This window comes from Burkholderia arboris (assembly GCF_902499125.1).
Lineage (GTDB): Bacteria > Pseudomonadota > Gammaproteobacteria > Burkholderiales > Burkholderiaceae > Burkholderia > Burkholderia arboris.
In genome coordinates this window covers 53,975-111,645 of sequence record NZ_CABVPX010000005.1, presented here as the reverse complement: position 1 = coordinate 111,645, position 57,671 = coordinate 53,975, and the positions used below count along the sequence as shown (strand labels likewise).

46 protein-coding genes (1 of these 46 cut by a window edge) are annotated in these 57,671 nt (G+C 67.0%); 19 read left to right on the top strand and 27 right to left on the bottom strand.

Annotated features, from left to right (window positions below):
- Positions 1–191: 191 nt before the first annotated feature.
- The 3 genes from BLA15945_RS08160 to BLA15945_RS08150 all read right to left on the bottom strand — a co-directional run bounded on the left by BLA15945_RS08160 (position 192) and on the right by BLA15945_RS08150 (position 1,939).
- Positions 192–833 (bottom strand): NAD(P)-dependent oxidoreductase, encoded by a 642-nt coding sequence (locus BLA15945_RS08160; RefSeq protein WP_059235238.1) that lies wholly within the window; start codon positions 831–833, stop codon positions 192–194.
- 131 nt (positions 834–964) lie between these two features.
- Positions 965–1,420, bottom strand: coding sequence for an Rrf2 family transcriptional regulator (locus BLA15945_RS08155; protein ID WP_174992018.1), 456 nt, complete (start codon positions 1,418–1,420; stop codon positions 965–967).
- A 90-nt stretch (positions 1,421–1,510) separates the two neighbouring features.
- On the bottom strand, positions 1,511–1,939 hold the full coding sequence (locus BLA15945_RS08150) for a hypothetical protein (protein ID WP_059235242.1): 429 nt from the start codon (positions 1,937–1,939) through the stop codon (positions 1,511–1,513).
- Between the two features lie 193 nt (positions 1,940–2,132).
- On the opposite strand from BLA15945_RS08150, the gene BLA15945_RS08145 reads away from it, so the two are divergent.
- From BLA15945_RS08145 to BLA15945_RS08110, 8 genes are all read left to right on the top strand, one after another.
- The gene (locus tag BLA15945_RS08145) at positions 2,133–2,468 is read left to right on the top strand and encodes a hypothetical protein (RefSeq protein WP_174992017.1); all 336 of its coding nucleotides are present in this window, start codon (positions 2,133–2,135) and stop codon (positions 2,466–2,468) included.
- Positions 2,469–2,732: 264 nt separating this feature from the next.
- Entirely contained in the window at positions 2,733–3,926 is a 1,194-nt protein-coding gene (locus BLA15945_RS08140; protein ID WP_059235246.1) for an ammonium transporter, read from the top strand.
- 159 nt (positions 3,927–4,085) lie between these two features.
- Positions 4,086–6,050: a PhoX family protein gene (locus tag BLA15945_RS08135; protein WP_174992016.1), complete on the top strand. Its 1,965-nt coding sequence runs from the start codon at positions 4,086–4,088 to the stop codon at positions 6,048–6,050.
- Between the two features lie 625 nt (positions 6,051–6,675).
- Positions 6,676–7,500: an IclR family transcriptional regulator gene (locus BLA15945_RS08130; protein WP_059235249.1), complete on the top strand. Its 825-nt coding sequence runs from the start codon at positions 6,676–6,678 to the stop codon at positions 7,498–7,500.
- 255 nt (positions 7,501–7,755) lie between these two features.
- Positions 7,756–9,117, top strand: coding sequence for an MdtA/MuxA family multidrug efflux RND transporter periplasmic adaptor subunit (locus tag BLA15945_RS08125; protein WP_059235251.1), 1,362 nt, complete (start codon positions 7,756–7,758; stop codon positions 9,115–9,117).
- Between the two features lie 15 nt (positions 9,118–9,132).
- Positions 9,133–12,246 carry an MdtB/MuxB family multidrug efflux RND transporter permease subunit gene (locus BLA15945_RS08120; protein ID WP_174992015.1) on the top strand — a complete coding sequence of 1,038 codons (3,114 nt, stop codon included), beginning with the start codon at positions 9,133–9,135 and terminating at the stop codon, positions 12,244–12,246.
- A gap of 104 nt (positions 12,247–12,350) precedes the next feature.
- Complete coding sequence (locus tag BLA15945_RS08115; protein ID WP_059235255.1) at positions 12,351–15,659, top strand: efflux RND transporter permease subunit; 3,309 nt, start codon at positions 12,351–12,353, stop codon at positions 15,657–15,659.
- A 105-nt stretch (positions 15,660–15,764) separates the two neighbouring features.
- Positions 15,765–16,148, top strand: a complete 384-nt coding sequence (locus BLA15945_RS08110) for a VOC family protein (RefSeq protein ID WP_059235257.1) — start codon at positions 15,765–15,767, stop codon at positions 16,146–16,148.
- 75 nt (positions 16,149–16,223) lie between these two features.
- On the opposite strand, the gene BLA15945_RS08105 is transcribed toward BLA15945_RS08110, so the two are convergent.
- The gene (locus BLA15945_RS08105; protein WP_059235259.1) at positions 16,224–17,684 is read right to left on the bottom strand and encodes an NYN domain-containing protein; all 1,461 of its coding nucleotides are present in this window, start codon (positions 17,682–17,684) and stop codon (positions 16,224–16,226) included.
- Between the two features lie 329 nt (positions 17,685–18,013).
- On the opposite strand from BLA15945_RS08105, the gene BLA15945_RS08100 reads away from it, so the two are divergent.
- Complete coding sequence (locus tag BLA15945_RS08100; RefSeq protein WP_174992014.1) at positions 18,014–18,643, top strand: NAD(P)H-binding protein; 630 nt, start codon at positions 18,014–18,016, stop codon at positions 18,641–18,643.
- A 21-nt stretch (positions 18,644–18,664) separates the two neighbouring features.
- On the opposite strand, the gene BLA15945_RS08095 is transcribed toward BLA15945_RS08100, so the two are convergent.
- Entirely contained in the window at positions 18,665–19,213 is a 549-nt protein-coding gene (locus tag BLA15945_RS08095; protein WP_059235263.1) for a peroxiredoxin, read from the bottom strand.
- A 279-nt stretch (positions 19,214–19,492) separates the two neighbouring features.
- Here BLA15945_RS08095 and cdpA point away from each other — a divergent pair, with 279 nt between their 5' ends.
- Both cdpA and BLA15945_RS08085 read left to right on the top strand, forming a co-directional pair.
- Positions 19,493–21,235: a cyclic di-GMP phosphodiesterase CdpA gene (cdpA, locus tag BLA15945_RS08090; protein WP_196486604.1), complete on the top strand. Its 1,743-nt coding sequence runs from the start codon at positions 19,493–19,495 to the stop codon at positions 21,233–21,235.
- 25 nt (positions 21,236–21,260) lie between these two features.
- Positions 21,261–22,751 carry an HDOD domain-containing protein gene (locus BLA15945_RS08085; protein ID WP_174992013.1) on the top strand — a complete coding sequence of 497 codons (1,491 nt, stop codon included), beginning with the start codon at positions 21,261–21,263 and terminating at the stop codon, positions 22,749–22,751.
- A gap of 92 nt (positions 22,752–22,843) precedes the next feature.
- Here BLA15945_RS08085 and BLA15945_RS08080 read toward each other — a convergent pair whose 3' ends face one another.
- The 11 genes from BLA15945_RS08080 to BLA15945_RS08030 all read right to left on the bottom strand — a co-directional run bounded on the left by BLA15945_RS08080 (position 22,844) and on the right by BLA15945_RS08030 (position 35,452).
- On the bottom strand, positions 22,844–23,638 hold the full coding sequence (locus BLA15945_RS08080) for an ABC transporter substrate-binding protein (protein WP_059235270.1): 795 nt from the start codon (positions 23,636–23,638) through the stop codon (positions 22,844–22,846).
- A 280-nt stretch (positions 23,639–23,918) separates the two neighbouring features.
- Entirely contained in the window at positions 23,919–24,962 is a 1,044-nt protein-coding gene (astE, locus tag BLA15945_RS08075) for a succinylglutamate desuccinylase (protein ID WP_174992106.1), read from the bottom strand.
- A gap of 7 nt (positions 24,963–24,969) precedes the next feature.
- Positions 24,970–26,310, bottom strand: a complete 1,341-nt coding sequence (astB, locus tag BLA15945_RS08070) for an N-succinylarginine dihydrolase (protein WP_174992012.1) — start codon at positions 26,308–26,310, stop codon at positions 24,970–24,972.
- A gap of 14 nt (positions 26,311–26,324) precedes the next feature.
- Positions 26,325–27,788 carry a succinylglutamate-semialdehyde dehydrogenase gene (gene astD / locus BLA15945_RS08065; RefSeq protein ID WP_059235277.1) on the bottom strand — a complete coding sequence of 488 codons (1,464 nt, stop codon included), beginning with the start codon at positions 27,786–27,788 and terminating at the stop codon, positions 26,325–26,327.
- A 7-nt stretch (positions 27,789–27,795) separates the two neighbouring features.
- Positions 27,796–28,827, bottom strand: a complete 1,032-nt coding sequence (gene astA / locus BLA15945_RS08060; RefSeq protein ID WP_059235279.1) for an arginine N-succinyltransferase — start codon at positions 28,825–28,827, stop codon at positions 27,796–27,798.
- Positions 28,824–29,876 (bottom strand): arginine/ornithine succinyltransferase subunit alpha, encoded by a 1,053-nt coding sequence (aruF, locus tag BLA15945_RS08055; protein ID WP_059235281.1) that lies wholly within the window; start codon positions 29,874–29,876, stop codon positions 28,824–28,826. Before aruF ends, astA begins: the two co-directional genes overlap by 4 nt.
- 30 nt (positions 29,877–29,906) lie before the next feature.
- Complete coding sequence (locus BLA15945_RS08050; RefSeq protein ID WP_043182068.1) at positions 29,907–31,139, bottom strand: aspartate aminotransferase family protein; 1,233 nt, start codon at positions 31,137–31,139, stop codon at positions 29,907–29,909.
- Between the two features lie 1,035 nt (positions 31,140–32,174).
- Positions 32,175–33,215, bottom strand: coding sequence for a GlxA family transcriptional regulator (locus BLA15945_RS08045; RefSeq protein WP_059235285.1), 1,041 nt, complete (start codon positions 33,213–33,215; stop codon positions 32,175–32,177).
- A 22-nt stretch (positions 33,216–33,237) separates the two neighbouring features.
- Positions 33,238–34,032: an ABC transporter ATP-binding protein gene (locus BLA15945_RS08040; protein WP_059235287.1), complete on the bottom strand. Its 795-nt coding sequence runs from the start codon at positions 34,030–34,032 to the stop codon at positions 33,238–33,240.
- 20 nt (positions 34,033–34,052) lie between these two features.
- The gene (locus BLA15945_RS08035; RefSeq protein ID WP_059235289.1) at positions 34,053–34,766 is read right to left on the bottom strand and encodes an ABC transporter permease; all 714 of its coding nucleotides are present in this window, start codon (positions 34,764–34,766) and stop codon (positions 34,053–34,055) included.
- Positions 34,763–35,452 carry an ABC transporter permease gene (locus tag BLA15945_RS08030; RefSeq protein WP_059235291.1) on the bottom strand — a complete coding sequence of 230 codons (690 nt, stop codon included), beginning with the start codon at positions 35,450–35,452 and terminating at the stop codon, positions 34,763–34,765. Before BLA15945_RS08030 ends, BLA15945_RS08035 begins: the two co-directional genes overlap by 4 nt.
- Positions 35,453–35,850: 398 nt before the next feature.
- Between BLA15945_RS08030 and BLA15945_RS08025 the strand changes: the two genes are divergently transcribed.
- Together BLA15945_RS08025 and BLA15945_RS08020 are read left to right on the top strand one after the other, a co-directional pair.
- Positions 35,851–36,147 carry a BrnT family toxin gene (locus BLA15945_RS08025; RefSeq protein WP_174992011.1) on the top strand — a complete coding sequence of 99 codons (297 nt, stop codon included), beginning with the start codon at positions 35,851–35,853 and terminating at the stop codon, positions 36,145–36,147.
- Positions 36,131–36,427 carry a BrnA antitoxin family protein gene (locus BLA15945_RS08020; RefSeq protein ID WP_174992010.1) on the top strand — a complete coding sequence of 99 codons (297 nt, stop codon included), beginning with the start codon at positions 36,131–36,133 and terminating at the stop codon, positions 36,425–36,427. Before BLA15945_RS08025 ends, BLA15945_RS08020 begins: the two co-directional genes overlap by 17 nt.
- Positions 36,428–36,430: 3 nt before the next feature.
- Here BLA15945_RS08020 and BLA15945_RS08015 read toward each other — a convergent pair whose 3' ends face one another.
- The 5 genes from BLA15945_RS08015 to hpnI form a co-directional block, all read right to left on the bottom strand.
- Positions 36,431–36,988, bottom strand: a complete 558-nt coding sequence (locus BLA15945_RS08015; RefSeq protein ID WP_059235294.1) for a hypothetical protein — start codon at positions 36,986–36,988, stop codon at positions 36,431–36,433.
- A gap of 87 nt (positions 36,989–37,075) precedes the next feature.
- Positions 37,076–38,125 carry an HpnL family protein gene (locus BLA15945_RS08010; protein WP_059235296.1) on the bottom strand — a complete coding sequence of 350 codons (1,050 nt, stop codon included), beginning with the start codon at positions 38,123–38,125 and terminating at the stop codon, positions 37,076–37,078.
- Positions 38,122–39,006 (bottom strand): hopanoid biosynthesis-associated protein HpnK, encoded by an 885-nt coding sequence (gene hpnK, locus BLA15945_RS08005; protein WP_059235298.1) that lies wholly within the window; start codon positions 39,004–39,006, stop codon positions 38,122–38,124. Before hpnK ends, BLA15945_RS08010 begins: the two co-directional genes overlap by 4 nt.
- A 3-nt stretch (positions 39,007–39,009) precedes the next feature.
- On the bottom strand, positions 39,010–40,452 hold the full coding sequence (gene hpnJ / locus BLA15945_RS08000; protein ID WP_320205697.1) for a hopanoid biosynthesis associated radical SAM protein HpnJ: 1,443 nt from the start codon (positions 40,450–40,452) through the stop codon (positions 39,010–39,012).
- A 134-nt stretch (positions 40,453–40,586) separates the two neighbouring features.
- On the bottom strand, positions 40,587–41,762 hold the full coding sequence (gene hpnI, locus BLA15945_RS07995; RefSeq protein ID WP_059235302.1) for a bacteriohopanetetrol glucosamine biosynthesis glycosyltransferase HpnI: 1,176 nt from the start codon (positions 41,760–41,762) through the stop codon (positions 40,587–40,589).
- Positions 41,763–42,403: 641 nt separating this feature from the next.
- Here hpnI and BLA15945_RS07990 point away from each other — a divergent pair.
- On the top strand, positions 42,404–43,402 hold the full coding sequence (locus BLA15945_RS07990; protein ID WP_059236839.1) for an LLM class flavin-dependent oxidoreductase: 999 nt from the start codon (positions 42,404–42,406) through the stop codon (positions 43,400–43,402).
- A 36-nt stretch (positions 43,403–43,438) separates the two neighbouring features.
- On the opposite strand, the gene BLA15945_RS07985 is transcribed toward BLA15945_RS07990, so the two are convergent.
- Positions 43,439–44,500, bottom strand: coding sequence for an alpha/beta fold hydrolase (locus BLA15945_RS07985; protein WP_174992008.1), 1,062 nt, complete (start codon positions 44,498–44,500; stop codon positions 43,439–43,441).
- A 173-nt stretch (positions 44,501–44,673) separates the two neighbouring features.
- Here BLA15945_RS07985 and pdxY point away from each other — a divergent pair, with 173 nt between their 5' ends.
- The 3 genes from pdxY to BLA15945_RS07970 all read left to right on the top strand — a co-directional run bounded on the left by pdxY (position 44,674) and on the right by BLA15945_RS07970 (position 49,508).
- Entirely contained in the window at positions 44,674–45,534 is an 861-nt protein-coding gene (pdxY, locus tag BLA15945_RS07980; protein ID WP_041492785.1) for a pyridoxal kinase PdxY, read from the top strand.
- Positions 45,535–45,801: 267 nt separating this feature from the next.
- Positions 45,802–47,946: a phosphocholine-specific phospholipase C gene (locus BLA15945_RS07975; protein ID WP_174992007.1), complete on the top strand. Its 2,145-nt coding sequence runs from the start codon at positions 45,802–45,804 to the stop codon at positions 47,944–47,946.
- A 413-nt stretch (positions 47,947–48,359) separates the two neighbouring features.
- A complete protein-coding gene (locus BLA15945_RS07970) occupies positions 48,360–49,508 on the top strand; it encodes a branched-chain amino acid ABC transporter substrate-binding protein (RefSeq protein WP_174992006.1) in 1,149 nt (382 codons plus the stop codon).
- A 136-nt stretch (positions 49,509–49,644) separates the two neighbouring features.
- On the opposite strand, the gene BLA15945_RS07965 is transcribed toward BLA15945_RS07970, so the two are convergent.
- A complete protein-coding gene (locus tag BLA15945_RS07965) occupies positions 49,645–50,394 on the bottom strand; it encodes a FadR/GntR family transcriptional regulator (protein WP_059235306.1) in 750 nt (249 codons plus the stop codon).
- A gap of 359 nt (positions 50,395–50,753) precedes the next feature.
- Here BLA15945_RS07965 and gudD point away from each other — a divergent pair, with 359 nt between their 5' ends.
- Entirely contained in the window at positions 50,754–52,106 is a 1,353-nt protein-coding gene (gene gudD, locus BLA15945_RS07960; RefSeq protein ID WP_174992005.1) for a glucarate dehydratase, read from the top strand.
- Between the two features lie 84 nt (positions 52,107–52,190).
- Here the strand turns inward: gudD and BLA15945_RS07955 are convergent, their stop codons facing one another.
- From BLA15945_RS07955 to BLA15945_RS07945, 3 genes are all read right to left on the bottom strand, one after another.
- Complete coding sequence (locus BLA15945_RS07955; protein ID WP_059235310.1) at positions 52,191–52,655, bottom strand: DUF2214 family protein; 465 nt, start codon at positions 52,653–52,655, stop codon at positions 52,191–52,193.
- A 39-nt stretch (positions 52,656–52,694) separates the two neighbouring features.
- A complete protein-coding gene (locus BLA15945_RS07950) occupies positions 52,695–53,504 on the bottom strand; it encodes a hypothetical protein (RefSeq protein ID WP_059235312.1) in 810 nt (269 codons plus the stop codon).
- A 236-nt stretch (positions 53,505–53,740) separates the two neighbouring features.
- Positions 53,741–54,805 (bottom strand): glycosyltransferase family 4 protein, encoded by a 1,065-nt coding sequence (locus BLA15945_RS07945; RefSeq protein WP_059235315.1) that lies wholly within the window; start codon positions 54,803–54,805, stop codon positions 53,741–53,743.
- A 566-nt stretch (positions 54,806–55,371) separates the two neighbouring features.
- On the opposite strand from BLA15945_RS07945, the gene BLA15945_RS07940 reads away from it, so the two are divergent.
- Positions 55,372–57,204 (top strand): ABC transporter ATP-binding protein, encoded by a 1,833-nt coding sequence (locus BLA15945_RS07940; RefSeq protein ID WP_059235317.1) that lies wholly within the window; start codon positions 55,372–55,374, stop codon positions 57,202–57,204.
- Between the two features lie 78 nt (positions 57,205–57,282).
- On the opposite strand, the gene otsA is transcribed toward BLA15945_RS07940, so the two are convergent.
- Positions 57,283–57,671 carry the 3' portion of an alpha,alpha-trehalose-phosphate synthase (UDP-forming) gene (gene otsA, locus BLA15945_RS07935; protein WP_174992004.1) on the bottom strand. The gene runs 997 nt beyond the window's last position, so the window shows 389 of its 1,386 coding nt (coding positions 998–1,386); the start codon falls outside the window, past its right edge; its stop codon occupies positions 57,283–57,285.

The following is a 57,671-nucleotide window of genomic DNA, read 5'->3' as shown; positions in this document are numbered from 1 at the left end:
CGGGGAACAATATGAAAACGGCTTAGCCGCGTCGACCGGTATAAATACCAATCCGCAACGATTCCGCATCACCAGACGAAACAGGCGACACCTCCCGTCAAGGAGGAATCGCCTGAAATGCCTGCGCGCTGGCACGTGCCTGCAGCGCCCGGGCCGGACTGGCCCGTATTCGCTGCCGGCCGTCACACCGCTCAGTACGCGGCCGTCGCGATCTCGCGCACGAAGCTGTCCTGCTCGAGCGCGTCAACGAACGCGACCGCGTAGTCTTCCGCCGAGATCTTGCTGTTGCCTTGCGCGTCCACGATCAGCTTGCCGACGCCCGTGCGGAACGCGCCCGTGCGCTCGCCCGGGGCGATCAGCGCGGCCGGCGCGAAGAACGTCCAGTCGAGATCGGCGACCGTCTTCAGGTAGTTGAGCGCATCGCGGTGCGCGAGCGCCGGTGGCTTGTACGCTTCCGGGAAGCCTTCGCTGTCGACGAGCTGCTTGCCGGGCGCAACTTCGAGCGAACCGGCGCCGCCCACCACGACGAGCCGCTTCAGGCCAGCCTGGCGCGTGCCGGCGACCAGCGCCCTCGCCACCGCGACGACCTTCGCCGCATCTTCCTGCTTCGGGCCGTATGCGCTCGCAACGACGTCATGTCCCGGCAGCGCGGCCGCGATGCTGGCCGCGTCGAACAGGTCGGCCGCCTTCGCGGTGATGCCGTCAACGGAGGCGCCCGGATGGCGCGACAGCGCCGTGACGCGATGACCGCGTCGCACGGCTTCCGCGGCGATGCGCGAGCCGATCGTGCCGGTTGCGCCGAACAGCGCGATATTCAGGGAACGTTGCGTCATGTCGATTCTCCACAAAGAAAAATGTGTAACAATTTTAATTACACTTAAATCCGAAAAAAACGGGGCAAAGCCCCCGTTGCGCCGGTCGCGCGCCTGCGCGCCGTCCGGCCTCCTGCCCTGCCTGCCGCCGCTCACCCGCCGGCGCGTGCGGCCCGTTGCGTGCGCTGTTCGAGATCCAGCAGATCGGCCGTCACGTCGACCAGCGTGCGCGTGGCGAGCGATGCCTCCATCGCGCGTTGCGCATCGCCGATATAGCCGGTCAGCACGCCCTGGATGTGCCGCCCGACGAGACACGCGGGATTCGGTGCCTCGCGATGCAGCGCGAACAGTTGCGCATCGTCGACCGCGCGATACACGTCGAGCAGCGTGATCTCGCCAGGCTCGCGCGCCAGCAGCGCACCGCCGCCCGCACCGAGCTGCGACGTGGTCAGCCCCGCCGCCGCCAGCATCGACAGCAACCGGCGAATCAGTGCCGGATTCGTATTCACGCTGCCCGCGATGATGTCGGACGACAACGGCACGCCTTCCTTCATCGACAGCAAGGTGAGCACGTGAACGGCAAACGCGAACCGGCTGCTGGTATTCATTCCTGACTCACTCGGCGACGCCGGCCCGAACTGCAACCGGCGACATGTGTAACCATCATAATTACATTTTGCGGATCGTGCAAGCCCGCGTCACTCACCGCTCGCGGGCTTGGCACCCGCAGCGTTCTGCTGGCTCCACTGCTGGAGCTTCTTGCCGGCTTCCGCGATCTTCGCGCCTGCCTCGGACGCCGCATGTGCGACGACCGCGGAGGCAGCCGCATCGATCTGCGCCTGTGCGGCCGACGCGAGGCCGCTTGCGGACAGCGGCGGCACCGCCGACGCCGCGGACGCGATACCGGCCTTCGCAGCGTTGAGCTGCTGGTTGACGGTGCTCGCCACCTGGTCGAGCGCCTTCGCCGCATTGTTCGCGGCATCGGCGGCCGCGCTCGCGGCCGTATCGGGTTGGGCGGCCGGCGTGCCGGACTTCTCGCAGCCCGCGAGCAACAGCAGCGCACCGGCGGCCACGGCCGCCAGCACGGACCCGGGCACGCGACGCGCCCGCGATGTCTTCATGTTCATCAGCAATCTCCGGCCGTGCGTCGCACGGCCTCGTGGTTGGACCGGTGTCGATGATACCGCCTGTGGAACAGGCCAAATAACGACCCATCATTAAAAATGCCTTTCAATTTCGGACTTGTCTGATTCAATCGCAGGCGCTACGCCTCTAAAGTGGGCACGCTTCAATCCACTTTGTCCGTGCCCCCTTTTTCCTATGGCTTTCCTTGTCGACTGGCTCATCGCCCTGGCCGCGCTGCTCGCCGCCATCCTCTTCCTTTGCCTGCGCGCACCGTCGGCGCGCCGCCTCGCCGAATCCGGGCGTCCGCGCCGCATCGCGTGCGCGCGCCTGCTCACGCAGGCGTTGATCGGTTTCTGGACGGCCGCGCTGATCGTCATGGAAGGCATCCTCGGCCCCGACGGCGACGGCCAGTCGCTTGCGGGCTTCGCGGCACTCGCGTTCGCCGCGCTCGGCCTGTCGGCCGTCGCCGCCTACTGGTCGGCACGCGCGCTGCAGCTGCGCCGGCCGCCCACGCTGTTCGCCCGCCACTGACGCGCCAAATGGGTGCGTCATCATGCACCGCCGCGCACCACGCCGCACCACCCCACCCACCGCACGCACCAGTTCAGCACGCATCGCACCACGTGCGTGCACCCGGCGCCGCCACCAACCGTCGCCGGCCGCGCCCTCACCTCGTGCACGATTCACCGGAATGCCGCACCGCGCGGCGCGCAGGCACCAACTCCACGCAGCCGTTCACCAAGTTGGCTCGATACTTGCGTTCCTTGCCCGTTTTTTGCGCAAGGAAGCCACGGCATGGATGGTCTGAAATCCGGCGTCGACACACTGTTCCTGTTGATCGGCGCCGTCATGGTGCTCGCGATGCACGCGGGCTTCGCATTTCTCGAACTCGGCACGGTCCGCAAGAAGAACCAGGTCAACGCGCTCGTGAAGATCCTCGTCGACTTCTCCGTGTCGACGCTCGCGTACTTCTTCATCGGCTACACGATCGCGTACGGCGTCGAGTTCTTCGACGACATCGGCACGCTGTCGCAGCACAACGGCTATGCGCTCGTGCGCTTCTTCTTCCTGCTGACCTTCGCGGCGGCGATTCCCGCGATCGTGTCCGGCGGCATCGCCGAGCGCGCGAAGTTCAACCCGCAACTCGTCGCGACGCTGATCATCGTCGGCTTCATCTATCCGTTCTTCGAAGGGATGGCGTGGAACGAGCGCTTCGGCGTGCAGGCCTGGCTCACGCACGCGTTCGGTGCGCCGTTCCACGATTTCGCCGGTTCGGTCGTCGTGCATGCGTTCGGCGGCTGGGTCGCGCTGCCGGCCGTACTGCTGCTCGGCGCGCGCCACGGTCGCTATGCGAAGGACGGCCGGATCGCCGCGCACCCGCCGTCGAACATCCCGTTCCTCGCGCTCGGCGCGTGGGTGCTCGCGGTAGGCTGGTTCGGCTTCAACGTGATGAGCGCGCAGACACTCGACAAGATCAGCGGCCTCGTCGCCGTGAACTCGCTGATGGCGATGGTCGGCGGCACGCTCGCCGCGTGGATGGCTGGCCGCAACGACCCGGGCTTCACCTACAACGGGCCGCTCGCGGGCCTCGTCGCGGTGTGCGCCGGCTCCGACGTGATGCATCCGATCGGCGCGCTCGTCACGGGCGCGGCCGCCGGCGTGCTGTTCGTCGCGATGTTCACCTGCGTGCAGAACAAGTGGCGCATCGACGACGTGCTCGGCGTGTGGCCGCTGCACGGCATGTGCGGCGCGCTCGGCGGCCTCGCGGCCGGTGTGTTCGGGCTCCCCGCGCTCGGCGGTCTCGGCGGCGTGTCGTTCCTGTCGCAACTGGTCGGCACGCTCGGCGGCATCGCGATCGCGACTGCGGGCGGCACGCTCGTCTACGGCGCGCTGAAAGCGACCGTCGGGCTGCGCCTCGGCCGCGAAGCCGAATTCGACGGGGCCGACCTGTCGATCCACCGCATCTCGGCGACACCGGAGCGCGATTGACCGTCTGACGAACGCCCGACGCATCATTACGTTTTCAATTCAAAAAACTTTCATCGAGCGTCCTTACACTTCCGTCCAGTTTTCAATATGCCTTCGCGAAGCTTGCCGAGCGCCTGCTTCGCGAAGGCCATTCTTCCAACAACTGAAACTGGACTCCACATGCCCGCGTTGCCCAATGCTTCCCGTCGTCAGGCCCTGAAGATCCTCGCCGGCGCGCCGATGCTTCCCCTTTCCGGTCTCGCGCTGCCGGCCCTGCTGACGGGTTGCGGCGGCGACGACAATCCCGCATCGACGCCGGCCCCGGTCGCCGCCGCGTACACGTCGGCGACGTTCTCCGCGATGGCCGCGCCGACGCTCGACAACGCGGCCGCGATGGCCACGACGACGGTCGGCTCGACGCTGTCGGTGTCGTTCTCGGACGGCTCGTCGCGCAACTTCAGGCTCGCGTACCGGCCGTTCTTCGTGACGGGCGACATGGTGCCGGACGGCAAGGGCGGCACGACGCTCGCGGGCGGCTACTACGACATCAACAACCAGCCGATCATCGATCGCTCGGTCGCCGGCAAGGAGCGCCAGTTCTATTCCGACTGCCCGGACGGCAGCTCGCTGCTGACGCTGAAGAACGCGAACGTGCCCGGCGTGAAAGGCAACACGGTGTTCGCGGTCGTGCAGTTCGAATACACGACGCGCGACCAGGCGAGCGCATCGCAGTACGGCCAGCTGCCGTCGCCGATCGCGGTGCTCTCGCTCGACCAGGATCCGGCCACCGGCGCGCTGAAGGTCGTGAAGTACCACAACGTCGACACGTCGAAGGCGCACGGCCTGTGGATCACCTGCGGCGCGAGCCTGTCGCCGTGGGGCACGCACCTGTCGAGCGAGGAATACGAGCCGGACGCGACGAAGGTCGCAACCGACGCGCAGTTCAAGGCGTTCAGCAAGAACACGTTCGGCGACGAGACGAAGGCGAACCCCTACCACTACGGCCACCTGCCCGAAATCACCGTGAACCCGGACGGCTCGGGCACCGTGAAGAAGCACTACTGCCTCGGCCGCATCTCGCACGAGCTGATCCAGGTGATGCCGGACCAGCGCACCGTGATGATGGGTGACGACGCCACCAACGGCGGCCTGTTCATGTTCGTCGCCGACAAGGCGGCCGACCTGTCGGCCGGCACGCTGTACGTCGCGAAGTGGACGCAGACGTCGTCCGCCGGCGCCGGCACCGCGACGCTCACGTGGATCAAGATCGGCCACGCGACCAGCAGCGAGATAGAAGCGCTCGCGAACACGCTGAAGGCGTCGGACATCATGGACCTGGTGACCGCCGACCCGAACGATGCGAGCTACACGAAGATCCACTTCGGCGGCAAGTTCAACTGGATGCGCGTAAAGCCGGGGATGGAAAAGGCGGCCGCGTTCCTCGAGACGCACCGCTATGCGGCGCTGGTCGGCGGCAGCATGGGCTTCACGAAGCTCGAAGGCACGACCGTGAACGCGAAGGACAAGATCGTCTACACGGCGATGTCGCGGATCGAAACGTCGATGGTCAAGGGCAATGCGGTGTCGCGCGACGTCGCGGTCGACAAGAAGATCGCCGCCGGTGCCGTCTACGCACTGAACCTGAAGGCCAGCCAGCGCGACACGACGGGCGGCGCGATCGACAGCGAATGGGTACCGGTCGACATGGGCGCGCCGGCCGCGCTCGTAGGCGAGGACCTCGCCGCGGCCGACGGGCTCGGCAACCTCGCGAACCCGGACAAGATCGCCAACCCGGACAACCTGAAGTTCTCCGAAAAGCTGCGCACGCTGTTCATCGGCGAAGACTCGGGCATGCACGTGAACAACTTCCTGTGGGCGTACAACGTCGATACGAAGTCGCTGGTGCGCGTGCTGTCGTGCCCGGCCGGCGCCGAATCGACGGGCCTGCACGCGGTCGACGAGATCAACGGCTGGACGTACATCATGAGCAACTTCCAGCACGCAGGCGACTGGGAATCGCCGCTGCACGACAAGGTCAAGCCGACGCTCGATCCGCTCGTGCGCGCGAACTTCAAGGACCGCTTCGGCGCCAGCGTCGGCTACCTGACGGCCGAGCAGACCAGCATCAAGCTCGCGAAGGCCTGACCGGGTCGCGCGAGGGAGTGTGCCCGTTACCCGGGCGCCCCGTTTCTTCATCACCGTTCATTCGTCGGCGCTCCACGCCGTTTCATGCGCGATGCCCAGTGCGGGCATCGCGCTTTTTTTTGTGCGAGCGAATCGCGTGAGCGGCACGCGTGCGGGGCGCCGGTCGCGCGCGCAAGCGCACGCCGGACGCGCCCACACGGGCGTTGGACGGGCGCTTCCGAGGATCGGGGGATAATGCGGGTCTGACGCGTCCGGGCGGACAGTCAAAAAGACGGGCAAAAAAAAGCGCCACGGAGACCGTGGCGCTAAAAAAGTTCTAGCCATTCCGAGGGCCGTGCTAGAACCTGAGAGACTGCGCGAAACATCGTTGCCGGTTAAACTCTTGAAACGATGTTTCGAAAACGTGAGACATTCTTTCCGTTTCCGCCCGACAAGTCAAGCGGTATTTGCACCGGCTCATGCACTTTCCGGCAACGCTCATTTGAGCGTTTTCCTAATAAACCAAGGGTGAACCCGTAAAATCTCATCCAATGACCGGTTCGCCCGCGGAACATGCATCTTTTGACAATAGTCCTACAATACCAACAAAATTGAAATCGAGTTTCGGAATTAGAGAGAATCCCTCGTGTCGACAACTGTAACCTCTCCCGCGTCGCGGGACCGTGAATCGTCACCCGACGAGATCACCGCCCTCGCCCGCGGCCTCGCCGTGCTGCGCCGCATCGCGGCTGCCGACGCCCCCGTCAGCAACCGCGAACTGACCGAATTGACCGGCATCCCGAAGCCGACCGTCTCGCGCATCACCGCGACGCTCGTCAGTGCCGGCTTCCTGTTCCAGTTGCCCGACAGCGAGCGCTTCGTGCTCACCGCGTCGGTACTCGAACTGAGCCACGGCTTCCTGCGCAACTTCGACATTCGCGCGCGTTCGCGGCCGTTCATGATCGAGCTGGCCGAACGCACGTCGCTGTCCGTGCACCTCGCGGTGCGCGACCGGCTCGACATGGTCGCGATCGACGTGATCCGGCCGCGCTCGGCCGTGCTCGTCACGCGCCTCGAAATCGGCTCGCGGATGGATATCGCCCGCACGGCCGTGGGCCGCGCGTATCTCGCCGCACTCGAGGAAGACGAGCGGCGCCTGCTGCTCGAGTCGCTGCGCACCACGGCGGGCGACGACTGGCCGCACGTGTCCGCACGCCTCACCCCCGCGCTCGACGAAGCGATGCGCGACGGCCACGCGATCGCGATCGGCGAATGGCGCGAGGGCCTGAATGCGGTGGCAGCGGGTTTCGTCGGCCCGTCGGGCCAGCGCTACTCGGTGAATTGCGGCGGCGCGGCGCACCAGTGTTCGCCCGAATGGCTGCAGGAACACGTCGTGCCCGCGCTGCACGAATGCATCGCGAAAATCACCCGCGAGATCGGCGGCGCTCCGGCCCGGCGCATCAGCGTGTAATCGTTCCGTCACCGTCCTGTCGCGTTCTGTAACGACAGTAACCCGTTGAAAGATAGACCACTGGACTGTAACGGGGACGGGACGTAGGATCATGCCCATCGTCGCGCCGCATTCGCGGTGCGCACCGCTCTTTTCCCGCGCGAGTCGGCGGGGTCCCGGACCGAGCCGGGCCACCCCGTCCCGTCACCCGCCCGCCCACGCGCAGCCCAGCAGTCCGATTTCCGGCACGCCGCGCCGTCTTCCTGACAGAACACGATGGATAACGAACAAAAGCCCACGCCCCCTTCGAAAGACCCCGCGTCCCCCGCCGCGCAGCGCCCGCGCCGCACGCTGATGATCGGGACGATCGCGGTCGTCGTCATCGGCGGCCTGCTGTGGTGGCACCCGTGGAACCGCACGCCGGCAGCCGGCAGCACGGCGCAAAGCGCGGGCGCCAGCGGCGCAGGCGGCCATCGCGGCCGCGGCGGCCCTGCTGCGATGGCGAACGTTCCGCAGCCGGTACAGGTCGCGACCGCGACACAAGGCGAGATGCCGATCGTGCTGTCGGCGCTCGGCACCGTGACGCCGCTCGCGAACGTGACGGTCAAGACGCAGTTGTCGGGCTACCTGCAGTCGGTGTCGTTCCAGGAAGGCCAGATCGTCAAGAAAGGCGACGTGCTCGCGCAGATCGACCCGCGCCCGTACCAGGTGTCGCTCGAGAACGCCGAAGGCACGCACGCCCGCGACTCGGCGCTGCTCGCAACGGCGCGCCTCGACCTGAAGCGCTACCAGACGCTGTTGTCGCAGGACTCGATCGCGTCGCAGACCGTCGATACGCAGGCGTCGCTCGTCAAGCAGTACGAAGGCGCGGTGAAGACCGACCAGGCCGCGATCGATTCCGCGAAGTTGAACCTCACGTATGCGCGCATCACGGCGCCGGTCTCGGGCCGCGTCGGCCTGCGCCAGGTCGACCCGGGCAACTACGTGACGCCGGGCGACGCCAACGGCCTCGTCGTGATCACGCAACTGCAGCCGATGAGCGTGATCTTCACGACGTCGGAAGACAACCTGCCGCAGATCCTCAAGCAAGTGAACGCGGGCCAGAAGCTGTCGGTCACCGCCTACAACCGCAACAACACGGTGCCGCTCGAGACGGGTTCGCTCGCGACGCTCGACAACCAGATCGACACGAGCACCGGCACGGTCAAGCTGCGCGCGAACTTCGATAACAAGGGAGGCATGCTGTTCCCGAATCAGTTCGTGAACACGCGGCTGCTCGTCGACGTGCTGCGCAACGCGACGATCGTGCCGACGTCCGCCGTCCTGACGGGTTCGATCGGCCAGTTCGTCTATGTCGTGAAACCCGACAACACGGTCACGGTACGCAAGGTCACGATCGGCCCGGTCGACGGCGAGCGCACCAGCATCGCCAGCGGCGTGACGCTCGGCGAACGCGTGGTGACCGACGGCTCCGACCGCCTGCGCGAAGGCTCGAAGATCTCGATTCCGGCCGACAAGCCGAAGGGTGCGTCGGGCGCGCGCGGCGCCGGTGCGGCGTCGGGTGCATCGGCTGCATCGGGCGCGGCCGGCCATCGCGGTGGACACAAGCACGGCGCGTCGCAAGCAGCGGCCCAATAACGCGCGGGCCGCTCGATGAATCCATCCCGCCTCTTCATTCTCCGGCCGGTCGGCACCGCGCTCCTGATGGCGGCGATCCTGCTCGCCGGTCTCGTCGCGCTGCGCTTCCTGCCGCTCGCCGCGCTGCCGGAAGTCGACTATCCGACGATCCAGGTCCAGACCTTCTATCCGGGCGCGAGCCCGGAGGTGATGACCTCGTCGGTCACCGCGCCGCTCGAACGCCAGTTCGGGCAGATGCCGTCGCTGAACCAGATGTCGTCGCAGAGTTCGGCCGGCTCGTCGGTGATCACGCTGCAGTTCTCGCTCGACCTGCCGCTCGACATCGCCGAACAGGAAGTGCAGGCCGCGATCAACGCGGCCGGCAACCTGCTGCCGTCCGACCTCCCAGCCCCGCCGATCTACGCGAAGGTCAACCCGGCCGATGCGCCGGTGCTGACGCTCGCCGTCAAGTCGAAGACGCTGCCGCTCACGCAGGTGCAGGACCTGGCCGACACGCGCCTCGCGATGAAGATCTCGCAGATCGCGGGCGTCGGTCTCGTCAGCCTGTCGGGCGGCAACCGCCCGGCCGTGCGGATCCAGGCGAACCCGACCGCCCTCGCGCAGTACGGGATGAACCTCGACGACCTGCGCACGACGATCTCGAACCTGAACGTGAACACGCCGAAGGGCAACTTCGACGGCCCGACGCGCGCGTACACGATCAACGCGAATGACCAGCTGACGAGCGCCGACCAGTACAACAGCGCGGTCGTCGCGTACAAGAACGGCCGCCCGGTGATGCTGACCGACGTCGCGACGGTCGTCGCCGGCTCGGAGAACACCAAGCTCGGCGCGTGGGTGAATTCGGACCCCGCGATCATCCTGAACGTGCAGCGCCAGCCCGGCGCGAACGTGATCCAGACGGTCGACGCGATCAAGGCGCAGTTGCCGAAGCTGCAGGAAACGCTGCCGGCCGCGCTCGACGTGGAGATCGTCACCGACCGCACGACGATGATCCGCGCGGCCGTGCGCGACGTGCAGTTCGAGCTGCTGCTCGCGGTCGCGCTCGTCGTGCTCGTGATGTACCTGTTCCTCGCGAACGTCTACGCGACGATCATCCCGAGCCTGTCGGTGCCGCTGTCGCTGATCGGCACGCTCGCGGTGATGTACATGGCCGGCTTCTCGCTGAACAACCTGTCGCTGATGGCGCTCACCATCGCGACCGGCTTCGTCGTCGACGATGCGATCGTGATGATCGAGAACATCGCGCGCTACGTCGAGGAAGGCGAAACGGGGCTCGAGGCCGCGCTGAAAGGGTCCCGGCAGATCGGCTTCACGATCATCTCGCTGACGGTGTCGCTGATCGCGGTGCTGATCCCGCTGCTGTTCATGGGCGACGTGGTCGGGCGCCTGTTCCACGAATTCGCGATCACGCTCGCGGTGACGATCGTGATCTCGGCGATCGTGTCGCTCACGCTCGTGCCGATGATGTGCGCGAAGCTGCTGCGCCATTCGCCGCCGCCCGAGAGCCACCGCTTCGAGGCACGCGTGCACCGCGCAATCGACTGGGTGATCGCGCGCTACGCGGTCGCGCTCGAATGGGTGCTGAACCGCCAGCGCTCGACGCTCGTCGTCGCGCTGCTGACGCTCGGGCTGACCGCCCTGCTCTATGTGTACGTGCCGAAGGGCTTCTTCCCCGCGCAGGACACCGGCGTGATCCAGGCGATCACGCAGGCGCCGCAGTCGATTTCGTACGGCGCGATGGCCGAACGCCAGCAGGCGCTCGCGGCCGAGATCCTGAAGGATCCGAACGTCGACAGCCTGACGTCGTTCATCGGCGTCGACGGCAGCAACATCACGCTGAACAGCGGCCGGATGCTGATCAACCTGAAGGCACGCGACGACCGTTCCGAAACGGCCGCGCAGATCATCCGCAACCTGCAGCACCGCGTGTCGAACATCACCGGCATCTCGCTGTTCATGCAGTCGGTGCAGGATCTGACGATCGATTCGACCGTCAGCCCGACGCAGTACCAGTTCATGCTGACGAGCCCGAACTCGGACGAATTCGCGACCTGGGTGCCGAAGCTCGTCGCGCGGCTGCAGCAGGAGCCGTCGCTCGCCGACGTCGCGACCGACCTGCAGAGCAACGGCCAGTCGGTGTACATCGAGATCGACCGCGCGAGCGCCGCGCGCTTCGGCATCACACCGGCGACCGTCGACAACGCGCTGTACGACGCGTTCGGCCAGCGCATCGTGTCGACCATCTTCACGCAGTCGAACCAGTACCGCGTGATTCTCGAGTCGGAGCCGAAGGAGCAGCACTACGCGCAATCGCTGAACGACATCTACCTGCCGTCGGCCGGTGGCGGCCAGGTGCCGCTGTCGTCGATCGCGTCGTTCCACGAACGGCCGTCGCCGCTGCTGGTCGCGCACCTGTCGCAGTTCCCGTCGACGACGATCTCGTTCAACCTCGCGCAGGGCGCGTCGCTCGGCGAAGCGGTCAAGGCGATCGAGGCCGCGGAGAAGGACATCAACCTGCCCGCGTCGTTCCAGACGCGCTTCCAGGGTGCGGCGCTCGCGTTCCAGGCATCGCTGTCGAACCAGCTGTTCCTGATTCTCGCGGCGGTCATCACGATGTACATCGTGCTCGGCGTGCTGTACGAGAGCTACATCCACCCGATCACGATCCTGTCGACGCTGCCGTCGGCCGGCGTCGGCGCGCTGCTCGCGCTGATGATCACCGGGCACGACCTCGACATCATCGGGATCATCGGCATCGTGCTGCTGATCGGTATCGTGAAGAAGAACGCGATCATGATGATCGACTTCGCGCTGGAAGCCGAACGCGTCGAAGGCAAACCGCCGCGCGAGGCGATCTACCAGGCGTGTCTGCTGCGCTTCCGGCCGATCCTGATGACGACGCTCGCCGCGTTGCTCGGCGCGGTGCCGCTGATCGTCGGCTCCGGTGCGGGCTCCGAGCTGCGCCAGCCGCTCGGGATCGCGATCGCCGGCGGCCTGATCGTGTCGCAGGTGCTGACGCTGTTCACGACGCCCGTGATCTACCTCGGCTTCGACTCGCTCGCGCGCCGCGTGCGCGGCTGGTTCGAACGCCACGGCCCCGGTGCCGACACGCGCACGGATGCGTAAATGAAACGACCCCCACGCTCACTTCGTTCGCGTGGGGGGGCGCAGCCCCCCCATCTCCCGAAAACGCATCCGTCGGAACACGCGGCGGCCCAGCGAGTGCCGACATGAACCTGTCGCGCCCCTTCATCACCCGCCCCGTCGCGACGACGCTGCTCGCGCTCGGCGTCGCGCTCGCGGGCCTGTTCGCGTTCATCAAGCTGCCGGTGTCGCCGCTGCCGCAGGTCGACTTCCCGACGATCTCGGTACAGGCGTCGCTGCCGGGCGCGAGCCCGGAAACGGTCGCGACCAGCGTGACGAGCCCGCTCGAGCGGCACCTCGGCTCGATCGCCGACGTGTCCGAAATGACGTCGACGAGCACGGTCGGCAATGCGCGGATCATCCTGCAGTTCGGCCTGAACCGCGACATCGACGGCGCGGCGCGCGACGTGCAGGCCGCAATCAACGCGGCACGCGCCGACCTGCCCGCCGCGCTGAAGAGCAACCCGACCTACCGCAAGGTCAACCCGGCCGATTCGCCGATCATGATCGTGTCGCTGACGTCGGAAACGTCGTCGCCCGCGAAGCTGTACGACTCCGCGTCGACGGTGCTGCAACAGTCGCTGTCGCAGATCGACGGGATCGGCCAGGTCACGGTGAGCGGCTCCGCGAACCCGGCCGTGCGCGTCGAGCTCGAACCGCAGGCGCTGTTCCACTACGGGATCGGCCTCGAGGACGTGCGCGCGGCGCTGGCTTCCGCGAACGCCAACGCGCCGAAGGGCGCGATCGAATTCGGCCCGCAGCACTACCAGCTCTATACGAACGACCAGGCCTCCCAGGCGTCGCAATACCGCGACCTCGTCGTCGCCTACCGCAATGGCTCGGCCGTGCGGCTGTCCGACCTGTCGGACGTCGTCGATTCGGTCGAGGATCTGCGCAACCTCGGTTTGTCGAACGGCAAGCGCGCGGTGCTCGTGATCCTCTACCGCTCGCCCGGCGCGAACATCATCGACACGATCGACCGCGTGCGCGCGGCGCTGCCGCAGCTCACCGCGTCGCTGCCGGCCGACATCACGGTCACGCCGGTGCTCGACCGCTCGACCACCATCCGCGCGTCGCTGAAGGACACCGAGCACACGCTGCTGATCGCGGTCAGCCTCGTCGTGATGGTCGTGTTCCTGTTCCTGCGCAACTGGCGCGCGACGCTGATCCCGAGTGTCGCGGTACCGATCTCGATCATCGGCACGTTCGGCGCGATGTACCTGCTCGGTTTCTCGATCGACAACCTGTCGTTGATGGCGCTGATCGTCGCGACCGGCTTCGTCGTCGACGACGCGATCGTCGTGCTCGAGAACATCTCGCGGCACATCGAGAACGGCAAGTCGCGCATGCAGGCCGCGTTCGACGGCGCGCGCGAGGTCGGCTTCACGGTGCTGTCGATGAGCATCTCGCTCGTCGCGGTGTTCCTGCCGATCCTGCTGATGGGCGGCATCGTCGGGCGCCTGTTCCGCGAATTCGCGCTGACGCTGTCGCTCGCGATCGCCGTGTCGCTCGCGGTGTCGCTCACGGTCACGCCGATGATGTGCGCGCGCCTGCTGCCCGAGTCGCACGACCCGCAAAGCGAAGGCCGCTTCGGGCGCTTCCTCGAGCGCGGCTTCTCGCGCATGCAGCGCGGCTACGAGCGCTCGCTGTCGTGGGCGCTGCGCCGGCCGCTGCTGATCCTGCTGACGCTGTTCGCGACCATCGGGCTGAACGTCTACCTGTACATCGTCGTGCCGAAGGGCTTCTTCCCGCAGCAGGACACCGGGCTGATGATCGGCGGCATCCAGGCCGACCAGTCGACGTCGTTCCAGGCGATGAAGCTGAAGTTCTCCGAGATGATGCGGATCGTGCAGAGCAACCCGAACGTGAAGAGCGTCGCGGGCTTCACCGGCGGCACGCAGACCAACTCGGGCTTCATGTTCGTCACGCTGAAGGACCGCACCGAGCGCAAGCTGTCGGCCGACCAGGTGATCCAGCAGCTGCGCCCGCCGCTGGCGGACGTCGCGGGTGCGCGCACGTTCCTGCAGGCCGCGCAGGACATCCGCGTCGGCGGCCGGCAGAGCAACGCGCAGTACCAGTTCACGCTGCTCGGCGATTCGAGCGCCGACCTGTACAAGTGGGGGCCGATCCTGACCGAGGCGCTGCAGAAGCGCTCGGAGCTGACCGACGTGAACTCCGACCAGCAGCAAGGCGGCCTCGAGGCGATGGTGACGATCGACCGCGCGACGGCCGCGCGCTTCGGCATCAAGCCCGCGCAGATCGACAACACGCTGTACGACGCGTTCGGCCAGCGCCAGGTCTCGACGATCTACAACCCGCTGAACCAGTACCACGTCGTGATGGAAGTCGCGCCGAAATACTGGCAGAGCCCCGAGATGCTGAACCAGGTGTGGATCAGCACGTCGGGCGGCAGCGCGAACGGCTCGCAGACCACCAACGCGGCGGCCGGCACCTATGTCGCGACGTCGGCCGGCACGTCGAGCGCCGGCACGGCCACGCAAAGCGCCGCGGCGATCGCGTCCGATTCCGCGCGCAACCAGGCGCTCAACTCGATCGCGGCGAGCGGCAAGTCGAGCGCGTCGTCGGGCGCGTCGGTATCGACGTCGAAGTCGACGATGATTCCGCTGTCGGCGATCGCGACGTTCGGGCCGAGCACGACACCGCTGTCAGTCAACCATCAGGGGCTGTTCGTCGCGACGACGATCTCGTTCAACCTGCCGCCGGGCGTGTCACTGTCGCAGGCGACGCAGGTGATCTACCAGACGATGGCGCAGGTCGGCGTCCCGCCGACGATCGTCGGCAGCTTCCAGGGCACCGCGCAGGCGTTCCAGCAGTCGATGAACGACCAGCCGATCCTGATCCTCGCCGCGCTGCTGGCCGTCTACATCGTGCTCGGGATCCTGTACGAGAGCTACATCCACCCGATCACGATCCTGTCGACGCTGCCGTCGGCCGGCGTCGGCGCGCTGCTCGCGCTGCTGCTGTTCAAGACCGAGTTCAGCATCATCGCGCTGATCGGCGTGATCCTGCTGATCGGCATCGTGAAGAAGAACGCGATCATGATGGTCGACTTCGCGATCGACCAGACGCGCAACAACCAGAAATCGTCGTTCGACGCGATCCACGAGGCGTGCCTGCTGCGCTTCCGCCCGATCATGATGACGACGATGGCGGCGCTTCTCGGCGCGCTGCCGCTCGCGTTCGGCAGCGGCGACGGCGCCGAGCTGCGCGCGCCGCTCGGGATCGCGATCGCCGGCGGCCTGATCGTGTCGCAGGTGCTGACGCTCTATACGACGCCGGTCGTCTACTTGTACATGGACCGGTTCCGCGTGTGGGGCGAGAAGCGGCGCAACCGCCGCGGCAATACCGGCGGGCCGGCAGTCGCCGGCGAGTGATGAAAGCGGCCGCCCGGTGGGCGGCCATTTTTTGCGCTTGAACGCCAGCGACGATCGGCTATCGTGAGTCCATGCCCACCGCGGGGCCCTTCACGGGGACACACCATGAACGTCCAGCTGAACCATACGATCGTCTGGTGCCGCGACAAGCGTGCGTCGAGCCGCTTCCTCACCGAACTCCTGGAATTGCCGCCGCCGACGCCGTTCGGCGCGATGCTGGTCGTCGCGCTCGACAACGGCGTGTCGCTCGATTTTTACGAACAGGCGGGGGAAATCCGGTCGCAGCATTACGCGTTCCTGCTCGACGAAGCCGGCTTCGATCGCGTGCTGGCGCGCATCCGCGAGCGCGGGCTGGCGCACTGGGCCGATCCGGCGAAGCGGCAACCCGATGACATCTACCGCCACAACGGCGGACGCGGCGTGTACTTCGACGATCCGGACGGCCACTTCCTCGAAGTGATGACGCGGCCGTATGCGCTGAACGGCTAGCGCGGCAGGCCGGCGTTGCGCCGGCCTGTATCGCGGTGCGGGTGCCGCTCCGCCCGGGAAGGCACCCGGCCGGCGTTACTCGGCAGCGTCGGCCGCCGTCTTGCGCGGACGGCGCGCGCGCGGTGCCGCCTTGCGGGCCGGCTTCTTCTTGGCAGCAGCCGGCGCTTCGGCAGCCGCTTCGGCCGGCGCCGCATCGTGCGACGGCTGGGCGGCGGCAACCTCACCGCCGACATCGCCGGCTGCCGGCTCGGCGTGCGCCACCGCGACGTGCCGCTCGCCGCCCTGCTCCGCGTCGCGGTGCGCGTCGTCGGCATGCTTGCCGTGCGCGTGCGTCGCCGCATCGCGGGCAGCGTCGCCGCTCTTCCCGGCCGCGTGACGGCCCGCGCCCTTCGCGGCCACGCCCTTCTTCGCGCCGGTCTTCTTCGCCGCGCTCTTGCGCGCACGCTTGCGGCCATCCTTCGCCTCGCCATGCGCGTCGGCCGCTTCGGCTATTTCAGCCGGCGGCGTCACCGCCTCGACGGCCTCGGCAACCGTTTCCTCGTCCGCCTCGACCTGCACGCTTTCGTGCACGACCGCTTCCGCCCGCTGCCCGCGACGTTGCGCATTGCGCCCGGCCCGCGCCGGCTCGGCCGCACGCGTACCGTGACCGTGGTGCGCGCCGCCGTGCGTGCCGCCTTCACCGCCCGTCGCGACATGCTCCACGACCGCCGGCTGGCGGGCCCGCGACACGAATGCGCCCGACTTGTCGTCGCGCCCCACTTCGAGCAGGCCGCGCGCCTGCGCTTCGTCGAGCAGGTTGCCGAACGCGCGGAACCCGTAGTACGACTCGTTGAAATCCGGCTTGCGGCGCTTGATCGCGCTCTTGAGCACCGACGCCCAGATCTTGCCGACGTCGTCGCGCTCTGATGCGAGCGCATCGAACGTCTCGACCGCCAGCGCGATCGCCTCGGCCTTGCGTGCGTCCAGGTCGTGCTTCCGCGACGACGGCTCGTCGGACCGCTTCGCGCCGCCGTTGCCCGCACGCTGCTGCTGTTCGCGCTTCGCGAGCGCGCGCTGCTGCTCGCGCACCAGGTCGTCGTAGAAGATGAATTCGTCGCAGTTCGCGACCAGCAGGTCCGACGTCGATTTCTTCACGCCGACGCCGATCACCTTCTTCGCGTTCTCGCGCAGCTTCGACACCAGCGGCGAAAAGTCGGAATCGCCGCTGATGATCACGAACGTATCGACGTGCGACTTCGTGTAGCAGAGGTCGAGCGCGTCGACGACGAGCCGGATGTCGGCCGAATTCTTGCCCGACTGGCGCACGTGGGGAATCTCGATCAGCTCGAAGCTCGCCTCGTGCATCGACGCCTTGAAGCCCTTGTAGCGATCCCAGTCGCAATAGGCCTTCTTCACGACGATGCTGCCCTTCAGCAGCAGGCGCTCCAGCACGGGCTTGATGTCGAATTTCTCGTACTTCGCGTCGCGCACGCCGAGCGCAACGTTCTCGAAGTCGCAGAACACGGCCATGCTAACGTTGTCCAGGGGTAATGCCATGTGTACTCCAACCGGTGGGCCGGCGCGTTATCACGCGTCACGGCGAAAAATCCATCGCGCACATGATAGCCGGTCGGCGCGTCATTCCCGCATCCGTTGCATGAATGAACGCCCGAACGCCAGCCGCGACACCGCAGATCGCGTGCCCGCGCCGCCCTGCTTGCGCCCGATGCCGATGTACCCGACGCCGGTACGCCCGATGCCGGTACGCCCGATGCCGGTACGCCCCTTAATACGCACCCGCGGCCGGGCCAATTCGACATTACACTTGAGTTATCCGTCGTCCGTCCCTATCTGGATGGATGACGCATCGAGCAAGGAGCGGTTTCATGACAACGAAGGTACTGCTGATTGGCGCGACCGGCCGAACGGGCCAGGCCTGCGCGGATCTGCTGCTCAAGCAGCCGGAGTTCGAGGTCACGGCGCTCGTGCGCCGCCACGGCTATGCGCTGGCGGGCGCACGGGTCGCCGAGGCCGATCTGACGAACGATTTCTCGCACGCATTCCAGGGCATCACGCACGTGATCTACGCGGCCGGCTCGGCCGAATCGGAGGGCGCGGCCGAAGAGGAACAGGTCGACCGCGACGCGGTGGCCCGCGCGGCCGAATACACGCTGGCCTACAACGCGCAGAAGCTCGTGGTGATCAGTTCGCTGTCGGCTTACCGGCCCGAGCAGGCGCCGGATGCCATTCGCCATTATTCGCAGATGAAACGCGAAGGCGACGATCGCGTGATCGCGTCGGGTGTCGACTACGTGATCCTGCGCCCGGGCCCGCTCACGGACGATCCGGGCGTCGGCAAGATCGCGCTGACCGACGCATGGCTCGATCCCGCACCGCCCGTGTCGCGCCAGGACGTTGCCTGGGCCGCGATCGAGGCGATCAAGCTCGGCATCTCGCGCAAGATCGTCGGCTTCGTCGGCGGCAGCGTGCCGATCGAACAGGCCTTGCGCGCATAACGCCCCGCCGCGCGCCGCCGCTTACTGCTTCGGATGCGCGTCGGCCCACGCCTTCACGGCGGCGAGCGTGTTCTCCACATGCTTGTCGGGCGACAGGCTCGTGTACTCGTACAAAACCTTCCCTTCCGGCGAAATCACGTACGACACGCGGTTCGCGCGGTCGAGCGCCGGCAGCTTCGCGTCGTATTCGCGGATGATCTTCGCGTCCGGGTCGGCCGCGACCGGGAACTTGCTCCGGCACTCGCTCACCGAGAACTTCGTCAGCGTGTCGATATTGTCGGCCGACACGCCGATCACCGTCGCGCCGTAAGCCTTGTAACGGTCGACCGCATCCGCGAACGCATGCGCCTCGATCGTGCAGCCCTTCGTGAACGCGGCCGGGTAGAAGTACAGCACGACCGGCCCCTGCTTCAGCGCGTCCGCGAGCGAGTACGTGTAAGTCTTGCCGCCCAGCGACGCCTGCGTCGTGAAATCGGGCGCCGCGGCGCCCGGCTTCAGTTCCGCCTGCGCCAGCAGCGCATGGCCGGCCACCAGCGCCGCAACGGCGCCCAGCAACAGTTTTCGCTTCATCTGCGTCCTCATTTCTTATAAAGTCAGCCTCGATGTAGGCCACGTAGGCGTTCGCCTGTCGAACACCTGCGCATACGATCCGGACCGCCGGCAGCGCCAGCCGCGGCCGGTCCGTTAAAGATTCCGCACAGTCTGCCGTTATTCCTTGCGGACAACCGGTTCCAGCCCTTCACGTCAGCGAGAAACATGGAAGCCAACAGGAAACAGACGTCACGCAAGGGCTCCTGGCGCAGCGCCTTGCATACGCTGCGCCGCTTCGCCTGGTCGGGCGGCGCGCTGATGCCCGCGCGCGCCGGCGCGCCGCGCCGCGACGATTCCGTGCGCAACTGGCTGGAACAGACGGTCGGCACGGTGGACTTCCTCGCCCATGTCGACCGCGAGCTGCGCTTTCTGTACGTCTCCGACGCGAGCCTGCGCTTCATCGGCTATCACCGCGACTATCTGCACACGCTGACGCTGCGCGACCTCATCGCCGAACAGGATACCCCGGCGCTCGAAGGGCTGCTTGCCCGCGCCGCGCGTTCCGGCCAGGTCGAGAAGGCGACGATGTGCATCGTCAAGTCGCTCACCTACCCGCTGGACGTCGAGATCCGCGCGTTCAAGAGCCGCCATCACGGCGTCGACGGCTTCGCGATCGCGGCGTTCGACGTGTCGTCGTGGCGCGCGCTCGAAGCAAAGCTGACGTATGAAATGCACCACGATCCGATGACGGGGCTCGACAACCTGTCCGCGCTCGTGCCGGCGCTGATGCGCGCGCAGCAGACCGCCGACGAGGACGGCACCTGCGCGGCGCTGCTGCTGCTCGACCTCGACGACTACCAGCGGATCAACCGCGCGCTCGGCTACGACGCGGGCGACACGCTGCTGCGCGAGACCGCGCAGCGGCTGAAGGCGCTCGTCACGCCGAACGAGCAGCTCGCGCGCGTCGCGAGCGACAAGTTCGCGGTCGTGCTGAGCGCCTCCGGCCGCACGCAGGCGAGCAATACCGCCGACGCGCTCGCGCGCCGGCTGCAGGCCGCGGTGCGCGAGCCCTACGTGTACCAGGGGCAGACCGTGCACTTGTCGGCGAGCATCGGCATCGCGCTCTACCCCGACGAACGTGCCGCGCCGCATCGGGCGCAGCATCACAGTCCGCTGCTGCGCCGCGCCGACCATGCGCTCGCGCAAGCGAAGGCATCGGGCGGCAACGCGCTCGCCTTCCATGCGCCCGTCGACGATCCGGCCGACGCCGAGCGGCTCAAGCTCGAAGCCGACCTGTACGACGGCGTGCGCAACGGCGAGTTTTCGCTCCATTTCCAGCCGATCACGCGCAGCCAGTCGGGCGCGGTGGTCGGCGTCGAGGCGCTGATCCGCTGGCGCCATCCGGTGCACGGCCTCGTGCCGCCCGCGACCTTCATTCCGCTCGCCGAATCGATCGGCCTGATCAACTACCTCGGCAACTGGGTGCTCAAGGCCGCGTGCATGCAACTCGTTGCCTGGGACGGCCAGGGGCTCGCGCTGCAATACGTGGCCGTCAACGTGTCGCCGCAGCAGTTCCGCGACCCGCGCTTCACGCAGAGCGTGCGCGAGGCGATCGCGCTGACGGGCATCGACCCGCGCCGCATCGTGCTCGAAATCACCGAAAGCCTGCTGATGCACGATCCCGCGCACGCGAAAGTGCTGCTCGAGGAGCTGACCGATCTCGGCATCCGCTTCGCGATCGACGATTTCGGCACCGGGTACTCGAGCCTCGCCTATCTGCAGCGCTTCCCGCTCGCGAAGCTGAAGATCGACCGCAGCTTCGTCGAGAACCTGCTGACGTCGCGCAACGACCGCGCGATCGTGTCGGCAGTGGTCGGCCTCGCGCAAACACTGGATCTCGAGCTCGTCGCCGAAGGCGTCGAGACCGAGGCGCAGCGCGAGCTGCTGACGGAGATGGGCTGCAATCACATCCAGGGCTGGCTCGTCTGCCAGGCGCTGCCGTCCGAGGAGCTCGCGCGGCGCTTCGAGGCGCAGCAGCTGCACCTGCACGCCGCCGCCTGACGCGCGGCGAACCGGACAGATCCGTATGTCAATCACCGAACACCTGCCCCGCACTGCGTTGCTCGACAAGCTGTGGGCCCGGATGAACGAACGGGGCGATTTCCCGTTGCTGTCGGAATCGCTGCGCGCCACGATGGCCGCGATGAAGAACGACGACCTCGACTTCACCGCGCTCGTGCGCGTCGTGCTGTCGGATTTCGCGCTCACGCAGAAAGTGCTGCGGCTCGCGAATTCCGCGATGTACATGGCGTTCGGCGGCAACATCACGACCGTGACCCGCGCCCTGATGGTGCTCGGCATGGACGCCGTCGGCCATCTCGTCGTCGGGCTGAAGCTCGTCGACCATTTCCACCACAGCACGCCGCGGCGCATCGACGCGAAGCTGGAATTGAACCGTGCGCTGCTGTCCGGCTGCGTCGCACGCAAGCTCACCGAGCGCGCCGACCTGCGCGCGGGCGAGGAAGCCGTCGTCTGTACGCTGATGCGCCAGGTCGGCAAGCTGCTGGTGGTCTGCTATCTCGACAGCGAATGGGACAAGATCCGCCGCCGCGCAGCGGAGATGCATGGCGACGAATCGGCCGCCTGCGTCGCCGTGCTCGGCGTCGGCTTCGACGAGATCGGGCTCGACGCGGCCACGCGCTGGCGGCTGCCCGACACGATCCGGGACGGCATCGCCGACGATCACCACCATCTGAACCGCGTCGACGCATTCGGCCGCGAACTCCCCGCCGACGAGGAGCGGATCGAGCGCGTGAACTGGCTGCGTGCGGTGAGCCGCTGCTCGACCGACGTCGCGAGCGCGCTCGCGATGCCCGACAGTCCGCAGCGCGATGCGCACATCGACGCGCTTGCGCAGCACTATGCGCTGGCGCTCGACACGGAACCCGACGCACTCGTCGAGATCGCCGAGCAGCTCGCGCACGAGGAAGCGAGCGACACGGTGATGCGCGAGATCGTCGAACTGCGCGCGAACGCCGATGCGATCGCGCGAGCCCAGGCCGAACCCGAGGCCTGCCTCGAAGCCGGCCTCGCCGACCTGCGTGCGCTGCCGTCCGAGCATGTGCTGACGCCGGTGCTCGCGCTCGCGTCGGAAAGCCTGCTCGCCAGCCTCGCATTCACGCGCACCGTGATGTTCGTCCGGCACGACGACGGCACCTTCGCCGCGCGCCTGGGCTTCGGTCCCGGCGTCGACGCGGCGCTCTACCGGCTGCGCTTCGACGAGCGCTTCGAACCGGACGTGTTCCATCTCGCGATCACCAATTCGGTCGGCATCTTCATCGAGCAGGCGCAGGAACCGAAGATGCTCAAGCGCCTGCCCGCGTGGTACCTCGACGTGTTCGACGACACGCGCGCGTTCGTGCTGCTGCCGGTGCGCGTCGATACGACCACGGTCGCGCTGCTGTACGGCGACTGGGCCGGCGCGCAGCCGGCCCGCAAGATCTCGCAACAGGAAATGAGCATCCTCAACGAGCTCGCGCGTGAGCTGGGGCGGTTCTTCCCCGCCCAGCACGGCTGACGCCCGGGCCGCCCCCGGCGTTTGCGCTCCGCAAAAACAAACCGGCCGCATCAGCGGCCGGTTTGCTTGCATCGTGCGTTCGAACGAAACGCTTACTTGAGCGTCACGGGCACGCTGAAGTACTTCTTCGCGAGGTTGTCGATCGTGCCGTCGGCCTTCAGGTCCTTCAGCGCCTGATCGAGCGCGGTCTTCAGCGCCGCGTCGTTCTTGCGCAGGCCGAAGCCGACACCCGAGCCGAGGATCTCGGTGTCGCTGACCGTGCCGCCCGCGAACGCGAAGCCCTGGCCTTGCGGCTTCGTCAGGAAGCCCTTCGAGCCGGCTTCCGAATCCTGGAACGTCGCGTCGAGACGGCCCGACTTCAGGTCGGCATAGGCCAGATCCTGCGTCTGGTACGGCACGACTTCAACGCCGACCGGCGCCCACTTCTTCTTCGCGTACGCTTCCTGGATCGTGCCCTGCAGCACGCCGACGCGCTTGCCCTTCAGCGACTGCGGGGTCGGCAGCAGGCCGCTGCCCTGCTTCGCGATCAGCTGGTTCGGAATCGTATAGATCGGGTCGGTGAACGCGATCGCGTGCTTGCGCTGATCGGTGATCGTCATGTCCGAGTTGATCGCGTCGAACTTGCGTGCCTGCAGCGCAGGGATCAGGCCGTCGAAGTCGTTCTCGACCCACACGCACTTCGTCTTCAGCTTCGCGCACACCGCGTTGCCGATGTCGATGTCGAAGCCGGTCAGCTTGCCGTCGGGCGTCTTGTATTCGAACGGTGCGTACGAGGCCTCGACGCCGAACCGGATCTCCTTGAGATCCGCGGCAACCGCGCTGCCTGCCGCCACCGCCGATGCCGCCACCACCGCATGCGCGGCCACTTTACGCCAATCCAACTTCATCAGGTGTTCTCCTCGATACTCGAATGTTCCGGAACTACGGGCGCATGCATCATTGCAGGGTCAGATGACCACGGCAATGCGGCTGCCGCGCCGTGATGCGGCGCAACAGCCGCAAGGCCGCGATTGTACCAATCCGCGCGGCCCGGTATGGCAAAGCGGCCGTCGGCGCACGATGCTGCGGTGCGCACGCAACGCCGTCCGGGCCGGCCGCCAAACTTGCAAGACGATGTCGCAAATACGCAAGGCGGGGTCGCACGCCGAGTGCGGCCGTGCCGATCGGTCAGACGAGTGCCGCAATCGTCTCGCGCGTCGTGTCGATCACGAGCAGACCGGCGCGCAGGCCAGGCTTCACCGTCGGATTCGGGAACACGATCCGCTCCTCGTCGTGCGTCACCGTGTAGCGGTAGTCGCCGTCCTGCGCGAGCACCGTGCCGCGCGCGAACGCGGTGAAGTTCGCGACGTCGGCCGCGACGAACAGCTCGAGCGCGTCGCTCTGCTTCGTGATCTGGTCGATCACCGTGAAGACGCGCGGCAGCGACGGATGGCCGCCTCGCGCATCAACATCCGTCGACGCCCCCGACACCAGCTTGCGCACCGCCCGGTCGGCCGGTGCGAAACGCGTCAGGTCGTTCTGGCCGAACGGCCGCACCTTGCCGAGTTCGAGCGTGCACGCGAGCGCGCCGCAGTGCTCGGCCGTGAAATGCGAATACGTGTTGCCCTTCGCGGTATGCAGCAGCACGGCCGCGATGCGCGCATCGCCGAGCCATTCGACCATCGTGCGCGTCGGCGGTGTGCCCGTGTGCGGCAGCAGTGCGAACTGCTCGAACACCGATGCGCGGATCGCCGTATGCATGTCGATATGCCAGCGTGCGCTGCCTGCCGGCGCGGCCGCGAAGAACGCGGCGGCCGCCGCTTCGAGCTGCACGGCGCGCGGCGCTTCGCGGCTCGCGGGCACCTGCGCGTGACGGCCGCTGAACAGGCGGTTCAGGTCGTCGTCGAGATAGCGTTCGCCCGCGCGCATCGCCGGCACGTTGCCGAGCACGACGAGCAGCCGGCACGCGAGCGGCAGCGCGCCCGACGCGAGATCGCGCACGAGCATCGACAGCAGCTCGATCGGCGCCGTCTCGTCGCCATGCACGCCGGCCGACACGAGCACGCTCGGGCGAGCCGCCGCGTCGGCTGCCGCCGGTTCGAGCACGAGCAGCCCGTCGCCGGGCCACCGCCAGCGCACCGCACCGCCCGCGCAGCTACCGTGCTGCTCGGCCGGCACGCTGCCGTCCAGCGTGAACGCGAGAAAATCGTCGAGCAGCGCGGTGGGCGGCATCCGTGCCTCAGCGCTGGAAGTCATACAGCGAACCGACGTGCAGGATCTGCGTGAGCTCGTCGAGCGCCGTGCGCGATTCCTCGAGCAGCGCCGGATCGGCGAGGTCCGACGGTGCAAGGCGATCGCGGTAGTGCTTGTCGATCCACGTGTCGAGCGACGCGAACAGCGTGTCGTTGATCCACACGTTCGACGTGACGGCCGCGCGCTCCGCGTCGTTCAGCACGACGCGCAGGCGCAGGCACGCGGGCCCGCCGCCATTCTTCATGCTTTCGCGCAGGTCGAACACGAGCACGTCGTGAATCGGGCCGTTGCCAGCTGCGAGCTGGTCGAGATAGGCGGCAACGTTCGCGTTCTCGCGGCATTCCTGCGGCACGACGAGCACTTGCGAACCGTCCGCGCGCGACAGCAGCTGGCTGTTGAACAGGTACGACGTCACCGCGTCGTTCACGCTCACGGCAGCTTCCGGCACCTCGATCACGTTCAGGCGCGCACCGCGTGCGTCGAGCGCAGCGGTCAGCGTGTCGTAGATTGCCTGCTTGTTGACGAACGCGCGCTCGTGCGTGAACAGCGTGTCGCGGTTGCCGACCGAGATCACGTCGTTGTGGAACACGCCCGCGTCGATCACGTCCGGATCCTGCTGCGCATAGACCGTCGCTTCTTCGGCCAGACCGTGGCGATGCGCGACCGCGCGGCTCGCCTCGAAGGTCTGGCGTGCCGGGAAGCGCTTCGGCTCGGGCCCGCGGCGGTATTCCGCGCGGCCGTACACGAAGAACTCGATGCCCGGCTTGCCGTATTCGGCGCAAAAGCGCGTGTGGTTCGCCGCGCCTTCGTCGCCGAGTGCCGGCGTGCCCGTCAGCGCTTCATGCACCGCGAAATGCGCGGGATCGGCGAACAGCGTCGACAGCGTGCGACGCGTCGCGTCGTGCTCGATCGCGCGATGCAGCTTGCTGCACAGGTTCGCCGGCGTGAAGTGCACGCGGCCGTCGCTCGTGTCGGCCGACGGGCTGACGGTGGCCGCGTTCGCGGTCCACATCGCCGACGCCGAACTCGCCGCGGCGAGCAGCTCGGGCGCCTGCTTCGCGGCCTTCGCAATCACGTCCGCGTCCTTGCCCGAGAAACCGAGCTCGCGCAACAGGCGCAGCGACGGCCGCTCCTGCGGCGGCAGCACGCCCTGCGCGAACCCGAGATCCGCGAGCTGCTTCATCTTGCGCAGCCCCTGTTTCGCGGCGGCCTTCGGGTTCGCGGCCGACTTCTCGTTGTTGAGCGACGCCACGTTGCCGAACGACAGGCCGGCGTAGTTGTGGGTCGGGCCGACGAGCCCGTCGAAATTGGCTTCTTGTGCGTTCATCGTCGTTCCCTCGATCAGAAATGCAGGCCCGGCGACAGGCTCGCGGGCAAAGTCAGTTGCGTGCTTTCCACCGACGCCATCGGGTACGCGCAATAGTCGGCCGCGTAGTACGCGCTCGGGCGATGGTTGCCCGAGCGGCCCGCGCCGCCGAACGGCGCGGCGGACGATGCACCGTTGGTCGGCCGGTTCCAGTTGACGATCCCGGCGCGGATCGTGCGGCGGAAGTGTTCCCATGCCTTCTCGTCGTCGGCCAGCAGGCCGGCGGACAGGCCGAACGCCGTGTCGTTCGCGCGCTCGATCGCGTCGTCGAACGTCGCATAGCGGACGATCTGCGCGAGCGGGCCGAAATGTTCTTCGTCGGGCAGGTTCGCGACGTTCGTCACGTCGACGATTGCGGCGTTCACGAAGCCGAGGCGCGGATCGCGCTGCGTCATCGCGATGACCGGCTTCGCGCCCTGCTCGATCAGGCGCGACTGCGCGTCGACCAGCTTCGCGGCCGCACGGGCCGAGATCACCGCGCCCATGAACGGCTGCGGATCGGCATCGAACACGTCGGCCGTGATCTTCGACGTGACGTCGGCGAAGCGTGCGAGGAAGCGGTCGCCGAAGGCGCCCTGCGGCACGAAGATGCGGCGCGCGCACGTGCAGCGCTGGCCGGCCGACAGGAACGCCGACTGGATCGTGTGATGCACGGCCGCGTCGATATCCTCGACTTCGCCGATCACGAGCGGGTTGTTGCCGCCCATCTCGAGCGCGAGCACGATCTCCGGGCGACCGCCGAACTGCCTGTGCAGCAGCGTGCCCGTGTCCGAGCTGCCCGTGAAGAACAGCCCGTCGATCTGCCGATGGTTCGCGAGCGCGATGCCCGTGTCCTTCTCGCCCTGCACGAGGTTCAGCACGCCGTCCGGCAGCCCGGCTTCCTTCCACACTTCGACCGTCGCGCGCGCGACGCCCGGTGCGAGTTCCGACGGCTTGAACACGACCGCATTGCCGGCGATCAGCGCAGGCACGATATGGCCGTTCGGCAAGTGGCCGGGGAAGTTGTACGGGCCGAACACCGCGACGACGCCGTGCGGACGGTGGCGCAGCACCGCGACGCCGTCGGCCATGTCCTGGCGCTTCTCGCCGGTGCGTTCCTGGTACGCCTGGATCGAGATGCCGACCTTCGCGGCCATCGACGCGACTTCGGTTCGTGCTTCCCACAGCGGCTTGCCCGTCTCGCGGCCGATCGCGGTCGCGATCGCTTCCTTGCGTTCGTTGAGCAATGCGGCGAAACGCTTGACGATCGCGCAGCGCGATTCGAAGTCGAGCGCCGACCAGCCGGCGAATGCGCGGCGTGCGCTCGCGACCGCACGGTCGACGTCGGCCGCCGACGCGCTTTCGCCCTGCCATGCGATCTCGTCGGTGCCCGGGTTGCGCGAAGCGAAGACGGGGCCCGAGCCTGCGACCCAGGCGCCGTCGATGAAGAGTTCCGTCATGATTCGTTTATCCCTGTTTGACTTTGAGCGGCAGTACGCGGACCGGATCGCCGGCCTTCACGTCGAGCGCGACGGCATCGTCGGCCGACAGCACGAACGCGCCGTTCGCGACCACGCCCGGCGCGACGCCGACGCGGAAATCGCCGAGCGACGTGTTCGACACGAGCGACTTCGGCCCATCTTCACGTGCGTCCGGCACGCCGATCGCGACCGGCACGACGACGCTCTCGCGCACCGTGCGCAGATCGTTGACATGGCATTCGAGCACGGGGCCCGCGTCGAAGATGTCGACGTGATTCTGGTAGCGCAGCCCTTCCGCTTCGAGCATCTTGCGGGCCGGCAGCGTGTCGCGGTGCGTGAGGCCGACCGCGTCCTGCGCGTCCTGCGGCAGCAGGTCGACATACACCGGGTAGCGCGGCATCAGTTCCGCGAGGAACGACTTGCGGCCGTGCGAGCTGAGGTAATCGGCCGCGTTGAAATCGATCTGGTAGAAGTGCGAACCGACTGCGCGCCAGAACGGCGACGTGCCGTCCTCGTCGAAGTGGCCGCGCAGTTCCGCGCAGATGCGTTCCGGAAAGCGCTCGCGGAACTGAGCGATGAACATGAAGCGCGAGCGCGACAGCAAGCCGCCGACGCCGCCCGTGCGATAGCGCGGGCTCAGGAACAGCGAACACACTTCCGCGTAGCCCGTGAGGTCGTGCGAGATGTTCAGCGCGGACATCCGCGTCCACACGCCGAGTTCCTGGCTCGCGTGCACGACCGTGCTCACGCGATAGTTGTAGAACGGCTGTTCGAGGCCGACCTGCGTTTCGATCCCGCACACGCCCGCGATGTCGCCCGTCTTCGATTCTTCCATCACGAAGAAGTAGCCGGCTTCGCCCGGCGCCGCCTGCCCGTCGAGCGTACGGCGCGAGCGCTCGATGCGCGCGGCGAGCGCGTCGCGGTCGGGCTTGAACGTGGTCAGGCCCGGCCCGGTTTCCTTCGCGAGCGACACGAGCGCGTCGACATCGCCCGTTTGTACGACCCGAACGACGATCATGCTGCGTCTCCCGTCAAATCTTCATCGTCGCGGCGGTGCAGCGGCACGCAGCGCACGACATCGCCATCCTTCACATCGAGCGCCGCGCGCACGTCGCCGGCCAGCGGCGCGTCGGCCGTGTCGCCCGGCAGGTCGGCCAGCACGCAGCGGAACGATTCGCCGCTGCCAGTCGACACCATGTAGGCGACGTCGCCCTGCTGGTGCGCGGCCTCGCGCACGATACGCTCCGACGCCTGCTTCACGCATGCGGTGCGGTCGACCTGCGCGGTCAGCACCGGGCCCGCGTCGAAGATGTCGACGAAGCGGTCGGGCTCGAAGCCTTCCTCGAGATGGATGTCGTATGCGAGCAAGGCCGTTTCGTTCGGCTCGCCGAGCACGCGCTGCGCGGCTTCCGGCAGGAGCGGCACGTAGAGCGGATAGGCCGGCATCACTTCCGCGATGAACGTGCGGCTGCGGCCGCCCGATGCGATGTCGACGTCGGTGAAGTTGCGGCCGAAGAACTTGCGCCCCACCGCTTCCCAGAACGGCGATGCGCCGTTGCCGTCGCTCACGCCGAGCAGCAGCGTGAACACTTCGGGCGTGAAGCGGCGTCGGTTCGCGGCGATGTACATCATCCGGGCGCGCGAGATCAGGTGCGCGGCCGCGTCGCCGCGCAGCGACGGATCGACGTAGAAGCCCGCGAGCCGGCTCTTGCCAGTCAGCTCGTGCGACATCGTGAGCGCGTGGATCTTGCGGTTCACGTGCAGTTCGCGCGACGCGTGGATCAGCGCGTCGTTACGGAACGCGTAGAACGGTTCCGAGTAGCCGGCCGCGGCCACGATGCTCGCCGTGCCGAGCAGCTTGCCCGTCGACGAATCCTCGAGCACGAAGAGGTAGAACTCCTCGCCGGCGAAGTCGACGTCCGCGCGAAACGAATCTTCGGAGAGCGCCACGCGCGCTTCGAGCGCCGCGCGGTCGTGCGGCAGCGAGTGCAGGACCGGCTGCGCGGTGCGCGCCATGTGCGCGAGCGCATCGAGATCCGTGAGTTTGCCGGGGCGAACAAATAGCATCGTCGTTCCTGTCTGCGATGGGGGCGCCGATCAGCGCGCGGTGGCTTCCTGTGCGGCGAGCACTTGTTCGACTGCCTTCTCGAAGCGCTTCATGCCTTCGTCGAGCAGGTCGAACGGGATCACCAGCGACGGGACGAAGCGCAGCACGTTCGGGCCGGCGATCAGCATGATCAGGCCGTTCTCGGCGGCGGCGGTGACGAAGTCCTTCGCACGGCCGTCGAATGCGGCGGTGAGTTCGGCGCCGACCAGCAGGCCCTTGCCGCGCACGTCCTTGAAGATGCCGAAGCGTGCGTTGATGCGCTCGAGCGCGCCCTTCAGGCGCACGCTGCGTTCACGCACGCCTTCGAGCAGTGCCGGATCGCCGATCAGTTCGACGACCTTGTCCGCGATGGCCGATGCGAGCGGGTTGCCGCCGTAAGTCGTGCCGTGCACGCCGACCTTGAAGTGGGCGGCGAGTTCGTTGGTCGTCAGCATTGCGCCGATCGGGAAGCCGTTGCCGAGTGCCTTCGCGGTCGTCAGGATGTCCGGCGTGACGCCCGTGTCCATGTACGCGTAGAACTGGCCCGTGCGGCCGACGCCCGTTTGCACTTCGTCGAAAATCAGCAGTGCGCCGTGTGCGTCGCACGCTTCGCGCAGCGCCTTCAGGAAGGCCGGATCGGCCGGGATCACGCCGCCTTCGCCTTGCACGGGTTCGACGATCACGGCACAGGTTTGCGGGCCGATCGCGGCTTTCGCCGCTTCGATGTCGTTGTACGGCAGGTGCTTGATGCCGGCCGGCACGGGGCCGAAGCCTTCCGAGTATTTCGGCTGGCCGCCGACGCTGACCGTGAAGAACGTGCGGCCGTGGAACGACTGCACGAACGAGATGATTTCTGCCTTGTCGGCGCCGTGGCGGTCGAACGCGACGCGGCGTGCGAGTTTCAGGGCGGCTTCGTTCGCTTCCGCGCCGGAGTTCGCGAAGAATGCGCGGTCGGCGAAGGTCAGCGATTCGAGGCGCTTCGCGAGGCGCAGCACCGGCTCGTTCGTGTAGCCGTTGCCGATGTGCCAGAGCTTGCGGCTTTGTTCGTCCAGGACTTTCAGCAGTTCCGGGTGGCCGTGGCCGAGCGACGTTACTGCGATGCCGCACGCGAAATCGATGTACTCGCGGCCGGCCGTGTCCCACACGCGGGAGCCCTCTGCGCGATCCGGCACGAACGGGGCGGGTGAAAATACCGGCACCATCACTTCGTCGAATGTCTGGCGGTTCACGGTCGAGGTCGTCATGGTCGTTCCTTTCGGTTTCGTAAGAGGGTTCAACAGGATCAAGTTTAGGTAAGGGTGACGCAAGCGTCTTGCGGATTTGCGACGGGTTCTATCGGAAGGTTTTGGTTTTGCCCTCTCGGGCGGGTGGGTTCGTTGCTGGGTGTCGGTATTTTGAGGCTTTTGGGGCGGCTCGCCGGCGGTTTCGTGAATGGAGGCTTTTGGGGCGGCTCGCCGGCGGTTTCGTGAAGCACCTGTGATCGTGTCGGTCTATTTGCGTCGCCCCTGCGCGGGGCGGCGGTTACTTTTCTTTGTCTTGCCAAAGAAAAGTAACCAAAAGAAAGGCGCTCGGAGAACGCATGACTTCCCGGTGCCGCAGTCCACGGAGTGGACCCCGCCTAAGTGTCCGCGCCAGCCAGGAACCCGGAGTGGTTCGAGCAATGGTTCCGACACCCACCAGTACCCAACAGACCGGTATACCTCCCGCTCGCTCCATCCTCGCTTCGCTCGGCCGACAGGTACACCCCCTCAAAAATCGTCGTCGATCAACGAACGCCCACACATGGACGGACCACCGTTTTCAATAGGTACGAGGTCTGCTGCCCTGCCAATAAATATCGGGCAGCCAACACACCATCGAGCAATTATCGATCCGCAAACGACGTGGTCACACGAATGATGTGAATGGAGGAAATGCCCGGCAGGCGACACGTCCAAACAGGAGAGCACCAAGCTCAACCGCCCGACCTGAAGTATCTTGCAGCCGAGCGAAGCGAGGATGGAGCGAGCGGGCGGTATACCGGTCTGTTGGGGGGTGAGTGGTGTCGGAACCATTGCTCGAACCACTCCGGCATCCTGACTGGCGCGGACACTTAGGCGGGGTCCACTCCGTGGACTGCGGCACCGGGAAGTCATGCGTTCTCCGAGCGCCTTTCTTTTGGTTACTTTTCTTTGGCAAGACAAAGAAAAGTAACCGCCGCCCCGCGCAGGGGCGACGCAAATAGACCGACACGATCACAGGTGCTTCGCGAAAACACCAGCGCCCCGCAGAAACCTTGATCAATCCTTCCCGCGCTCGACCAACGCGCCCCCGCGAGGCTCACTCCCCCCGCCAGTCTGCTTCTCGAGCCACGCTCGCCGATCCTCCCGAGGCGTGACCCCAAACCTTTCGCGGTACGCATTAGAAAAGTGCGCAGCAGAAGAAAACCCACAGGCGAGGCTAACCTGCACGACCGACTTGCTGGTCCGCTGCAACTGGGTACGAGCCTTGAGCAATCGAAGATTGAGGTAATACTTGGAGGGCATCGCCCCGAGATACTGTCGAAAGAGCCGCTCCAGCTGCCGGCGTGACACGCCAACCAACTCGGCGATTTCATCGGTAGTCAGCGGATCCTCGACATTGGCTTCCATCAACTGCAACGCATCGTTCAACCGAGGATGCCGCTCGCCCGGCGCAGTCACAAAAGGAATCCGCTGCCGTTCCTCACCACTCCGCAAAGTCCCGACCCCGAGTGCATCGGCAATCCGCTCCGCGAGGTCCGCCCCATGTTCCCGGCCAATCATGGCCAACATGAAATCGACGGTAGCCTGCCCACCGGCACAGGTCGCCCGATCGCGATCGATCTCGAAGATCTGCTGCGTGACGATCGACCGCTCGAACTGCTCGGCGAACTGCTGATACGTCTCCCAGTTCACGCTCACGCGATACCCGGAAAGCTGCCCGGCCATCGCAAGCCACCACACGCCGTGGTGAATCCCGGTCACGACCGGCGTCCGCTGCCCGACCCGCGCGAGACTCGCGAGAAACAACCGGTAATCGGCAAACTGCTGGAACCGCTCCGTCACGACGATCAGCCAGTCGCACGCGATCGCATCGTTGAACGCCGCATCGGCATGCCACTGCGCACCGCCCGCGAGCGGCACGGGCCGCCCGTCCCACGAACACACCTGCCAGCGGTACAACAACCGCCCGTCGATCTCGTTCGCCAGATTCAACGCATCGACGATCGGACCCACGCCCGACATCGACACGGGCGGCAATGCAACGATCGCCACCTGCGTCGTGCGGGTGGCGCCTGCGGGACGAGACACCGGTACCACGGCTGAAACCTGCCCTGTCGCGTTACTTGAGACTGCCCGACAGGAACTGCTTGAGCCGCTCGCTCTGCGGGCGCACCAGCACCTCCTTCGGATCACCCTCTTCCTCGGTCCGCCCCTGATGCAGGAACATCACGTGGTTCGATACGTTGCGCGCGAAACCCATCTCGTGCGTGACGACGATCATCGTGCGGCCTTCCTCGGCCAGCTTCTGCATCACCTTCAGCACTTCGCCCACCAGCTCCGGGTCGAGCGCCGACGTCGGCTCGTCGAACAGCATCACGTCCGGATGCATCGCGAGCGCACGCGCAATCGCCACGCGCTGCTGCTGGCCGCCGGACAGGTGCGACGGATACTGCTTCTCGACGCGAGGCGGCAAGCCGACCTTCTCCAGGTACTCGCGCGCACGGTCCTCGGCTTCCTTCTTCGAAATGCCGAGCACGTGCACGGGCGCTTCCATCACGTTCTCGAGCACGTTCATGTGCGCCCACAGATTGAAGTGCTGGAACACCATCGCGAGCTTCGTGCGGATCCGCTGCAACTGCTTGTGATCGGCGACTTCGAGCGCGCCGGCGCGGTCGGCCTTCGTGCGCACGGCCTCGCCGTCGACGACGATCTGCCCCGCATTCGGTCGCTCGAGGAAATTGATGCAGCGCAGGAACGTGCTCTTGCCCGAGCCGCTCGCACCGATGATGCTGATGACGTCGCCGGCCTTCGCGTTCAGCGACACGCCCTTGAGCACCTCGTTGTCACCGTAGCGCTTGTGGATGTCGAGCGCCGCAAGCTTGGTGGCAGCGCTCGTTTGAGTGATCTCGGCCAACTGGCTCTCCTCGAAGTGAATCAATGACGGGCGGCCGCGAGATACGCGAGCCAGTGGCGCTCCGCGCGGCGAAACGCCGCGACGAGTGCGAAAGATACCGCAAGATAGATCAGCGCGGCGATTCCGAACGACTGGAACGCCATGTAGGTCGCGGAATTCGCATCACGCGCGACCTTCAGGATGTCCGGCACGGTCGCCGTGAACGCCACGGTCGTCGCGTGCAGCATCAGGATCACCTCGTTGCTGTACAGCGGCAGCGCACGGCGCAGCGCCGACGGCAGGATCACGCGGCAGTACATCGTGAACGGCGACATCCCGTACGCACGCGCCGCCTCGACCTCGCCGTGCGGAATCGCACGGATCGCGCCGGCAAAGATCTCGGTCGTGTACGCGCAGGTGTTCAACGCGAACGCGAGAATCGCGCAGTTGAAACCGCTGCGGAAGAACGCGTCGAGCAGCGAGTGCGAACGCACGAACTCGAGGCTGTACATGCCCGTGTACATCAGCAGCAGCTGCACGTAGAGCGGCGTGCCGCGAAACACGTACGTGTAGAACCGCACGGGCATCGACACCCACTTCTTCTTCGACACGCGCGCAACCGCGAGCGGCACCGCGCACACGAAGCCGAGCGAGATCGACGCAACGAGCAGCCACAGCGTCACCGCGAGGCCGGAGAGGCGCTGGCCGTCCCAGAAAAGGAACGCCTTGCCGAATTCCTGGAGGATCTCGATCATAGTTCTGCGTGCCGCACGCCCATGGAATAACGCTTCTCGAGCTGGATCAGCACGAGGTTGGAAACGGTCGTGATCGCGAGGTAGATCAGCGCCGCGACGAGGATGAAGAAGAACATGTTGAACGTGCTCTTGCCGGCGTCCTGCGCGGCCTTCACGACGTCCGCAAGACCGATGATCGACACCAGCGCGGTCGCCTTCACGAGCACCTGCCAGTTGTTGCCGATCCCCGGCAGCGCGAAGCGCATCATCTGCGGGAACATGATCCGCACGAACACGCGCGCGCCGCTCATCCCGTAAGCCGCGCCGGCCTCGAGCTGGCCGCGCGGCACCGACAGGAACGCGCCGCGGAAGGTCTCGGTGAAGTACGCGCCGTAGATGAAGCCGAGCGTCAGCACGCCGGCCACGAACGGGTCGATGTCGATCTGGTCCCAGCCGACGAGGTCGGTGAACTGGTTCAGCCAGATCTGGATGCTGTAGAACAGCAGCAGCATCAGCACAAGATCGGGCACCGAGCGGATCAGCGTCGTATAACCGGTCGCGATCGCTCGCAGCACCCGGTTGTGCGACAGCTTCGCCACCGCGCCGATCAGCCCCAGCGCCACCGCAGTGGCGAGCGACAGCACCGACAGCTCGATGGTCTGCACGGTGCCGGCCCAGAGGACAGGACCAAAGCCGTAAAGGAACACGCGCGTCTCCAGAGTTGGAATGAATGCCGACGCGTATGCGTGTCCCGCGCCGGGCTGACGCGGATAGTCGCAAGCGAAATGGATTGCCTCAAATCACCTTGCGTGCGGTTGCTGCATCGCAGCAATCCGTCCCATCATTTACAACCGCAACCTACTCCGCTGTTTCAAAAGGAAAAAAGCCGCTCCCTGACAGTCAGATGACACGCAGGGAAGCAGACTTTTTGCAATTTTCCGGTCGCTTTTTCGATATAGCGCCGGACTGGCCATCGGGCCGAACAGGCACATCCGGGCCCACGCCACACAATCGCTCGCTCATCCCCGCGACACGATGCACGCGTAGTCGATGCCACCCGCGACAGGGCTCCATTTCTGCATCTACGAAAACCTCTTATCATCTGATGTTTTCGCATCCACAATTAGTCGAAATTCCGTTCGTTTTCGACGATGCCAAGGATCTGTCGAACCGGCTGAAACACGGCATATCGTTGCGAATGGCGGAATTCGCCGAGTGGGAAGCAGCGTGCGTGTGGCCGGACACCCGCCGCGATTGCGGCGAGACTCGGTGGATCTGCCTGGTGCCGATCGGCGCTCGCCTCCACGCGGCGATCGTCGTCCCGCGCGGCCGCACACTACGTGTCGTCAGCCTGCGAAAAGCCAACAACCGAGAGATGAGTCGATATGAAGAAGGCGGTTAAATTCATACGCAACACGCCCGGGGAAGAAGCGGCGATCGCGCGCGGCATCGCCGCCGATCCGGATGCTCATGCACTCAGCGACGAAGAAATGGATGCGATGGAGCCATTCGTCGAAGTCGTCGCGAAAAAATTCGGGCGTCCGAAACTCGAACACCCGAAGGAACAGGTCAGCATCCGCTACGACGCCGATATCCTCGCCGCGTTTCGGGCAGAGGGCCCGGGCTGGCAGACGCGCATGAACGACGCGCTGCGCGAATGGCTGAAGAAGCGCCGCGCGTGAACGTCAGCGCCCCTTGAGGATGTCGGAGCGCGAAGTCGTATAGACAAGCCCGTCCGGGCCGAAATGGACGTTGAAGAACGCGTCGGTGTTGACGCCGTCCTCGAGCCAGCGCCAGCTCCAGACCGTCTCCGGCTTCAACGGATACTGCGCGATGTCGCCGGGCTTGCCGAGCAGGCGCCGCACCTCGTCCTCGTTCATCCCCGGGCGCACTTTCGCGAAATTCTCGGCGGTCAGCACCTGCGTCGCGCCCGTATAGCGCCCGTTCGCATCGAGATCGACGAACCAGGTCTGGTTGCCCATCGGGCCGCGCGGATATTCGTAGCGCTTCGAGCCGTCGGTGAACTCGCGCACGGTCTCGGGCTTGCCCATCGTGCCGCGCACGTCGGCCTCGGTCGATTCGCCGGCCTTCAGCCCCTTGAGCAGCAGCGGCGCGGGCTTGATCGCGGTGAAGAAGTCCCTGATGCGTTGCACGTCGAGATTGCCTTGCTTGTCGTCGCAGCCGGTCAGCGCCAGCGCGGCGGCCAGCATCGTCACGGGAAGCAGCCGGAAACGAAAAGTCATCGGAAGAAATGCGCGTGGAGAAAACACGCGGCAAGGATACCCGCGCAGCGCCAAAAGCGCGAGACGGGCGCGCGGCCCGTCTCTCGTTCAATGCGTCGTTTCGGTTTCCGTTTCAGCGTCGGGTACACGGCTCGCCGGATGCGGCGCACGCGGCACGGCCGGCGGCGCGCCGAGGCGGCGGCGCGTGCGCACGAGCTCGGCCAGCTGCCACGAGCCGAGCGCCAGGCAGCCGAACAGCACCTCGCGGCCGCGCTTGACCAGCGCGAGCGACAGCGCCGTCTCGCGGTCGACGCCGAACATCTGCGCGAGCAGCACGACGGTCGCCTCCTGCACGCCGAGCCCGCCCGGCACCATGAACGCCGCATGCCGCACGGCCTGCGTCATCGCCTCGATCGCGATCGCACCACCGATCGACACCGGATGGCCGAGCAGCGACAGCGCCCAGTAGATTTCGAGCGCGCCGAGCACGTAACCGGCCAGCTGCCAGAAGAATGCGCTGAACAGCAGGCCCGTACGCGACATCAGCGAATCGATGTCGGCGTCGAGCCGGCGGCCGTCGACGCCCTGCAGCAGCCGGTGCGAATCGCCGAGCAGGCGGCCCGCGAAACGCTCGATCGCGTGGAAGATGCCGCCGCGCCGCATCAGCACGACGCCGAGCACCGGCAACGGCAGCGTCAGCAGCAGCGCGAGGCCGATCGTGCCGCCGCCCATGTTGTCCGTCGAGGCAAGCAGCAGCACGAGGCCGAGCGCCGCGAACGCATACTGGACGACGATCGTCACGAGTACCTCGACGATCACCGACGCGGTGACGCGGCTCGCGTCGGGCACCTGCCAGCGCGCGAGCCGGATGCCGACGATCTCGCCGCCGATCCCGACCACGGGCAGCAGCCGGTTCACGGCCTCGCGCACGGTCGCGATCCACCACAGGAACGGCAGCGAACTGCGCCGGTCGAGCAGCAGGTGCCACGCGTACGCATCGAGCAGCAACGGCAGCCCATGGAACGGCACGAGCCACAGCAGCGCATAACCGGCGCGCGCGAGCATCTGCGACACGTCGCCGACGCCCTCGTGCAACCCCAGCGCGAGCAGGATGCCAATGCCGATCGGCCAGCCGAGCCATTTGATCAACTTGCTCACGACGGCTGCGCTCCCGGTGCGCGCGACGCGGGCGTGCCGCGCCGTGCCGCGGGCTGACCGAACACGTCGGCAAAGCCGCCGGTCGCGACGCCCGCCGCCTGCAGCGCGGCCGCGACACGCGGCGACAGCAACGCATCGAGTTCGTCGACCGGACGGTAGGCCGCCATCGTCGGCGTGATCGGGCCGTCGCCTGCCTCGGCCGGATGGCAGTAGATCTCGCCGACACCCGGCGGCAGCGTCGCGAGCGCATCGAGCAGCACGGCCTCGTCCATCGCGCCCGTGTGCTCGATCCCGACCACGTAGTCGTTGTGCGCGAGCCCCGCGCGGTCGAGCCGCGCACGCACGAGCGCGATCCACGGCTTGAGCAGCGCGGGGGCGCTCGTCTCGTAAGGCAACCGCACCGCGCGCAGCCCGTAGTCGCGGCCGATCTCGATGATCATCGACAGCACGGTCGGATGCAGGTGGAAATGCTTGTGCGCGTTCACGTGGTCGAGCGGCAGGCCGCTCGCCGCGAACGCGTCGAACTGCGCACGGATCTCGCGGCGCAGTTGCGCGCGAACCTGCGGCAGGAAGAAGAAGCGACAGCCGTCCTTCGCCATCGCGTCGCCGAACCGCCCGTCGGCGCCGACGAGCGCGGGAATTTCATGCGCGGGCAGCGTGGCGGGCCCGTCCGCGAGCACCAGATGCAGGCCGACCGCGAGCGACGGCAGCCGCCGCGCGCGTTCGATCGCATCCTGCGCGGCGGGCGCGCCGACCATCAGGCTCGCGGCGTTCAGCACGCCGTCGCGATGCGCGCGCTCGACCGCCGCGTTGACGCGCGGGTGCAGCCCGAAGTCGTCCGCGGTGAAGATCAGCGCCCGCGCCGCCCGCTGCGTCGTCACGAATCAGGCCTCGTGCGCGCGCAGGAAGCGGAAGAATTCGACGCCTTCGCGCAGACGGCGCTTCATCATGTCCCAGCTCGTCAGCATCTCGCGGACGATTTCCCAGATCTTCGACGGACGGAAGTAGAACTGGCGATAGAACTGCTCGAGATGGTGATAGATCTCGTCGCGCGACAGGTGCGCATAGCCGATCGCCGCCAGCTGCACGCCTTCCTTGCTGACCAGGTTGATGGTCTTGTTCTCTTCCATCCAGCCATTCTCGACGGCCTGCTTGTAGAGCGTCGTGCCCGGATACGGCGCGGCGAGCGACACCTGGATCGTGTGCGGATTGATTTCCTTCGCGTACTCGATCGTCTTCTTGATGGTCTCCTGCGTCTCGCCCGGCAGGCCGAGGATGAAGGTGCCGTGGATCTTGATGCCGAGCTTCTTGCAGTCCGCGCTGAAGCGGCGCGCGAAATCGGTGCGCACGCCCTTCTTGATGTTCACGAGGATCTGGTCGTCGCCGGATTCGAAGCCGACCAGCAGCAGGCGCAGGCCGTTTTCCTTCATGATCTTCAGCGACTTGTACGGCACGTTCGCCTTCGCGTTGCACGACCACGTCATGCCGAGCTTACCCAGGCCGATGGCGATCGCTTCGGCGCGCGGCAGGTCGTCGGTGAAGGTGTCGTCGTCGAACATCAGTTCCTTCACTTCCGGCATGTTGTCGCGGATCCACTTCGCTTCCGCGAGCACGTTCTCGACCGAGCGCGTGCGGTAGCGATGGCCGCTGACCGTCTGCGGCCACAGGCAGAACGTGCAGCGCGACTTGCAGCCGCGGCCCGTGTAGATCGATACGTACGGATAGTTCAGGTAGCCGATGAAGTAGTTGTCGATCTTCAGGTCGCGCTTGTAGACGGGCGCGACGAACGGCAGTTCGTCCATGTTCTCGAGGATCGGACGCGCTTCGTTGTGCTCGATCGAGCCGTCCTTCGCGCGCCAGCTCAAGCCCTTGATCTGCGGGAACGGCGTGCCTTCGGCGATTTCCTTGCAGGTGTAGTCGAATTCCTCGCGGCACACGAAGTCGATTGCCTCGCTCGCCGTGAGCGAGTTGTGCGGATCGACCATCACCTTCGCGCCCACCATGCCGACCAGCATCGACGGCTTCATCTTCTTGAGATCCTGCGCGAACATCGCGTCGGTCGGGAACGACGGCGTGCTCGTGTGGATGATCACGAGGTCGTAGTCGTTGGCGATCTTCAGCGTTTCGTCGACCGACAGGCCGTCGGCCGGCGCATCGACGACGCGGCTGCCCGGCACGAGCGCGGCCGGCTGCGCGAGCCACGTCGGATACCAGAAGGAACGGATTTCGCGCTTCGCCTGATAGCGCGAGCCGGCTCCGCCGTCGAAGCCGTCATACGAAGGGGCCTGCAAGAACAGCGTTTTCATGAATGCTCCGGTAGCCTGCATAGTTCGATTCGTCACAACGATTCAGTCAAAAAACCGCGGGCCGCCGTACCGGCGCCCGCCTCTCTGTCATGTCGCGCCGCGCGGTTTCGCCGCGCAACGCGTCTCGGCCCTCGGGCCGGGTTCGAGCGACGGCCCTAGCGGCCGTCCACTGCTTCCACTGCCGCCGTCGCGCGTTCGCCGCCGACGACCGTCATCCTTGCGCCGCGCCACACGACGTGCGTACCGAACGCGGCCGCGAGCCACTCGAGCGCGAGCAGCGTGTCGCGCACCGCGACGAGCGGCAGGTCGCGCCAGAATGCACGCCAGCCGTCCTCGCCGCGCGCATGCAGCACGAGCCGCCCGAATGCGCCGACCGCAGCCGCCCCGCCCGCCAGCGTGCCGGCGAAGGTGCCATCCAGACGCAGCGCGAGCGCCGCGCCGATCGCGAGCCACGGCACCGTGAACGTAATGAACAGGAACGCGAAGCCGGCCGGATTCAGCGAACGGATCGTGCGCAGCCAGCGCGTCTCGCGGTGCCACAGCGGCCCGAACGACGGTTCGATCACGTCGGTCGCGACCTCGACTTCCGACAGCACGGTGCGCCGCCCGAGGCGGCGCGGCAGCTCGGCCAGCCAAAAATCGTCGGCCAGCTCATCCTTCAGCGCGAAAAAGCCGCCGATCCGCTCGAGCGTGTCGCGCGTCAGCGCGAGCGTCGCGCCGAAGCCGAAGCGGCTCGAGCGGCCGAGGTGCGTGATCCGCACCGACGGCGCGAACCACGCATCGACGAACTGCGCGCCGATCCGCGTCCAGAACCCGCCGACGCTGCGCGCATGATACAGGCACGTGACGACCCCGACCGACGCATCGGCGAGGGGCGCCGTCACGCGCTCCAGATAGTCGGGCTGCACCGCGATGTCGCTGTCCGCGATCACGATGCGGCCGTACTTCGCGCGCTCGGCGAGATTGATCAGGTTGCTGACCTTCAGGTTCTTGCCGTGCACGCGCGCGTCGACCACGAGCGTGATGTCGCACTCGGGATAATCGGCGCGCAGCCGCTCGACGACCGCGATAGCCGGATCGGCCGACGACGCGACGCCGAACAGCACCTCATGGCGCGGATGGCGCTGCTCGCAGAACGTCGCGAGGTTTTCGTACAGGTGCGGCTCCGCGCCGCACAGCGGCTTGAGCACGCTGACCGGCTCGAAACCGTCGCGCGCGGCGGTACGCGGCGTACGCGGCCGCGGCGCGAACGCGGCGACGAGCGCATAGCCGGCCGCGGCCAGCGTGAACACGATCAGGAGCCAGTCGAGCAACGTTGCGGTTGGCGTCATGCGCAACGCCTCCCGGCGACCTGAACGCCATGGAGAACGCTTGAGCTTGATTGAGCGTGATGCGGTATTCCGACAACGACGAACGCGGGCACGACCCGACTCCTTGTTCCAGCAGCGTCTGTAATTTGGGGGAAGCACGACCCGTTCTTCGGGTACGGCCATGCCCGGCTTCGCGTGGCATCTCTCCGCGCACTACCCGGTCGGGATGCGGGAAGACTCGAATGGCTACCATCGGCACAACATGGGCAGGCGCCGGATTTTAGCAGTCTGCGGCACCCCGCGCTCGGCACTACGAGAAACGGACTGGTGCAGTTCCGGCAAAGCTGAGTGGTCGACGAACCTTATCGGCACAGCCACGTTCACATTAGCGTAAGCACTTTGCAGGCGTATTGCAGTCTTGAAAATCAAACGTTTCGTGCAAATTTGTACGTCGATGCGGATTCACGGCCAATCGCCGTAAAGATTAGTAATTAATCCGCGATTGAATTGATTTTTGCAACAATCAAGGTATTCGACCCTGCACCCCTGTAAGGCGCATGGGTATCGGCGCGTCGCCAGCACGTTCCGGAACCCTTTGGCAAAATCCTTGGCATTTGTTGCGTCAGCGCATCACCGCGCTCCCCCGTTTCGAAGGCCACCCGATGACACCGTTTTCCGTACTCGATCTCGCCCCCATTCCGGCGGGCGCCGACGCCTCCCAGGCGTTCCGCAATTCCGTCGATCTCGCGCAGCACGCGGAGCGCTGGGGCTACCAGCGCTACTGGCTGGCCGAACATCACAACATGCCGGGCATCGCGAGCGCGGCCACCGCCGTCGTGATCGGCCATGTCGCGGGCGCGACGCAGACGATCCGCGTGGGCTCGGGCGGCATCATGCTGCCGAACCACGCACCGCTCGTGATCGCCGAGCAGTTCGGCACGCTGGCATCGCTGTACCCGGGGCGCATCGACCTCGGCCTCGGCCGCGCGCCCGGCACCGACCAGACCACGTCGCGCGCGCTGCGCCGCGACCTGATCGGCAGCGCCGATTCGTTTCCGGATGACGTCGCGGAACTGCAGCGCTACTTCGCGGAGCCGGTGCCCGGCCAGCGCGTGCGCGCGGTGCCCGGCGCGGGGCTCGACGTCCCCGTGTGGCTGCTCGGTTCGAGTTTGTTCAGTGCGCAGCTTGCCGCGATGCTCGGGCTGCCGTTCGCATTCGCGTCGCACTTCGCGCCGGACTACCTGATGCGCGCACTCGAGATCTATCGCGCGCAGTACCGGCCGTCGGCCGCATGGCCGAAGCCGCATGCGATGGTCGGCGTCAACGTGTTCGCGGCCGAGACCGACGACGAGGCACGGCGCCTGTTCACGTCGCTGCAGCAGCAGTTCATCAACCTGCGGCGCGGCACGCCGGGCAAGCTGCCGCCGCCCGTCGACGTGCTCGAGGCCAATGAACTCGAACTCGCGACCGTCGCGCATTCGCTGTCGTTCGCGGCAGTCGGTTCGCGCGACACGGTGCGCGACAAGCTGCGCGACCGCATCGCGCAAACGGGTGCCGACGAGCTGATCATCACCGCGCAGATCTACGATCACGCCGCGCGGCTGCGTTCGTTCGAACTGGCCGCGCAGATCCGCGACGAACTCGCGAACGAGGCGCGCTGACGGCACGGCCGCGCGCCGCCGGCGGCCTGCCCCGCATCACTGCGGGTGCACGGCCTCCAGCCCGTCGAGCAGCGCCTTGTGGAACGCGTCCGGATCCTGGATCTGTGGCGCATGGCCGAGCGCCGGGAATTCGACGAGCTGCGCGCCGGGAATCGCGGCCTGCGTGCGCTTCGCGAGCTCCGGATAATGACCGAGCTTCGCGTGCACGTCGGGCGGCGCAACGTCCTTGCCGATCGCGGTCGTATCCTTGTCGCCGATCATCAGCAGCGTCGGCACGCGGATCGCGCCGAGTTCATAGACCACCGGCTGCGTGAGGATCATGTCGTAGATCAGCGCCGAGTTCCATGCGACCGCATCGCGACCGGCGCCGCGATACATCCCGGCGAGCATCTGCACCCAGCGCTCGTACGACGGCGACCACTTGCCCGCGTAGTACGTACCCTGCTCGTAGCGGCGGATGCCGTCGGCCGTGGTCTTCTGTTCGCGCGCGTACCAGTAGTCGACCGACAGCGGCGGCACGCCAAGCGCCTTCCAGTCCTCGAGGCCGATCGGGTTCACGAGCACGAGCTGGTCGGTCGACTTCGGATACATCAGCGCGTAACGGATCGCGAGCATCCCGCCGGTCGAATGGCCGACGATCGTCGCCGATCTCACGCCGATCGATTCAAGCAGCGCGTGCGTGTTGCGCGCGAGTTGCTGGAACGTGTATTGATAGCGCTCGGGCTTCGACGACTTGCAGAAGCCGATCTGGTCCGGCGCGATCACGCGATAGCCGGCACGGCTCAGCACGCCGATCGTGTCCTCCCAGGTCGCCGCGCAGAAGTTCTTTCCGTGCAGCAGCACGACGGTGCGGCCGTTCGGGTGCGCCGGCTGCACGTCGAGAAACGCCATCTCGAGGGTTTCGCGCTGCGACACGAACGCGTACGCGTGCACGGGCGCCGGATAGGCGAACCCTTCCAGGCGCGGGCCGTACACGGGACCGTCATTGGCGGCGGGCGCCGCTTCGACGCCCGCAACAGGCATGGCGCACGCGGCAGCGATACCCGCGCCGAGCACGGCGGCGCGCGCGACAGACAACATCTTGCAAATCGAAAGCATGGCGATCACTGTGATTGGAGATGCACGCGGACAGCCGGGCTGCCCCGCGCCCCGGGATTCTACGCGGTCGCGTGACGACGGCGCGCAACACTCCGGGGCCGCGCGACTTTCGCGCGTATGACGAACTCGGGTATCGTGTGACGTGACCCTGAAACGCGTGCAGGCGAATTCCCATGAAAAACGTCCTCAGCATTCAGTCGCACGTCATCTACGGCCATGCCGGCAACAGTGCGGCCGTGTTCCCGATGCAGCGCCTCGGCATCAACGTCTGGCCGCTCAACACCGTCCAGTTGTCGAATCACATGCAGTACGGCCACTGGGCCGGTAGCGCGATCGATGCCGCGAAGATGGAACAGCTCGTCGACGGCATCGCCGCGATCGGCGCGCTCAAGCGCTGCGACGCCGTGCTGTCCGGCTTCCTCGGCTCGCCGCCGCAGGCGCGCGCGGCCGTCGAGATCGTCCGCTCGGTGAAGGCGATGAACCCCAACGCGTGGTACTTCTGCGATCCGGCGATGGGCCAGACGGGCGGTATCCGGCCCGAGCCCGGCGTCGAGGAATTCATGGTCCAGGAAATGCCGGCACTCGCGGACGGCATGTCGCCGAACCACACCGAGCTGCAGAAACTCGCCGGGCGGCGCATCGAAACCGTCGCCGAAGCCGTCGAAGCCTGCCGCGCACTGATCCGCCGCGGCCCGCAGATCATCCTCGTCAAGCACCTGCACGACCGCAACAGTCCGGCCGACCGTTTCAACATGCTCGCCGTCACCGAAACCGAAGCGTGGATCGGCCAGCGTCCGCTGTATGCGTTTCCGCGCCATCCCGTCGGCGTCGGCGACCTGACCAGCGCGATCTTCGTCGCGTGCCGGCTACGCGGCGACTCCGTGCGCGCCGCATTCGAACACACGCTCGCGGCCGTGCATGCGGTCGTGAAGGCCACCTACGATGCACGCCGCTACGAACTCGAACTCGTCGCCGCGCAGGACGAGATCGCACGCCCGAGCGAATGGTTCGGCGCGTGGGTGACCGACGCCTGACGCACCGGCACCGCCCTCCGCTTCGCCGGCGTACCGCTCGCGCCGCGCCGCTTTCCTGCTTCCCCCTGCTGTTCACGACCGTTGACGACATACGTCCCGATGCCGCTTCGCCGCACATGCAAACGTTTCCGGACTTCACATGAATGACACCGATTCCTCGCTATGCTCGCGGCGGCACGAACCGGCGCAGCCGCATCCTGCGCCCCGGTGCGCGCCTTCCCGTAGGTCCCGCCAATCGGCTCCCCTCTTTACCGCACGATAACGACCATGACCCGATCGAACCGTCGTGACTTCCTGCGCGTCGCCGCCGGCACTGCCGGCGCCGCCGCGCTGAACCTGTTTCCGCCCGTGATCCGCGATGCGCTCGCGATTCCCGCGAACCGCCGCACCGGCACGATCCGCGACATCGAACACATCGTGATCCTGATGCAGGAGAACCGTTCGTTCGACCACTACTTCGGCACGATGCGCGGTGTCCGCGGCTTTGGTGACCCGCGCCCGCTGCGCCTCGCGAACGGCAAGTCGGTGTTCCACCAGCCTGTCGGCCCGGCCGAACTGCTGCCGTTCCACCCGGGCGCCGACAAGCTCGGCCTGCAGTTCCTGCAGGACCTGCCGCACGGCTGGCAGGACATGCACGCCGCGTGGAACAAGGGCCGCTACGACCAGTGGGTGCCGAACAAGGGCACCACGACGATGGCGTACCTGAAGCGCGACGACATCCCGTTCCACTACCAGCTCGCCGATGCATTCACGATCTGCGACGCATACCACTGCGCGATCCCGAGCTCGACCGACCCGAACCGCTACTACATGTGGACGGGCTACGTCGGCAACGACGGCACGGGCGGCGGCCCGGTACTCGGCAACGAGGAAAAGGGCTACGGCTGGAAGACCTATCCGGAAGTGCTCGAACAGGCCGGCGTGTCGTGGAAGATCTACCAGGACGTCGGCACGGGGCTCGACGCGAACGGCTCGTGGGGCTGGACGCAAAACCCGTACATCGGCAACTACGGCGACAACTCGCTGCTCTACTTCAACCAGTACCGCACCGCACTGCCCGGCACGCCGCTGTACGACAAGGCGCGCACCGGCACCAACATCAGCGCCGGCGGCACGCTGTTCGACGTGCTGCAGCAGGACGTGAAGAACGGCACGCTGCCGCAGGTGTCGTGGATCTGCGCGCCGGAAGCGTATTCCGAGCACCCGAACTGGCCCGCGAACTACGGCGCGTGGTACATCGAGCAGGTCTTGAAGGCGCTCGTGTCGAATCCCGACGTGTGGAGCAAGACCGCGCTGTTCATCACGTACGACGAAAACGACGGCTTCTTCGATCACGTGCAGCCGCCGTTCGCGCCGCAGTCGCGCGACAACGGGCTGTCGACGGTCGCGACGACCAACGAGGTGTTCCCCGGCGACGCGTCGCACATGGCCGGCCCGTACGGGCTCGGGCCGCGCGTGCCGATGCTCGTCGTGTCGCCGTGGACCAAGGGCGGCTGGGTCTGCTCGCAGACCTTCGATCACACGTCGCTGCTGCAATTCATCGAGGCACGGTTCGGCGCGCAATACCCGGTTACGGCCGCCAACGTGTCGCCGTGGCGCCGCACGGTGTGCGGCGACCTGACCGCCGCGTTCGACTTCGCGACGTCCGATGCCGCGTGGCCGACGCTGCCCGACACGAGCAGCTACGCGCCGCCCGACCGCACCCGCCACCCCGACTACATCCCGGCGCCGCCGGTGCTGCAGAAGCTGCCGAAGCAGGAGGCCGGGCTGCGTCCGGCGCGCGCGCTGCCGTACGAGCTGTTCGTGCACGGCCGCGTCGAATCCGTGAACGGCCAGTTCCGGCTGACCTTCGCGAACACGGGCCGCGCAGGCGCCGCGTTCCAGGTCCAGTCGCGCAACCGCCTCGACGGTCCGTGGGCCTACACGGTCGAAGCCGGCAAGCGGGTTGCCGACACGTGGAGCGCTGCGGCATCGCTCGGCCTGTACGACCTCGACGTGTACGGCCCGAACGGCTTCTACTGCCATTTCCGCGGCCCGTTCGCGACCGGCGTCGGCAGCGCGAACGTGAACCCCGAAGTGATCTACGGCTATGACGTCGCGAACGGCAACATCACGCTGCGCCTGATGAACCGCGGCCACAAGGCCGTGCGGCTCAAGGTCACGAACGCGTACGGCCACGGCCGCTCGCGCACGTTCGACCTCGCGCCGGGCGCGCACGTCGACGACTACTGGGATCTGCGCGGCAGCCACGGCTGGTACGACCTGACCGTCAGCGACGGCCGGCTGCTCGGCTTCCTGCGCCGCTTCGCGGGCCACGTCGAAACGGGCCGCCCGAGCACCAGCGATCCGCTGATCCGCACGCACGCGTCGCACGACGACGCCGAAGCCGCATCGGACGCCCTGTCCGACTGACGGCCTCCCGCGCGCGGCGCGGCCCCGGCGGGCCGCGCCGCGTCTTTGCCCCGCCTTTCCGCCTTTCCGCCTTTCCGCCTCTCCGCCTCTCCGCCTCTCCGCCTCTCCGCCTTTCCGCCCGTTCCGTTCGCGACGGGAAACTCCCGATACCGGTCGATCCCGCTCGCGCGGAAGCTATGCGCAAATCCGCACCGAATGCGCGGCAAATTGCCAAGACCCGGGCATATCGGCGACCTATATATCGAGGCGATCGGGGCTTCTCACGGAGCCTGACGGGAGATTCTTCCGAGGATCACGATGCCGACCTCCCCGCCCGATTCCGAGAAGCGGTCGAACCGCCCGCCCGTCGCACGCGCCCGGCCCGCCCGGACGCGCGCGGTACCCACTCGCAGGTGTCGAACAAGAGGAACAACATGAAATTCCGTCATTCCCTGCTGTCGGTGTCGATTGCATCCGCGCTTGCCCTCCTCTCGCAACAGGCCGCCCAGGCCGCCGACGCAACCGACGTGAAGGTCGGCTTCGCCGCGCCGCTCACGGGCGTGAACGCCGGCTACGGCAAGGATCTGCAGAACGGCGTGCAGCTCGCGCTCGACGATGCTGCCGCGCAGAAGGTGCAGATCGCCGGCAAGCCCGCGCACTTCAATCTCGTCGTGCAGGACGACCAGGCCGACCCGCGCATCGGCGTGCAGGCCGCGCAGGCGCTGGTCGACCAGAACGTGTCGGTCGTGGTCGGTCACTTCAACTCGGGGACGACGATTCCGGCCTCGGTCGTCTACGACAAGGCCGGCATCCCGGTGATCGACCCGGCCGCGACCAACCCGACGCTCACGTCGCGCGGGCTCGCGAACATGTTCATGGTGATCGCGACCGACGGCCAGAACGCCGGCAACGCGGGCAAGTACGCGGTCGACGTGACGAAGGCGAAGCGCATCGCGATCATCGACGACCGCACGGCGTTCGGCCAGGGCGAGGCCGACGAATTCGAGAAGGCCGTGAAGGCCGCCGGCGGCAACATCATCGGCCGCGAGTTCACCAGCAACCAGGCGGTCGACTTCCGCGCGCAGATCACGAGCCTGAAAGGCAAGAACCCCGACCTGATCTTCTTCGGCGGCCTCGACTCGCTCGCCGCGAATTTCATCAAGCAGATGCGTCAGCTTGGGCTGAATGCGCAGTTCGTCGGCGGCGGCGGCGTGAAGGACAACGAGTTCATCAAGATCGCGGGCCCGGCCGCCGAAGGCGCGATGGCGTGGGAATACGGCCGGCCGCTCGACGAGCTGCCGCAGGGGAAGGATTTCGAACAGCGGTTCAAGAAGCGCTTCGGCGTCGACGTGCTGTCGTATGCGCAGTTCGGCTACGACGCGGCGTGGGCGGCAATCAAGGCGATGCAGGCGGCCGGCTCGACCGACCCGAAGGTCTATCGCCCGGCGCTGAAGAAGATCGACTTCGAAGGCGTGACCGGCCGCATCTCATTTGCGAACGACGGCTCGCTGAAGAGCGGGATGTCGACGCTGTACCAGGTGAAGAGCGGCGCGTGGAAGACGATCGTGACGAAGGGAGGCTGATCGGCGGGTTCGGCGGCCGGCGGCGGATGCGCCGCTTGGCCGCGCAGATCGATGAAGCGACACCGATCTCGTATGACGACTGATGTTGGCGCGATTCGGTTGGGCCCGCGGCAACGCGGGCCTCGTCATGCAACGGTCAGCCGGCCTCGGCTTCGGCCGCCTCGTGCGCGCGGCGCAGCCGCTCGCGGCTGTTCGTGAGGTGCGTGCGCATCGCGGCGCGCGCGGCTTCCGGGTCGTGGCGCGCGATCGCCTCGTAGATGTCCTCGTGCTCGTGATTCAGCCGGCCGACGTAGCGCTCGAGATCGTCGCCCGCGAAGCGCGCCGAATTCACGCGCGTGCGCGGGATGATCGACGTGCCGAGTTGCGTCATGATGTCGACGAAATAGCGGTTGCCGGTCGATTGCGCGATCTGCAGGTGGAACTGGAAGTCGAGCTGCGCGGTGTCACGCCCGCCGCCCGCCCCCGTCGCGATCGCGTCGAGCGCACGCCGCAGCGCGGCGAGGTCGGTATCGTTCGCGCGCTGCGCGGCCAGGCTCGCGCACTCGCTCTCGAGGCTGATGCGCAGTTCCAGCACCGCGAGCACGTCGCGCAGCGTCGTGATCGTCGCGGGATCGATGCCGAGCGCCTGGCGGCGCGACGGCTCCAGCACGAAGCTGCCGATGCCGTGGCGCGTTTCGACGAGGCCGCTCGCCTGCATCCGCGAGATCGCCTCGCGCACGACCGTACGGCTCACGCCCTGCGCCGCCATGACTTCGGTTTCGGTCGGCAGCTTGTCGCCAGGGCGCAGCGTGCCGTTTTCGATCTGCGCGGTCAGCGCGTCGACGACATCTTGTGCGAGGCTGCGTGCGCGACGGCGCGGCGCTGCGGGAAGCGTAGGCACGGACATGAGGCCGGTTCCTTTTTGAATGATCGTAATGTGAGCCGAGGGTTTACGCGGGGTTTGAGCGAAAGCCGATGATTCATTATACTGCGTCACAAGTCATCCGACGACTGATGATCGGTGCACGGATCTCCTGTCGACTCAGGCCGGCATTCCAGCGCCGCCCGGTCCCATGCCTTACGATCGGCCAGTGTTCGCGTTCTGCGCTTTGCTGGTCTCGTTGTCGCTCCCACCCCGTTTCGGGTTGCGTCGACATGCGGGCCTTGCGCGCCGCGCACGTCGGTTGTCGAATGATCGCACCTCCCGCCGCGCGCGGCAAAGCTTTTGCCGCACGGCATTGCCCCACTCTTTTGCCATCGCCGCCCATGAACGCCGTCACAGCCTCGCCTTCCCACGACACGCCGCGCATCGTCGACCTGCAAGCGATTCCGGTCGCCGGCCACGACAGCATGCTGCTCAACCTGAGCGGCGCGCACGGTCCGTTCTTCACCCGCAACCTCGTGATCCTGAAGGACAGCGCGGGCCGGACCGGCGTCGGCGAAGTGCCCGGCGGCGAAAGCATCCGCCGCACGCTCGACGACGCACGCGCGCTCGTCGTCGGCCAGCCGGTCGGTAACTACCACGCGGTGCTCAACGACGTGCGGCGCACCTTCGCCGACCGCGACGCGAGCGGCCGCGGGCTGCAGACCTTCGACCTGCGCACGACGATCCACGCGGTCACCGCACTCGAAGCCGCGCTGCTCGACCTGCTCGGCCAGCATCTCGGCGTGCCGGTCGCCGCCCTGCTCGGCGAAGGCCAGCAGCGCGAGCGCGTCGAAATGCTCGGCTATCTGTTCTACATCGGCGACCGCACTAAAACTGCACTCGCCTATCGCGACGGCAGCGGCGCGACCGACGACTGGACCCGCGTGCGCGACGAAGCCGCGCTGACGCCCGAGGCCGTCGTGCGGCTCGCCGAGGCCGCGCATGCGCGCTACGGCTTCAACGACTTCAAGCTGAAGGGCGGCGTGTTCGAAGGCGCAAGCGAGATCGAGGCCGTGACGGCGCTCGCCGAACGCTTCCCCGACGCACGCGTGACGCTCGACCCGAACGGCGCATGGTCACTCGACGAGGCCGTGCGACTGTGCCGCGATCAGCATCACGTGCTCGCGTATGCGGAAGATCCGTGCGGCGCGGAGAACGGTTACTCGGGCCGCGAGGTGATGGCCGAATTCCGCCGCTCGACGGGGCTGCCGACGGCGACCAACATGATCGCGACCGACTGGCGGCAGATGGGCCACGCCGTACAGTTGCAGGCCGTCGACATCCCGCTCGCCGACCCGCACTTCTGGACGATGCAGGGTTCGGTACGCGTCGCGCAGATGTGCCGCGACTGGGGCCTCACGTGGGGTTCGCATTCGAACAACCACTTCGACGTGTCGCTCGCGATGTTCACGCATGTCGCGGCCGCCGCGCCGGGTCAGGTCACCGCGATCGACACGCACTGGATCTGGCAGGACGGAGAACGGCTGACGCGCGAGCCGCTGAAGATCGAGGACGGGCTGGTGGAAGTGCCGAAACGCCCGGGTCTCGGCGTCGACATCGACATGGATGCGGTCGCGGTCGCGCACGAACTGTACAAGCAGCATGGCCTCGGCGCCCGCGACGATGCGGCGGCCATGCAGTATCTGATCCCGGGGTGGACGTTCAACAACAAGCGCCCCTGTCTCGTGCGCTGAGCGCGGGACGAACCGGGCGGCAGGGCCGCCCGGTGACCGGCCCTTGCCGGCCACGGCGACCTGGTCGGGCCTGGCCGGCCGCACCTACCCGGCCAGCCCGATCCCCCGCGCCATCCCCGACGCGGCGAACACGATGACGATCACGAGCACGGCCTGCCAATGGCCGATCCGCACATAGGTGCGCGCACGGCCGAGATCGGGCATCTGCTGCTGCCGCGCGGCAACGCGCCATCGGATCAGCCCCAGCATCGGCACGACCTCGAGCAGCAGGATCAGCACGAGCGCTGTCATCTTCAGGTGAAAGAGTGGTTCGTGCAGGTAGTACGCGGCGCCTTTTTCAAAACCGCCGAACGCGCGCATGAGGCCCGTCACGACCAGCACGAGCGCGGACACTCCCCATGCAGCATCCGCCTTGAAGACGCCAGGCAGGTCGGCGGCCTGCGCGGACGCGATGAGCCGGCGCAATGCGCGGTTACGCCCCGCGATCGCGGCAAACGCGACGCCGAACGCGCTCAGGTGAATGGCAGCCAGCAACCAGCGGACGATCATCGCGCCTCCTTGTCGCCCGCGCCCGGTGCGCAGGCCCTGTCAGACGATCTGCTTGAGCGCGGCGTCGAGCGCGAGCACCGCGACGCGGTCACCTTCGGTCGCGAGCCGCGCGCGCATCACGATCTGCCGGTTATGGCCGACGGCCGCCGGCGAATCCCACAGCAGTTCGACCTTCGGCCGATTGAACAGGCTGCCGCGACGCGGCGGCACGACTGCCGGCTGCGTCTCCAGCGCGCCCTCGCCCGCAACGGCAGGTGCCGCCCGGCCGGGCCAGCGCACCGACAGCTCGCGCGCGTCGTACTGGCCGACCTTGCGGCTTTCCATCCAGACGATCGCGGTGCGCGTCAGCACGTCGAGTGAAATCGCATACCGGCCGACCGCGAAGCGGCGAGCGGCCACGTTGGTGCGCCACAGCGGCCGCGGGCGGCAGATCCAGACGATTGCCGCGTAGAGCGCCGGCGCGGCGACGAGCCAGCCGTTGGTCGCCGTCACCGCATGCAGCGCGTGGCGCCAGCCGGCCACCCACGCGAACATGCCGATCGACCAGACCGCGAACAGGAAACCGATCAGCGCGAAGACGCGCAGCGCCTGACGCAGCCACTGCGGCAGCGGATGAAACGGCCGCTCGGCACGCGCGGCGGCGCCCGGCAGCGCGAGCAGCAGGAAGATCAGCACGAGGTAGACGAACGCCCACGGCGACGACACCATCGCGGACAGCGACGAGCGATAGCCCATCTGGGACATCGAGAACAGCCAGCGCGCGAGCAGCACGAGACCGATCGCGCGCAACGCGAAGATCACACCGGCGCCGGGGGCCGGCGCTGCGCGCGTGGTTTTCGTTCTCGCCAAGACTGCTCTCCTCTGGATATTCGTACAGGGCCGGATTTCACGGCACGGCCATTATAGGGACATTACCGGCTGGACAGACGGCTGGATGGCGTGCCGGGCCGCTTCGGGGGCCGTTCGCGGCGCCGGGCGCGGCGAGAATACAACACATCCGCGCCGCGGATGTGACAACGCCCCGCCGGAAACCCGGACGGGGCGTCGATGACGGCCGCGCGCCGCAGCGCGGCAGCGGCCCGCAATCAGCTTGCGTTGACTTCGCGGAGCACCGTGCGGCGCTTCTGGCGCAGCAGTTCCTCGTAGCCCTTCACGTAGTTCTGCGCCATCACCTTCGACGAGAAACGTGCTTCGAACGCGGCGCGGACCTTCTCGCGCGGCAGCGTATCGAGGCGCTTGAGCGCCGCGACGGCCGACAGTTCGTCTTCGACGACGAAGCCCGACACGCCGTTGTCGATCACTTCCGGCACCGAGCCGCGCTTGAACGCGATCACCGGCGTGCCGCATGCCATCGCCTCGATCATCACCAGGCCGAAGGGCTCCGGCCAGTCGATCGGGAACAGCAGCGCATGCGCGTTGCCGAGGAATTCGGTCTTTTCGGACTCGCTGATTTCGCCGATGTACTCGACGTGCGGCAGCGCGAACAGCGGCTTGATCTTTTCTTCGTAGTACGCGCGGTCAGCCTTGTCGAGCTTCGCGGCGATCTTGATCGGCAGGCCGGCCTGTTCGGCGATGCGGATCGCCGTGTCGACGCGCTTCTCCGGCGAGATGCGGCCCAGGAACGCGAGGTAGCTCGGCTTCACGTTCGGGATCGGCGTCAGCAGGTTTTCCGGCAGGCCGTGGTACACGGTCGACAGCCAGTTCGCCTGCGGCAGCGGGATGCGCTGGTTGTCGGAGATCGACACGACCGGCACGTCGTTGAATGCATTGAAGATCGGCTGCAGTTCCGGCAGGTCGAGACGGCCGTGCATCGTCGTCAGATGCGGGACCGGCTGGCGCGAGAACAGCGAGAACGGGTAGTAGTCGATGTGGCAGTGCAGGACATCGAACTCTTCCGCGCGGCGGCGCACCTGCTCGAGGAGCAGCATGTGCGGGGCCATCACGTCGCGGATCGTCGGGTCGAGGCGCAGCGCCTGCGGCCAGCACGCTTCGAGCTTTGCGGAGGTTTGCGAATCGCCGCTCGCGAAGAGCGTGACGTCATGCCCCATCTCGACAAGTGCTTCGGTGAGGTAGGACACCACTCGCTCGGTACCACCGTACAGTTTCGGGGGCACCGCTTCATGCAACGGAGCGATTTGGGCGATTCGCATGCGTAACTCCTAAAAAATCGGCTAAAAACCAGGTATGGGTCGGCAACCTGCCGGCGGTCCGGGCTGGAAGCATCTCGTCCGACAATCAGACGAATCAGCCTGCCGGGGGCGTCGAACCCGCGCTGCTCAAGGAGCGTCGGCGACGCGACAGGCATAGAACGTTTGAAACGAAGACCCGTTGACAGGGGTTCGTAAAAAAACCTGGAATCGAACCCGGAGCCGATTATCTAGGGTTAATCCTGATACGGCGCACAACATTTCAAACACTTTACTTTGTTACAAAGGTGCAACACTTTGCAACCCGCGGACTTGGGTGTCCGTTCTAGAGTGGAAGGCCCTTTTGGCGATCCAGGTCACCCGTGGCTGCCGGCAGCACGATTCCGGCACATGAGGCAGGACGGGATGCCGGATTTTATCTCAAAATCGATCGCGAGCCCCCTGGCCAAGGCAAGATTCGCGCAGCGCGACGCACGGCCTTGTTTACAATGCCGGATTATTCAGTCCGGGCGAACGCCGGCATGCGATCCAGCCGCAACGCTCAATCACCGAATCACCGCACGCATATTTTGGAATCTCTCACCCCTGCCCAGCGCAACGCCCACAACGCGGAGCTGTCGAGCTACGCGCACCGGCCGATCGCGTTCCTGTTCCGCTACATCCGTCTCCACCCCGTCGCGCACCTCATCGTGTTCTGCAGCGTGCTGGCCGCCGTCGGCTGCGCGCTCGGCTCGCAATACGCGATCAAGCACCTGATCGACGTACTCGCGACCGGGCGCCATCACCCGGGCCCGCTGTGGAGCGCGTTCGCGCTGCTCGTCGGGCTGATCGCGGCCGACAACCTGCTGTGGCGCGTCGGCGGCTGGGTCGCCGCGCACACGTTCGTCGCGGTGACAGGCGACCTGCGGCGCGACCTGTTCCAGTACCTGATCGGCCATTCGCCGACGTATTACTCGGAGAAGCAGCCCGGCACGCTCGCGAGCCGCATCACGGCCACGTCGAACGCGGTCTACACGTCCGAGAACACGATGGCGTGGAACGTGCTGCCGCCGTGCATCGCGGTGATGGGCGCGATCCTGATGATCATCGTCGTCAATCCGCTGATGGCCGCCGGCCTGCTCGGCTGTTCGGCCGTGCTGTCCGTCATCCTGTTCAAGCTCGCCGGGCGCGGCTCGGCTCGCCATCATGCGTTCGCGGCGAAAGCCGCCGCGGTCGACGGCGAGCTCGTCGACGTGATCGGCAACATGGGCCTCGTGCGCGCGTTCGGCATGACGCTGCGCGAACAGAAGCGCTTCGGCGCGACGGTCAAGGCCGAGATGGACGCGCGCCAGCAAAGCCTGCTCTATCTCGAAAAGCTGCGCCTCTTGCACGCGGTGATCACCGCGATGCTGTCGGCCGGCCTGCTCGGCTGGGCGCTGTGGCTGTGGGACCAGGGCCGCGCAACGTCGGGCGACATCGTGCTCGTCAGTTCGCTCGGCTTCACGATCCTGCACGGCACGCGTGACCTCGCGGTCGCGCTCGTCGACGTCACGCAGCACGTCGCACGCCTCTCCGAGGCCGTGAAGACCCTGCTCGAACCGCACGGGATGCCGGACCGCTCCGACGCGCAACCGCTGTCGGCCACGGGCGGCCGCGTCGACTTCGAGCGCGTGACGTTCGCGTACCCGCACCGCCGCGCGATCCTCGACCACTTCGACCTCCATATCGAACCGGGCCAGCGCGTCGGCCTGATCGGCAAGTCGGGCGCCGGCAAGTCGACCGTGCTTGCCCTGCTGCAGCGCTTCTACGACACGCAGGACGGCGCCGTGAAGGTCGATGGCCAGGAAGTGAAGACGATCACGCAGGACAGCCTGCGCCATGCGATCGCGCTCGTGCCGCAGGACATCTCGCTGCTGCACCGGACCATCTACGACAACATCGCGTACGGCCGCCCCGAGGCGACCCGCGACGAAGTGCTCGCCGCCGCGCGCGACGCGCGCTGCGCGGAGTTCATCGAGGCCATGCCGGAAGGCTATGACACGATCGTCGGCGATCGCGGCGTCAAGTTGTCCGGCGGCCAGCGCCAGCGCATCGCGATCGCGCGCGCGATCCTGAAGGATGCGCCGATCCTGCTGCTCGACGAAGCGACGTCGGCACTCGACAGCGCGTCCGAGGAAGCGATCCAGAGCGCACTCGACCGCCTGATGGTCGGCCGCACGGTGATCGCGATCGCGCACCGCCTGTCGACGCTGCGCAACTTCGACCGGATCATCGTGATGAGCAACGGCAAGGTGATCGACGACGGCCCGCCCGACGTGCTGCGCAACCGCCCCGGCCTGTATCGCGACCTGCTCGCGAAGCAGCACGGCCGCCATCACGCCGCACCCGACGGCAACACGCCGACCGGAGAGCGCGTCGCCTGACGCGCAGGCATCCAGCCGACAAAAAAGCCGCCGTGCATCACGCACGGCGGCTTTTTTCATTGCACCGGAAGCAGCCGGTCAGACGTGCTGCAGATCGCGCAGGAAATTGTCGCGCCACACCGACACGTTGTTCTCGCGCAGCTGCGCGATCATGTCCGTGTAGCGCGCGCGCCGCTCGGCGAGCGGCATCGTCAGCGCCTGCGACAGCGCATCGGCCATCCCGTCGATGTCGATCGGATTGACGATCAGCGCGCCCGTCAGCTCGCGCGCGGCGCCCGCGAAACGCGACAGCACGAGCACGCCCGGATCGTCCGGATTCTGCGCGGACACGTATTCCTTCGCGACGAGGTTCATCCCGTCGCGCAGCGGCGTCACGAACCCCACGCGCGCAAGCCGGTACAGCGCCGCCAGCACCTGGCGGTCGTACTGGCGGTGAATGTAGAGGATCGGCGCCCAGTCGAGCTCCG

Bases quoted from the DNA above. Each gene is read 5' to 3' on its own strand.
- BLA15945_RS08160 (WP_059235238.1), bottom strand. From the start codon at position 833: ATGACGCAACGTTCCCTGAATATCGCGCTGTTCGGCGCAACCGGCACG.
- BLA15945_RS08155 (WP_174992018.1), bottom strand. From the start codon at position 1,420: ATGAATACCAGCAGCCGGTTCGCGTTTGCCGTTCACGTGCTCACCTTG.
- BLA15945_RS08150 (WP_059235242.1), bottom strand. From the start codon at position 1,939: ATGAACATGAAGACATCGCGGGCGCGTCGCGTGCCCGGGTCCGTGCTG.
- BLA15945_RS08145 (WP_174992017.1), top strand. From the start codon at position 2,133: ATGGCTTTCCTTGTCGACTGGCTCATCGCCCTGGCCGCGCTGCTCGCC.
- BLA15945_RS08140 (WP_059235246.1), top strand. From the start codon at position 2,733: ATGGATGGTCTGAAATCCGGCGTCGACACACTGTTCCTGTTGATCGGC.
- BLA15945_RS08135 (WP_174992016.1), top strand. From the start codon at position 4,086: ATGCCCGCGTTGCCCAATGCTTCCCGTCGTCAGGCCCTGAAGATCCTC.
- BLA15945_RS08125 (WP_059235251.1), top strand. From the start codon at position 7,756: ATGGATAACGAACAAAAGCCCACGCCCCCTTCGAAAGACCCCGCGTCC.
- BLA15945_RS08120 (WP_174992015.1), top strand. From the start codon at position 9,133: ATGAATCCATCCCGCCTCTTCATTCTCCGGCCGGTCGGCACCGCGCTC.
- BLA15945_RS08115 (WP_059235255.1), top strand. From the start codon at position 12,351: ATGAACCTGTCGCGCCCCTTCATCACCCGCCCCGTCGCGACGACGCTG.
- BLA15945_RS08110 (WP_059235257.1), top strand. From the start codon at position 15,765: ATGAACGTCCAGCTGAACCATACGATCGTCTGGTGCCGCGACAAGCGT.
- BLA15945_RS08105 (WP_059235259.1), bottom strand. From the start codon at position 17,684: ATGGCATTACCCCTGGACAACGTTAGCATGGCCGTGTTCTGCGACTTC.
- BLA15945_RS08100 (WP_174992014.1), top strand. From the start codon at position 18,014: ATGACAACGAAGGTACTGCTGATTGGCGCGACCGGCCGAACGGGCCAG.
- BLA15945_RS08095 (WP_059235263.1), bottom strand. From the start codon at position 19,213: ATGAAGCGAAAACTGTTGCTGGGCGCCGTTGCGGCGCTGGTGGCCGGC.
- cdpA (WP_196486604.1), top strand. From the start codon at position 19,493: ATGCCCGCGCGCGCCGGCGCGCCGCGCCGCGACGATTCCGTGCGCAAC.
- BLA15945_RS08085 (WP_174992013.1), top strand. From the start codon at position 21,261: ATGTCAATCACCGAACACCTGCCCCGCACTGCGTTGCTCGACAAGCTG.
- BLA15945_RS08080 (WP_059235270.1), bottom strand. From the start codon at position 23,638: ATGAAGTTGGATTGGCGTAAAGTGGCCGCGCATGCGGTGGTGGCGGCA.
- astE (WP_174992106.1), bottom strand. From the start codon at position 24,962: ATGCCGCCCACCGCGCTGCTCGACGATTTTCTCGCGTTCACGCTGGAC.
- astB (WP_174992012.1), bottom strand. From the start codon at position 26,310: ATGAACGCACAAGAAGCCAATTTCGACGGGCTCGTCGGCCCGACCCAC.
- astD (WP_059235277.1), bottom strand. From the start codon at position 27,788: ATGACGGAACTCTTCATCGACGGCGCCTGGGTCGCAGGCTCGGGCCCC.
- astA (WP_059235279.1), bottom strand. From the start codon at position 28,827: ATGATCGTCGTTCGGGTCGTACAAACGGGCGATGTCGACGCGCTCGTG.
- aruF (WP_059235281.1), bottom strand. From the start codon at position 29,876: ATGCTATTTGTTCGCCCCGGCAAACTCACGGATCTCGATGCGCTCGCG.
- BLA15945_RS08050 (WP_043182068.1), bottom strand. From the start codon at position 31,139: ATGACGACCTCGACCGTGAACCGCCAGACATTCGACGAAGTGATGGTG.
- BLA15945_RS08035 (WP_059235289.1), bottom strand. From the start codon at position 34,766: ATGATCGAGATCCTCCAGGAATTCGGCAAGGCGTTCCTTTTCTGGGAC.
- BLA15945_RS08025 (WP_174992011.1), top strand. From the start codon at position 35,851: ATGTTTTCGCATCCACAATTAGTCGAAATTCCGTTCGTTTTCGACGAT.
- BLA15945_RS08020 (WP_174992010.1), top strand. From the start codon at position 36,131: ATGAAGAAGGCGGTTAAATTCATACGCAACACGCCCGGGGAAGAAGCG.
- BLA15945_RS08015 (WP_059235294.1), bottom strand. From the start codon at position 36,988: ATGACTTTTCGTTTCCGGCTGCTTCCCGTGACGATGCTGGCCGCCGCG.
- hpnJ (WP_320205697.1), bottom strand. From the start codon at position 40,452: ATGCAGGCTACCGGAGCATTCATGAAAACGCTGTTCTTGCAGGCCCCT.
- hpnI (WP_059235302.1), bottom strand. From the start codon at position 41,762: ATGACGCCAACCGCAACGTTGCTCGACTGGCTCCTGATCGTGTTCACG.
- BLA15945_RS07990 (WP_059236839.1), top strand. From the start codon at position 42,404: ATGACACCGTTTTCCGTACTCGATCTCGCCCCCATTCCGGCGGGCGCC.
- BLA15945_RS07985 (WP_174992008.1), bottom strand. From the start codon at position 44,500: ATGCTTTCGATTTGCAAGATGTTGTCTGTCGCGCGCGCCGCCGTGCTC.
- pdxY (WP_041492785.1), top strand. From the start codon at position 44,674: ATGAAAAACGTCCTCAGCATTCAGTCGCACGTCATCTACGGCCATGCC.
- BLA15945_RS07975 (WP_174992007.1), top strand. From the start codon at position 45,802: ATGACCCGATCGAACCGTCGTGACTTCCTGCGCGTCGCCGCCGGCACT.
- BLA15945_RS07970 (WP_174992006.1), top strand. From the start codon at position 48,360: ATGAAATTCCGTCATTCCCTGCTGTCGGTGTCGATTGCATCCGCGCTT.
- BLA15945_RS07965 (WP_059235306.1), bottom strand. From the start codon at position 50,394: ATGTCCGTGCCTACGCTTCCCGCAGCGCCGCGCCGTCGCGCACGCAGC.
- gudD (WP_174992005.1), top strand. From the start codon at position 50,754: ATGAACGCCGTCACAGCCTCGCCTTCCCACGACACGCCGCGCATCGTC.
- BLA15945_RS07955 (WP_059235310.1), bottom strand. From the start codon at position 52,655: ATGATCGTCCGCTGGTTGCTGGCTGCCATTCACCTGAGCGCGTTCGGC.
- BLA15945_RS07945 (WP_059235315.1), bottom strand. From the start codon at position 54,805: ATGCGAATCGCCCAAATCGCTCCGTTGCATGAAGCGGTGCCCCCGAAA.